Consider the following 57,671-nt stretch of genomic DNA (forward strand, 5'->3'; position numbering starts at 1 on the left):
ACAGCCTCCCGTCCTCGACCCACGCCGAGCACTGCGCGCCCGCGTCGGCCAGAATCACCGGTCGCAGCTCGCCCGAGCCGTGCAGGTCGGCGATCCACACCGAGTCCCGGCGCACGGTGCCCGGTGCGCCGCTGATCACCAGCCACCGGCCGTCGTCGGTGACCGACAGGCCGTAGTAGTACGTGTGGTCCAGTCCGTCGCCGTGGACGTTGACGTCCTCGGCCGGGTCCGTGCCCACCCGGTGCCGCCACACGCGGCGGTGGAACTGGCGCTCGTCCTCGGGCACCAGGTCCGGGTCGAGCCGACGCACGTAGAAGAACTCCTCGCCGCCGGGCAGCCAGCCCACCGGCGAGTACCGGCACCGGTCGATCGGGCCTTCGACCAGCTCTCCGGTGGTCACGTCCAGGACGTGCAGCAGCGAGTGCTCGTCGCCGCCCACCGACACCTGGTAGGCGAGCCGGGTGCCCTCCACGGAGGGTGACCAGCGGTCGAGGGTGGTGCGGCCCGACGGGTCCAGGCGCGTCACGTCGAGCAACGCGCGCTCCACCCCGTCCTCGTTCACGTAGAGCACCGGGTGGTCCTGGTCCGGGTCGCGGCGCGTGTAGAACGCGCGCCCCGCTCGCCAGACGGGCGTGCCCACCGATCCGGTGCGCATCAGCTCGGCGAGCCGGTCGCCGAGCGGCTGCCGACCGGGCAGGGCGTCGAGCCACGATCGGGCGAGTGCGTCCTGGGCCGCGGACCACTCGGCGGTGCGGGGGTCAGCGGGGTCCTCCAGGTGGCGGTACGGGTCGGCCACCGGGTGTCCGTGCAGGTCTTCGACCAGGTCGAGGCGTTCCGCCACCGGGTAGGCGATCGTCGCGGGCAGGGCCGCGGGAGAAGGGTCCGTCACTCCGCCGAGCGTAGCGCGGGAACTGAAAACCATGTCCGATAGGGGCCAGTTCACCGAAGTTTTGGTCCCGGCCGCATGACGCGTCACCTATCACACGTGATTTTTGGGGGTGTTCTGTGGTCTGCTATGGCTGAACCGGTGGAGGTGGTCGCGTGCCAGACCGACAACCCACCCCGATCGGCGCCCTGGCGAACGCCGGGATCGCGTCGTTGGCCCCGTCCGGCCAAAATCACAGCGCAGCGGGCGGGGAAGGGGCCGGTCCGGCGCCCTTGGTGCTGCCCTGGGGAAGACGGAAAGTCCTGCTGCTGAACGCCACGTTCGAACCGCTGACCGCGCTGCCGCTGCGGCGGGCGGTGGTCCTGGTGGTGTGCGGGAAGGCCGAGGTGGTGCACGGCGACCCGGCGGGTGCCGTCGTCCACTCGTCCACGTCCGAGGTGGTGGTGCCCTCGGTGATCAGGTTGAGCAACTACGTGCGCGTGCCGTACCGCGGTCGGGTGCCGCTGACCAGGGCCGGGCTCATGCACCGGGACAGGTACCGGTGCGCGTACTGCGGCGGACGCGCCGAAACCATCGACCACGTGGTGCCGCGCTCTCGCGGCGGGCCCCACTCGTGGCAGAACTGCGTGGCCTGTTGTGCGAAGTGCAACCACCGCAAGGCCGACAAGCTGCTGTCCGAACTGGGGTGGCGGCTGCGGGTCGTCCCCACCGCGCCGCGCGGGCCGCACTGGCGGCTGCTCGCGGGCGTGACCGAGGCGGATCCGCTGTGGTTGCCGTATCTCGGGGAACCCGCCGCTTAGCTCGCGGTGATCCGCACGGAGTCGCGCGCCGTGATGCGCACGGAGTCCCGGGCCGTGATGCGCACCGAATCGCGCGCCGTGATGCGCACCGAATCGCGCGCCGTGATGCGGACCGAGTCCCGCGCCGTGATGCGGACCGAGTCCCGCGCCGTGATGCGCACGGAGTCGCGAGCCGTGATGCGCACGGAGTCCCGCGCCGTGATGCGGACCGAGTCGCGAGAAGTGATGCGGACCGAGTCCTGAGCCGTGATCCGGACCGACCCCGTGATCCGAACCGACCCGAACGAAGTGATGCGGACGGAGTCACGCCCAGTGATCCGCACCGAGCCCAGCCCGGTGATGCGGACCGAGTCACGCTCCGTAACTACCGTCGAACCGCGCAACGCCGTGATCCGAACGGAGTCACGCGAGCTACCCCGAACATCCTCAAGAGCGGTGATCCGAACGGAGTCACGCGCAGTGATGCGCACCGAGTTGGCCGTCACGCTCGGACGCTGAACAGTCGTGACCGACTCGCCCATCCGGGTGTAAGACGAACGAGTGAGTGCAGCGTGCGGGGCGTGGTTGACGGTGTACATGTCGTGTCCTCCGAGACTCATCGGGTGGGAATTAGTATCCGGAAACGGATGCGCAAGACCCGTACAGGTGAAAAGCTAGAAGCCGAGTGGGCCCAGGACAAGACGCCAAACCGGCCGCCATTCGCCTCCTTACGGGGGAAGGCCGAACGGCCGTACTCACTGCTCCGGTCGAGCACAGTGGCTACGTCTTTCGGGGACTATGGACACGGTGCGTAACGTGGGCTGTGGTCGAGAGCCGGCCGGATCACAGACGGGGCGTCGCGCGTGGGCAGATCTATCGACGTCAAGGGCGTCCGAACAGCGGGATTCCGCCTGCTGACCGGTGCTTGGGTCACCTCCCTGGTGGGAGACGGGGTGCGCACCGTCGCCTTGCCGCTGTTCACGGCGGTGAGCACGCGGAGCCCGCTGGCGGCATCGGCCGTCGCGGTGTCCGTGGTGCTCCCGTGGCTGGTGGTGGCGTTGCCGGCGGGCGTGCTGGTGGACCGCTGGCGGCCCAGGCTGGTGGTGGCCGTCGCGCACGGGTTCCGAGCGGTCGTGACGGGCCTGCTCGCGGGCGCGGTGTTCACGGATAGTGCGGGCGTCGCGGTGCTCTGCGCGGCGGGCTTTCTCCTCACCAGTGCGGAGACGTTCGCCGACTCGGCGTCCCAGGTGCTGCTGGTGGAACTGGCCGGCGACGACCTGGAGGAGGCCAACGGGCGGTTCGTGACGGCCGAGACGGTGGGCATGGACCTGGCCGGCCCGCTCGCCGCGAGCCTCCTCTTCTGGTGGAACCCGGCGGCGTGCTTCGCGCTGGACGCGTTGACGTTCGTGGTGGCCGCGTTTTTCGTGGTGCGGCTGCCCGACGTCCGGGGCGGGGCGCCCGACACCCGGGGCGACGACCCGGTCGGCGCGCTGCGGGTGCAGCTGGCGGAGGGCGCCGGTCACCTGTTCCGCGACCTGGGGCTGCGGGTCCTGGTGCTGGCGGTCGCGGTGACCGCCCTGTGCGCCGCGGCCGTGAACGCGATGCTCGCGCTGTACTCGATCAACGTGCTCGGGCTGCGCGAGGAGTTCGTGCCGTGGCTGGTCGTGGTGATGTCGGCGGGCGCGGTGCTCGGCGCGCGCCTGAGCCCGCGGCTGGCACCGAAGCACGGCGCGGGTCCGGTGATGGTGGGCGCGCTGGTGCTGCTGGGCGCGGCGTTCGCCCTGTTCGGCGCGGTGCCGCTGCTGCCCGTGGCGATCGGCGCGGTGTTCCTGTTCGGGTTGGCGTCGGCGGGTTGGAACGTGCTGTCCGCGACGCGCAGGCAGCGCCTCACCCCGAAACCGCTGATGGGTCGGGTCACCAGCGCGTACCGCGTGCTCGCGTGGGGCCTGTCGCCGATCGGGGCGGGCCTGGCGGGCCCGCTGGCGGCCGAGACGTCCCTGGGCGCGGTCTACGTCGTGTCCGGCGTGGTCGTCGTGGTGACCGCCCTGGCCCTGGCGCGCCCCCTCGCCCGGACGTGACGGGGGCGATCGGTTACCGTAACCGCCGTGACCATCGTGGAGACCGTTTCCGTCTTCGCGCTGATCCCGCTGGCCATCTACGGCGTGATCACGCTACTGACGCTGAGGCCGAAGGCCACCCGCATCACGCGGTACCGGCCGGGCCAGGAGTGGAACTACGCGCCCGTCTGGTGGAGCGCCAACCCCGGTGGGCTGCCCGCCACGCACGCCGGCACCCACCACGCCGCCGAGGCCGCGCGGCCCTCCGGCCCGACCGCTCGCGGAGGCGCACGTGGCAACTGGTGAGATCACCCGACCCGACCCGGGTTCCCTGGAACTCGGCGCGGCGGTGACCAGCAGCGGCCGGGTCTCCGCGGCGAAGATGTACGAGCCGCACGCGCCGGCGCTGCCGTTCAAGCCGGCGCAGCTCGCCGCGCTGGACGAGGCGATCACGCTGGCCAGCCGCACCACGGGCCTGGACTTCAGCGTGTACCTGGGCGAGCTGGGCGCCGACGCCCACGCGCGTGCCGAGGAGCTGCACGCCGCCACGCCGCGCCCGTCGCACGCGGTCCTGGTGGCCGTGTCGCCGGGCGAGCGGGTCGTGGAGGTGGTGACCGGCGACGAGTCCCACCGCCGGCTGCCCGACCGCGGCGCGAAGCTCGCGGTGATGAGCATGGTGGCCTCCTTCAAGGAGGGCGACCTGGCCGGTGGCCTGGTCAGCGGCCTGCGGATGCTCACCGACCAGGCGGGTTCGGCACCGCGCTCCTGAGAAAGAGCCCACGCAAAACCCAGCACAACGAGAAGGCCGCGACCCGATTCCCGGGCCGCGGCCTTCTCGCTACCACGAGTCCCTACGACCGGTCGAACTCCTGCGCCGCCAGCGCACGCACGATCCCTGCCCGACCCTCCGACACCAGCCGCCGCAACGCGGGCGGGCGCTCCTCGGCCAGCCACGCGTCCGCCGCCGCGACCGTGTCCGCCGCGATCGACCACGACGGGAACAGCCCGACGACCATGGACTGAGCCCGCTCGCTGGACCGCCGCTCCCACACGTCGGCGACGTCGGCGAAGTACCGCGTCACGAACGGCTGCAACAGCTCCTTCTGACCGGGGTGCTGGATGCCCGCGACCACGGCTTCGCTGACCGCGTTGGGCAGGTCGTCGTCGTTGACGGCGCGGTCCCACGCCTCGGTCTTGGCCGCCGCGGTGGGCCGCAGCGCCCGCGCGGACTCGGCACGCCGCCGCCCGGTGGCGGTGGGGTCGCGCTCCTCCTCGGCCGCGATCTCGTCCAACCCGGCCGCGCCGTGCGCGACGAGCGCCTGGAGCAGCCGCCACCGCAGGTCGGTGTCCACGTCCAGGCCGGGCAGCACGTCGGTGCCCTCGTACCAGCCGCGCAGCACCCGCAGGCCCTCTTCGCCCAGCACGGACCCGGCGAGCGAGTTGACGAACGCGAGCTGGTGGTCGGAGCCGGGTTCGGCGGCCCGCGCCAGCTCCAGGGTCTTGGCGACGAACCGCCGCCAGCCCTCGTCGCGCCACGACGCGTCGGCGTACGACGACAACGCGGTCTGGGCCTGGAGCAGCAGCCGCTGCACCACGCCGACCTCGGTCTCCGCGTGCAGGCCGCCGAGCACCAGGTTGACGAAGTCGCGTGCCTTCAGCTCCGCCTCGCGCGTCATCTCCCACGCGGCCGACCAGCACAGCGTGCGGGGCAGCGGCTCGGCGATGTCGGCGATGTGGTCGATCAGCGACGCCAGCGAGTCGCTGTCCAACCGCATCGTGCAGTAGGTCAGGTCGTCGTCGTTGACCAGCACCAGCTTGCCGCGCGGCACGCCGACCAGGTCGGGCACCTCGGTGCGCTCGCCGGACACGTCCAGCTCCACGCGGTGCGTGCGCACCAGCTTGCCGTTGTCGTCCGCGTCGTAGACGCCGACCGCGATCCGGTGCGTGCGCAGCTCGCCCGCGCCGGGCCGCGCGCCGCCCTGGAGCACCGCGAACTCGGTGAACTTCCCGGCGGCGTCGACGGAGTACCTGGGGCGCAGCAGGTTCAGGCCGGTGGTCTCCAGCCACTGCGCGCTCCACCAGGACAGGTCGCGGCCGGACGCCTCCTCCAGCGCCGACAGCAGGTCGGCGAGGGTGGCGTTGCCCCAGGCGTGCTTGGCGAAGTAGACCCGCAGGCCCGCGAGGAAGTTGTCCAGGCCGACGTAGGACACGAGCTGCTTGAGCACCGACGCGCCCTTGGCGTAGGTGATGCCGTCGAAGTTGACCTCGACCGCCTGGAGGTCCGGGATGTCGGACGCGACGGGGTGCGTGGAGGGCAGCTGGTCCTGCCGGTACGCCCAGGACTTCTCGATCTTGGCGAACGTGGTCCACGCCTGCCGGTACTCGGTGGCCTCGGCCTGCGCCAGCACCGACGCCCAGGTGGCGAACGACTCGTTCAGCCACAGGTCGTCCCACCAGCGCATGGTGACCAGGTCGCCGAACCACATGTGCGCCATCTCGTGCAGCACGGTCTCGGCGCGCCGCTCGTACATGTAGCGCGTGACGCGGCTGCGGAAGACGTAGTCCTCCAGGAACGTGACGCAGCCCGCGTTCTCCATCGCGCCCGCGTTGAACTCGGGCACGAAGCACTGGTCGTACTTGCCGAACGGGTACTTGACGCCGAACGCCCGGTGGTAGAAGCCGAAACCCTGCTTGGTCTCGTTGAACAGCCGCTCGTGGTCCATGTGCTCGGCCAGCGAGGCACGGCAGTAGATGCCCAGCGGGATGGTCGTGTCGCCGTCGGTGAACTCGTCGCGCCACTCCGCGTACGGGCCGGCGACCAGCGCCACCAGGTACGTGGACATGGGTTTGGTGCGCTCGAACACGTGCCGGTCCGCGCCGCCGATACCGTCCACAGTGGACTCGACCGGGGCGTTGGAGATGACCTTCCAGTCCGCGGGCGCGGTCACCGCCAGGTCGTACACCGACTTCAGGTCGGGCTGGTCGAAGCACGCGAACATGCGCTTGGCGTCCGCGGTCTCGAACTGGGAGTACAGGTAGACGCCGCCGTCCACCGGGTCGACGAACCGGTGCAGGCCCTCGCCGGTGTTCATGTACCGGCAGTCGGCCTCCACGGTCAGCTCGTTGACCTCGGCGAGGTCGGGCAGCGCCAGGCCGTCCTCCTCGCGGTAGCCCGACACGTCCAGCTCGACGCCGTTGAGCACGGCGCGGTGCACGGTGGCGGCGACGATGTCGACCCACGAGGACGCGCCGGGCGTCCGGCTGCGGAACGCGACCGTCGTGGTCGAGCGGAACGTGTCCGAGCCCGGCTTGCCACCACCGTCGGTCAGGTCCAGCTCGATCCGGTAGGAGTCGACTTCCAGCAGCGCAGCCCGCTGCTGCGCCTGGTCGCGGGTCAGGTTGGGTGCCGCCACTGGTCACCTCGTCTGCCGGCGCACTGGTGCGTGCCGCCGACCTCGTCGGAACGGGGGAAGTGTCGTGTCGGTGAACACAACAGTCGCATCCAATCACGTGAGACGGGGACGCGTGGACCCCGTCCGAGGGAAGAGTCCGTGCGGTCGGTTGGTTGGCATGTGGTGGTGAGTTCGGACGCCGGCGTGGCGGACCGCGCACAACCGCCGATCACGAGGAGAAACGCACCATGTCCACCAAGGTCGACTTCTACTTCGACCCGGCCTGCCCGTTCGCCTGGATCACGTCCCGCTGGATCCTGGAGGTCGAGCAACAGCGCGACATCGACCTGAGCTTCCGGGTGATGAGCCTCTCGGTGCTCAACGAGCACCGGGACGTGGACGCGGGCTACCGGGCGTTCCTGGACAAGGCGTGGGGTCCGGTGCGGGTGGCCGTCGCCGCCGCCAAACACCACGGCGACGACGTGCTGCGCGACCTGTACACGGCGTTGGGCACGCGCATCCACCACGAGCGCGTCAAGGACTTCGACAAGGCCGCCAGGCTCGCGTTGGCGGACGTCGGGCTGCCCGCGGAGCTGGCGGAGGCCGCGCACTCCACCGACTACGACGAGGACCTGCGCGCGAGCCACCACCGCGGCATGGACCCGGTGGGCGACGACGTCGGCACGCCCACCATCCACATCGACGGGGTGGCGTTCTTCGGGCCGGTGCTGACCCGCGTGCCGCGTGGCGAAGAGGCGCTGAAGATCTTCGACGGCGCGGTGGCGCTGGCCGGCTACCCGTACTTCTTCGAGCTGAAGCGCGGTCGCACGGAGGACCCGCGGTTCTCCTGAGGCCCCGGATGTGACACTCTGAGTCGAAAGTCGTCCCAGAGTGTCACAACATCCGGGAGTGCGGTCATGATCGAGGTCGTCAACCCGACCACCGAAGAGGTCATCGGCACGGTGCGGGCGGGCACGCCCGGCGACGTCGACACGGCCGTCACCCGGGCCGCCGCCGCGTTCCCGGCGTGGGCCGCCACCGCCGTCGAGGAGCGCGCGGAGGTCGTCCGCCGCATCGCCGAGGGCCTGACCGCGCGGGCGGACGAACTCGCCTCGACCATGACCGCGGAGATGGGCACGCCCATCACGTTCGCGACGAAGGTCCAGGTGCCCAACCCGGTCGGGATCGCCAACGGCGTCGCCGACGCGCTGGAGGCGGGGTACTTCACCGACGAGGTGATCGGCAACTCGCTGGTCGTGCGGGAACCGGCCGGCGTGGTTGCCGCCATCACGCCGTGGAACTTCCCGTTGCAGCAGATGGTGGCCAAGGTCGTCCCGGCGCTCGCGGCGGGCGACGCGGTCGTGCTCAAGCCCAGCGAACTCGCCCCGCTCACCGCCGACCTGCTGGCCGAGGTGGTCGCCGCGGCGGGCGTGCCGCACGGCGTGTTCGAACTGGTCCACGGCACCGGCCCGGTGGTGGGCGAGGCGCTCGCCGCGCACCCGCGGGTGGACGTGGTGTCGTTCACCGGGTCGACCCGGGCCGGCCGCCGGGTGTCCGCGCTGGCCGCCGAGACCGTCAAGCGGGTCGCGCTGGAACTCGGCGGCAAGTCCGCGAACGTCGTCCTCGACGACGCCGACCTGGGCCGCGCGGTGAAGATCGGCGTGGCCAACGCGTTCATGAACAACGGCCAGGCGTGCAGCGCGTGGACCCGGCTGCTCGTGCCCGCCGACCGGCAGGAGGAGGCGTTGGCCACCGCCGTCGCCGCCGCGGCGAAGTACGTGCCGGACGACCCGGCGCGGTCCGGCACGCGCCTGGGCCCGGCCGTGACCGCGGCGCAGCGGGACCGCGTGGTCGGCTACATCCGCCGCGGCGTCGAGGAGGGCGCGCGGCTCGTGCACGGCGGCGTCGACGCGCCCACCGAGCGCGGGTTCCACGTCGCGCCGACCGTGTTCGGCGATGTGACGTCGGACATGGTCATCGCGCAGGAGGAGATCTTCGGGCCGGTGTTGTCCGTGTTGCCGTACACCGACGTGGACGACGCGGTGCGCATCGCCAACTCGACCATCTACGGGCTCGGGGGCGCGGTGTTCTCCGCCGACCCGGAGCGCGCGCTGGCGGTGGCCAAGCGGCTGCGCACCGGGCAGGTCGACATCAACGGCGCGGCTTTCAACACCAGCGCGCCGTTCGGCGGGTACCGGCAGTCGGGCAACGGGCGCGAGTTCGGCCGGTACGGGCTGGACGAGTTCACCGAGGTCAAGTCGATCCAGCGTTGAGGGTCACGCCCGCAGCACCCCGTCCACCAGGCGCGGCACGGCGTCGCTCACGTTCACGCACGACGCGAGCGCCACGTCGCCCATGTGCCCGGCCGCGATCAGCTCCCGCCCCGAAACGCACCCGGTGAGCACGTCCTCCACCGAAGACCGCGCGAACACCTCCGCCGCCACGACGGCCTCCACCGACGCGGCCCCGTACCCGAGCAACGACGCGAGCACCGCCCCCGCCCCGACCAGGTCCTCCACCGCGGGCCGCAACGGGCCGCGGGAGGTGGTGGGGCCCCACCGCTCACCCGCCGCGACCACCCCGATGGGCCCGCCGTGCGCGAGTTCCCGCGCGGCGGTGGCGACGGCACGCGCGTTGCGCAGGCAGCCGGCGAGCACCAACGACCCGGTGGCCGCCGCGAGGTCGCACAGGGTCGCCCCGTTCGGCGACGGCAGCTCCAGCACGGTTCCCGCCGGCAGCTCCACCAGGGACGACGGCCGCAGCGACCACGTCGGGTCGGCGGGCGCCGCGGCGCGCTCCCGGTCGCCCCACCGCACGGGGCGCACCGCGGCGCCACGCCCGACGGCGATGTCCACCGCCGTGCTGAACGACAACACGTCCACCACGACCAGCACGGCGCACGTCCCGCCGAGGGCGGCGATGCCCTCGTCACCCCACTCCAGGCGCAGCTGGTATCCCTCTTGTCCGAACACCCGGGCAAGGATGGCAGACTTCCCGGACGTGCGCGTTTACCTGGGATCGGACCATGCGGGCTTCGAGCTGAAGGCCCACCTCGCCAAGCACCTGACCGAAGCCGGCCACGAGGTGGTCGACGTCGGCCCGGCGGTGTACGACGCGGAGGACGACTACCCGCCGTTCTGCATCGAGGCGGCCCGCCGCGTGGTGGCCGACGAGGGCAGCCTCGGCGTCGTGATCGGCGGCTCGGGCAACGGCGAGCAGATCGCCGCCAACAAGGTGCCGGGCGCGCGGGCGGCGCTGGCCTACAGCGTCGAGACCGCCCAGCTCGCCCGTGAGCACAACAACGCCCAGCTGATCGGCGTGGGCGCGCGGATGCACTCCGCCGAGGAGGCGACCGCGATCGTCGAGGCGTTCCTGGCCACGCCGTTCTCCGACCAGCCCCGGCACGCCCGCCGCGTCGCGATCCTGAGCGAGTACGAGCGGACCGGCGAGGCGCCGGCACTGCCCTGATGATCCGCGAGCTGCTGTTCGAGGACCTGTCCGGGGTGTTCACCCCGGACCCGGAGACGGTCATCGACGCCGCGGCCGACGAGCCCCGGTACCTGGAGCGGGTGCCGGGGCTGCTCGCCGTGCTCACCGACCCGGATACCGAGCGCTACCACCGGTTCCTGGCGGTGCAGGCGCTCGCGACGTGGGGCCACGCCCCGGTGTACCCGGTGGTGGCGGCCACGGCCGAGGCGGGCCGCCGCTCGCCGTGGCTGGGGATGCTGACCGACCAGCGGGGCCGGGACCGGACGTTCCCGGAACTGGCGCTGGCCGTCGCGGAGGGCAGGCGGCACACCGCGGGCACCGCCGGTGAACCCGCCCGGATCGCCGCGCTGACCGCGCTGGTCGGGCTGGGCGACGAGCTGTTCTTCGACTGGCAGCTGGCCCACGCCGCCGACGAACCCGCGGTGGCCGACGCGCTGGCGGCCGTCGTGGACCGCGGCGTGGAGCGCGGGGACGAACCCGATTTCGACCGGGTGCTCCAGCTCGCCGACCTGTGCGCCGTGCTGGCCCGGCACGACCGGCCGCGTGCGGAGGTGCTCGCGGAGCGCCTGCTGCGCAAGGACCGCCGGCTGACCGTGCGCACCCATCTCGCGACGGTGGTGCCGGTCCGTGCCTGAAGGCCACACCCTGCACCGGCTCGCGAAGCTCCACCACCGCCGCTACGCGGGCCGCGCCGTCGCCGTGAGCAGCCCGCAGGGCCGGTTCGACGCGTCCGCCGTGGACGGTCGGGTGCTGCGTCGGGCGGAGGCGCACGGCAAGCACCTGTTCCACGTGTACGGCCCCGACGCGACCGTGCACGTCCATCTCGGCCTCTACGGCACGTTCACCGAGGCCACGCGCCCGGTCGCGGAACCGGTCGGCCAGGTGCGGATGCGGCTGGTCGGCGACACGCACTGGACGGACCTGCGTGGCCCGACCCGGTGCGAGGTGCTCACCGACGTGGAGGTGGCCGCGCTGCGTGCCCGCCTCGGCCCCGACCCGCTGCGCCGCGACGCCGACCCGGCCGCGGTGTTCGCCCGCCTCACCCGGTCCCGCCAGCCGATCGGCGCGTTGCTGATGGACCAGCGGGTCGTGGCGGGCGTCGGCAACGTGTACCGGGCGGAGCTGCTGTTCCGCCACGGCGTGCACCCGCTGACGCCGGGCACCGCCGTCGACCGCGCCCGGTGGGACGAGATGTGGGCAGACCTCGTGGTGTTGATGCGTGCCGGTGTGCGCGTCGGGCGCATCGACACCGTGCGGCCCGAGCACCTGCCCGAGGTGACCGGTCGCGCGCCGCGTCAGGACCGGCACGGCGGGGAGGTCTACGTGTACCGGCGCGCCGGTCTGCCGTGCCTGGTGTGCGGCACGCCCGTCGCGCAGGCCGACCTGGTGGGCCGCAACCTGTTCTGGTGCCCCGGCTGCCAGCCGCGGGGCTGACGCGCGACCGCGACGACGAAGGGCCGCACCCGGAACGGGTGCGGCCCTTCCCCCGTCCGGGTCAGAAGTCGAAACCACCGCCGAAGTCGCCACCGAAATCGCCGCCGCCGAAGTCCCCGCCGCCGAAGTCGCCACCGGCGTCACCGCCCGCGTCACCACCGCCGTCCGCGCCCGCGCCATCGGCGTAGCCGTCCGCGTAGGCGGCGTTGAGGGCGTCCGGCGAGACACCGGCCATGCCCGAGAACATCGCGTTGAACAGCAGGAACGAACCGACGCCCCACGCGCCCGCCACCAGCGCGGGCTTCCACCACGGCTCGCTGTACCAACCCTGCGGCACCGGACGGCCCGCGACCACACCACCGGGGTAGTAGTGCGGGGTGCCCGCACCCGGCTGCGGCGACGCCGAGTAGTCGTGGCCCTCGACGGTGACCCGCCGGTCCTCCGTGACGCGACCCGCGCGGCCCTGACCGGTGAGGTCCGGCAGCTCCGGGCCCGGGTCCAGGCCCATCGCGGTGCGCGCGGCCCGCACGTAGTACAGGCCCTCCATCGCGGTCTGGGTGACCAGGCGGCACTGATCCAGGGTCTTGGCCTGCTCCATCTGCGAACCGGCGGCGGTGAAGCGCTCGGACGCGTCGGCCAGCGCCTGGCTGGACGCCACGTCCGTGCCGGTCAGGTTCATCACCTGCCCGCCGAGCCGCTCCACCCAGCGCCGCGCCTCGGCCTGGGCGTCGTCCAGCTCGCGCTGCCGGGCCGCCGCACGGGACTTCGCGAGGTACCAGACGCCGCCCACCACCACGACGAGCAGCACCAGCACCACGATGGTGGCGTTCACGGAGGACCTCCCGGGCAGTGCGACAGCTTGATGCCCCGCTCAACGCCCGGGACCGGGGTGAAGGTTCCCGAACCGCTCAGAACACCTCCGGACAGTGTGGGTCCTCGACCCACGAGAACGCGTGCGACAGGCGGAAAAGGGCACCCGATGTGAGTTCCCGCACCTCCTGGCCGCGAGCCAGGGAGGTGAGCCGCGTGCCGCCCAGGAAGGCCGCGCCGAGCGCCCGCACGTCCAGTGCCACGTCCGGCGCGTCCGTCACCCGCCGCACGTCCGCCACGCCGTCCCGCACGGTCAACCGCCACCGACCGGCGTTCCACGGGCAGAACGCGTCCGCCACCTCCAGCACCACGTCCACGTCGGACGGGTAGCGGCGCAGCACCAGCGCGCGGTCCACGTCCACCAGCCGCACCCACAGCGCGTCCGTGCGGTGGCGCAACGCGAGCCTCGGGTCCGCCAGCAGGTGCACCACGGGGTCGTCGGACGCCGTTTCGGCCTTCAGCTCGCCGATGTGGTCGAGGTCGAGCAGGTACCGGTAGAGCGCGGCGTACGCCTCGTCGGTCTCCGCGGCGAGCGTGCGCACGTGCAACTCGTTGCGCGGGCCCCGGTCCTGCCAGTCGTGCTTGACCCGGTACACCGCGTACCCCCGCGGGTGCAACGCGTACCGGTAGGCGGTGCGCCCGTCGCGGTCGCGCTCCTCGTCGGCGAGGAAGTGGTCCCAGCAGGCGTCGTCGCGGTTCAGCCAGCCGGTGCGCGTCGGCCGCAGCCGTTCGTACAGCTCCTTGAGGAACGGCATCGCCTCCGCCGCGGGCACCTCCCGCACCCGTGCGTCGCCGAGCGCCACCCCGGGCCGGAACGCCGCGCCGCGCGGGATCTCGATGCGGGTCACCTCGGTCGCCATGCCGTAGCCGAACCGGCCGTAGATGCCCGCCTCGGACGCCCACAGCGCCGCGATCGCCTCCCGGCCCTCGTCGTGCAGGCCGTGCAGCTGGGTCCGCATGAGCTGCGTGAGCACGCCACGCCGGCGGTGACCGGGTTTCACGCCGACCGACGTCACCGCGGCCAACGGCTGCGGACCGCCGCCCGGCGTGGTGACCTGCCGCGTCTCGACGCCGCCCGCGCCGATCAGCTCGTCGCCCTCGAACACCCCGTGATGGCGTTCGGGCTCGAACAACGCACGCCACCGGCCGAGGTCCTTCTCGTCGGTGTCGTGCAGGAACGCCTGGTCGACCATCTGCTGGAACGGGATCAGATCGTCGTCGTGGAGGGTGCGAACGGTGAACGCCATGGCCCCGTCTTACGCCGGCGGCCGGGTGCGGCGCGATCGAGTTTCTAGCCCGGGGGCCAGGTCAAGGACCGCCCGCCCAGCACGTGGCAGTGCACGTGGAACACCGTCTGGCCGCCGTCGCGACCGGTGTTGAACACCAGGCGGTAGCCGTCCTCCGCGATGCCCTCGGCCTTGGCCACGTGATGCGCGGCTTGCAGCACATCGCCCGCCGTAGCGGGGTCCATGTCGCCCACGGCCGTGAAGTGCGCCTTGGGGATCACCAGCACGTGCGTCGGCGCTTGCGGGGTGATGTCGTGGAACGCGAGGACGGTGTCCGTCTCGTGCACCACCCGCGCGGGCACACCGCCCGCGACGATGCGGCAGAAGAGGCAATCGGCGGTCACGGGGCTCATCGTAGGGCGCACACTGTGCCGATGGCGCGCACGAAGCTCCGGGCGGTGTGGAGATGCCTGGTGACGGTCACGATCGGGTTCCTCATGGTCTACCTGGCGGTGCGCCTCGGCGAGGTGCTCTGGCGCGCGATCACCACGTAGCCCGGTCACCCGCGGGCGTACATGATCACCCCGACGCCGGCCAGGCAGAGCAACGCGCCGATCACGTCGAACCGGTCCGGGCGGAACCCGTCGAACACCACGCCCCAGACCAGGGACCCGGCCACGAACACCCCGCCATAGGCAGCCAGGATCCGGCCGAAGTTCGCGTCCGGCTGGAGCGTCGCGACGAAGCCGTAGGCGCCCAGCGCGATCACGCCCAGCCCGACCCACCACCACCCGCGCTGCTCGCGCACACCCTGCCAGACCAACCAGGCCCCACCGATCTCGGCGACGGCGGCGAGCACGAACAGCAGCACGGACCGGAACACACCCATGGCGGGGAACTCTAAAGACGGTTCACCAGCCGGGCGGTGCGCCCGAAGGCGAACCACCCGATGCTGCCCAGGAACGGGAACGCGATGATCACCACGAGCCACAGCAGCTTCCCGCCACCGGTCAACCGGTCCTGCCGGAGGACCGACACGAACGCCGCCACCCAGAGGGCGACCAGCAGCAACGCCGCGAGCACGAGGAACACGGCGATGACGACAGCGGCGGTGTTCGAGGAGTCCTCGGCGAAACCCACGACCATCGGGCCAACCTACGAGCCCCACCGACGTCCCGCCGTCCGCCGCCACCCGGTCAGGTGAAGCCGGCTCGCAGACCGCCGTCGACCGGATCGCCGCAGGGGGTGGGAAAACGCCGCGAGGGGAGGGGAGAGCGGGTGACGGGAATCGACCCCGCATGACCAGCTTGGAAGTGCGGCGTCCACCCTGGCTCACCGCTCCTGGCCAGCGCCCGCCTCGGCTTTGAGCGACCGCTGATGGCTCGTGTTGGTCTGTACTAATCGCACGCTAATCGCACAGTGTCCGGAGCTGTAGTGAGTCGTGGCGGGACACGCCCAGTTGTGACGGCCTCAGTTCGCAGGCGGCCGGTGGATGATGGTCGGGAAGTTGACGGGCCCCGCATGGTTCAGATCGCGCGACTCGGGATCGGGGAGGGCATGGCAGACGTGGCAAGACGCAGAGGGCCAACGTTCGATCGAGGCGTAGGGGCCGCTGGGCGGAGCGACAGTCGGGATCCTAGCGGCGCTTTGGAGTTGGGCGTGGGAAACGATTCGAGTAGCGAGCGGTCTCTTCGGATGCCAGCTAACGTGTCTGTTGATTTCGTTGATGGGCAGAGGGTGGTGAGGGTTCGTCACAATACTGTTGATCGTGGCGTGGTTGTTATTGAACAACGCTTTCCTGATGCGCTTCAGCACCTCTATGTCGACCGATCGCCTAATGGGCAAGTCGCTCTATATTCTGGAAGCTTCGTATTGAATGACGAAGATGACGAGGGTGACTACATCGGGGTTGTGCGATTTAATTGGCTTCCCACGGTACGCGCTGAGGCGCTGGGAGAGTCGAGAATAGACCTGAGGTCGTTGTCGGGGCTCATGGGAGGTGGGGGCGCGCGGTGGTCGACTTTGGCCACCGTGTCGTTGCCGTACACCACGGTTCCGGAACCGCCTGAAGCGTGTGAGTTCGAATGGTCGAACACCTCTGGCTCGCGGTTTGTCCACACGCGTTTGGGCGATCAAAGCGTGGGCGATGAAGGAACGAGTTTGGATCGAGTGACTTTCTTCGTCCCGAACGGCTGGGCGCAAGGTTTTTGCTCGATTAACATCCGCGACTATCAGGAGCCGTGGATCTGGTGGAGGGGGCGCGTCGAGGTTGATCTTGACGAGTGGGTAGTCAGTATCGATCTTCGCCGTGAAATGGGCGGGAAAGCAGGTTGGGATGAGTTGCGAGCTTCGGGCGGCTCTCGCTTCACGCACGTCGGAGAGCTTCGTCGTAAAGATGGGCGCACGTTCGCGTACGCCGACGTAACTGACCTGCTGCATCAGTTGGGTCTGGCTATGAGTCTCACACTAGGTAGATGGGTGCGCCCCCTTCTTCCTGTTGGGTGGGCCGGTGAAGTGCCAGTGTGGTCTTCATGGCGAGTGCAACCAATCGATAGAATGATCTCGGTTCATACGTGGAGCGACCGTACTGAGTTTCCTTCGCAGTTGGCCGAAGTCGCGCGTCGAGTAGTTGAATTCTGTAGAGACGGCCAGCAGGCGGAGATTCTGCAGTACGCGGTTTCGTACTATGTGACCATCAATACAAACACAAGCGCAGAGTTGAGTACCGCGATCCCCATCTCGGGGCTTCAGATGCTCGCTTATGACCTCTTCATTGAGAGGAAGGCGGTCTACTCTCGATCGAGGTGGTCAAAATTGCATACCGAGGAGGAGATTCGACTACTTCTCGAAGACTGTGGCATCGACCTTGGGATTCCGAGTCATATGGCTCATCTCAAAGATGTTGCTACCGCGCTCGGTCCCACGGATGACGGACGGCCTCGCGATGCACTCAGGTGTTTGGTCGATATGAGGAACTTGGTCGTTCATCCCACGCGAGACAAGCCGATCAAGTGGCGTTTCGAGCAATGGGTCGAGGCGTCGATACTCGCTTGTCATTACCTGGAGTTGGCGATATTGCGGGTGATCGGTTTCGAGGGGAAGACTCGTTCGCCGCTGAAGCCTTCTATTGCGGAAGGGGCTGTATACCAGGTCCCCTGGGTTTGAAAGAATCTCAGCTCTGCCGTGGCATGGTGACGTTGATGAGACGGCGGAGCCGTCGCGGCAGCCGATCGCCGCGCCCCGCGCTGTCAGCCGTGTGATCACGCGATCGTCCCGGCCCCGGTGAGCGGAAGTGGTTAGAGCAGTCCGCATCTAGGTGATGCGCCGACTTCCCTGACACGTGCGCTGATTCCGCGCGTGGCCGACGGGCGGAGCGGGGGCCCGGTGTGCCGTGATGCGGGGAGTCGGTGCAGAGGCGAGGCGGGACTGGCTGCGCGTTGCCGCTGGCGGCGCGTCTTGATCCTGTAGAGCGGAATTCGGCAATGCGGCAGGTCGGCTTGGGTGGCGCTGTCCATGCGCTGGGGGCTGCCTAGGGTGGCGGGGTGGATCTCGTTGCGTGGGCCTTCGCCGTGGCGGAGGAACGGTTGGCCGATTCGTTGCCGCGGCGGTGGGCGCATGTCCGAGGGGTCGCGAAGCGGACGGAGCGGGCGGGTGGGCTTCTGGGACTGGGTGATCGGGAGCTGCTGAAGGCGGCGGCCGTGTTGCATGACGTTGGGTATGCGCCAGAGCTAGCTCTGACTGGGTTCCATCCGCTTGACGGTGCGCGGTACCTCGCCGGGGAGGGGTTTCCGGAGCGGGTGGGCGCTCGTTGAACACTCCTGTGCTTACCGGGAGGCTGAGCTGCGTGGGCTGTCGGGCAAGCTGGCCGAGTGGGAAGACGAACGGACCGTGGTTCGTGACGCGCTCTGGTGGGGCTGACATGACAACAGCTCCAGAAGATGTGGTTACGTTGTTCATTCGTCAAGCTGGCCGCCGCAGTCGAGCGCACCGAGGAAAGGCTGAAGGCCGCAGGTCTGGATCAAACAGCGAAATAGGGAGTCGGGAGATTCGCGTAGCCGTGTTCGATGCGGAGGCGGATCGACGGGTGGATGTTGAGCGCGGCCAAGGCATCACGGTCCACCCAGTGCACCTCGCTGGACTCGCTGCTGGTGCGTAGCTCGCCGCCGACCAGGCGGGCGCGGAAGCAGATGGAGAACTCCTGGCGGACCTCGCCGTCTGTGTAGGCGATGACGTGCGCGGGGTCTGAGTAGACGCCGATGAGGTCGGTCGGCTCGACGTCGTACCCCGTCTCCTCCTTGACCTCACGAACCAGGGTGTGGCCGATGGTCTCGCCAACGTCCTGGGCTCCACCGGGGATCGAGTACAGGTCGTTGTCGGTTCGGCGGATCATGAGCAGGCGGCCCTCGGGGTCCTGGACGAACGCGGTCACCGCCACGACGATGTTGGTGGCCTGAGGGGCATTCGGGTCGTTGTAGTGGTCGGTGCGCGCCATGCCCACCTGCCTATCACTTGGGCGGCTTGGCGTCGTCCCACACGCCCTGGAAGCTCTCCGCGTACGTCTCGAACAGGTCGCCGCCGGAGAGTCGGCGAAGGTGCAGCACGGGAGCGTGAGCGGCCACGAAGCCGTGTACGTGGGTGTTGGCCAGCATCTCGCCATCGAACCTGTAGATCGAGTTGTAGAACGTCGTCCGGTAGCAGCGGACCCGCACCACCTCGGATTGGGCGACTTCCTTCTTGGTCTCCGGTGCGATGGCGTCGGGCCACAGGTAGCGCGCGGCTTCACGGACCATTGACGCGATCGTGCGGCGGTGCCTGGGATACAGCGTCCGAATATGGGTGTACGAGCGGATCGCCGACGTCGACCGCGGGCACCACCACGAGGCCCTGTGCTGGGCGGCGCGTGAGCGGGCGATGGGCAAGCAGGTTGTGCCACGCTCCCCTAAGGGACGCGGAGTGAGTGTCGTGCGCATCGGGAACGATGCGGTGCGGGCTCCACGGCGGGCTGGTCCCGGCGAAGCTGTCACGGGCGGAGAGCGGTAGGCGCGGGCGCGGTGCCGAAGACCTGGCTCAAGATCGCCTGAAAGGCGTAATCGCATCCCGGGTGCCCACCAGCGTGGTGAGCTTTGGTGGCGGACGGAGCGTAGCCCCGCTGACCTGCTGGAAGAGGAGAGAGCGGGTGACGGGAATCGAACCCGCATGACCAGCTTGGAAGGCTGGGGCTCTACCATTGAGCTACACCCGCATCGCGTCCACGGGGGTGGGCGCGGGGTCAGCTTAGCCTGTCGCGATAAGGTGTTGGCGACCGGGGCGTGGCGCAGCTTGGTAGCGCACCCGCTTTGGGAGCGGGGGGTCGCAGGTTCAAATCCTGTCGCCCCGACGGTCGGGTCTCTACCAGTGGTGACGCTGGTAGAGGCCGCTCCGGCACCTCGACCGGGGGCAACCCTCCACTGTGGACCTGCCCCGCGGTCGCTGCGAGCCGTTCTTGAGCACACCCGCGCCATGGGCGCTCAAGAACGGCGGTCCCCAGTGCGTACCGCTCAGGCGGGCGTGGCCACCTGTTCGCTCACCACTTGCGCCGCCGCCGACACCAACGCCGTCACCGACGGGTTGGTCGAGTTGTCCTGGCGCCACGCGAACTGCGTGTACACCCGGAACGGCGGGACCCAGGGCAGGCGGCACAGGCGTCCGTCGGCCAGTTCCGCCGCGACCGTCACCTCGGGCACCAAACTGATCCCCAGTCCCGAGGCGACCGCGCGCTTGGCGGCGTCGATGGAGTCCAGCGCCAGCACCGGCGACCTGGTCTCCGCTTCCTGCAGGCCGAGTGCCTGCTCGAACTGCTCGTAGTAGCTCGCCCCGTTCTCGGCCCGGATGAGGGTGCTCCCGCGCAGCTCATCCTCGGTGATCACGGAACGCCTGGTCAGCGCGTGCGTCGGTCCGGCGACCATCACCAACGGCTCCGGGCAGAGCACGGTGGTCTCCAAACCCTCGCGCGGCTCGACGGAGCCGATGAAGAACGCGCAGTCGAGCCTGCCCTCGCGCACCGAGGCCAGGTTGGTCTGGGTGTTGCGCGAGTGCAGCGAGATCTGCACGCTCGGGTACCGCCAGCACATGTACTCGATCAGTGGTAGCAGGCGGTAGTCGGTCAGGCTCTGCGCGCTGCCGATGACCAGCTTGCCGTGCGGCTCGCCGTTCATCGTGATCGCCTTCCGCGCCTTGTCCGTCAACGTGATGATGTTGCGCGCGAAAGGCAGCAGCTCGACGCCCGCGGAGGTCATCTGGATACCTCGCGGGAGCCTGCGGAACAACGGCACGCCGAGGGTCTCTTCGAGTGCCTTGATCCGCGTGGTTATGGTGGGCTGCGAGCAATTCAGCGTGGCGGCTGCCTTGGTGAAACTGCCCGTTTGAACCACAGTTGTGAACGCCAAAAGCTGACGCGTCTCCATGGAGCTCCCCAACGGTGCGTGAAAGTTAACCGCGGACGGCCGGTGTAGGACGGCGTCGCGGGTTCTCGGGTCGGCGGCGGTCGACCTGGCCGTGCCTGGCTGCCGGGCGCGGCCGGTGCCTGGTCAACATCGTCGTGCGGCCGTGAGGAGCGGTGCCCGATGTGTTCCGGCCAGGACCCGGCGGGCTGCGGTCCGGTGGTGCGCGGAGCCGGCGCCCGGGGCGGGTCCTGGGTTACTGTTCGGCAGCGGCGGAATGGCTCTCATCGGGTCATCGGCACCTTGTCTGGTAGGTGGTTAAGAAGCTCGATGACATTGTTTCGCTCGTTCCTCTGGTCCCGGTTGCCGGAGACGTCCGCTGCTGGCCCCCCAGAACGTTCCGGCAACGCGAATTATTTCGTGGTCCAGCGATGTGGGTCCGGCCGTCACGCTACCTGAAACCCACACTAATGGACTACGGCGAGTGGAGTCATCTCGACGCGCGAAAGTTTTCCGTCGTCGACTACTCCGAACGGCCGCTATTCACCCCTTGTGGCGAACCTCCTCCCCGTGTCGGTCGCGGTCGGTTAGTCGCCGCTACGGCATCCGTGTTACACCATCGGCTTGCGGCTTCGCCCCGTGATGGCGTGTTCCGCTGTGTCATCAACGTCCGGGGCCACTCGAACGGCCTAGCGCGACGGGGGTCCGAACCTCCGTTCGGGGCAACTCCTGCGACCGATCCGGGGTACTTCACGGCCGGCATCCTGACGTCTCCGCGGCACCGCGTTTTCCGCACCAGTGCGGAGAGTGCGCTTCGGTGGGCGGCCCGCCACGACCCCTCCGCCACGCCTGCTCGGACGGCCTCCCGAGCGGCCCGCCGGAGCCCTCCGCCCGCCGTGCTCCCGCGAAACGCGGAAATGGACCCGGGTAATGCGCGTTGGGCCGAATGCCGAACTTTTCGTCCGGGCTCGGAGAAACGGCCCGGAATTCATCGCGGGGAGAACCGCGGGCGGCCGGCGGGGCGGCGCTCGGCCTGGTCGCGGAGCCGATCAAGGGGTGACGGGCGGTGATCCGCGGGTGACGGGCGGGAGACCCCCGGGAACGGGCGCTCGCGCGCGTGGTGGCGGGGTCGGGCACCCCCGCCCGGCGCGGACCGCCTAGACTCGTGCGGAATCCCGGCGCTCCACCGAGCGTTCCCGGGGTGTTCCGCACGTCCTGCCCGTTACGAGGAGACCACGTTGAAGAGCACCGTCGAGCACCTGAGCCCGACGCGGGTCCGGATCAACGTCGAGGTGCCGTTCGACGAGCTCAAGTCGGACTTCGACCGCGCGTACCGGAAGCTGGCCAAGCAGGTCCGCATCCCCGGCTTCCGCCCCGGCAAGGCACCCGCCCGCGTGCTGGAGAGCCGCATCGGCCGCGCGCCCGTCCTGGACGAGGTCGTGCAGGAGGCGATCCCGGCCAAGTACCTGGAGGCCGTCAACTCCGGCGAGATCCGCACCCTGGGCCGCCCGGACTTCGAGGTGACCAAGATCGAGGACGGCGAGTCGCTCGCGTTCTCCGCCGAGGTCGACGTCCGCCCCGAGATCACCGTGCCCGCCTTCGGCGAGCTGTCGGTGAGCGTGGACGAGCAGGAGGTGACCGAGGAGGACGTCACCACCCAGCTCGACGAGCTGCGCGCCCGCTTCGGCACGCTGACCGGCGTCCAGCGCCCCGCCCAGGAGGGTGACTTCGTCAGCGTCGACCTGTCCGCCACGGTCGACGGCGAGGAGGTCGAGGAGGCCAAGACCAGCGGCCTGTCCTACGAGATCGGCTCCGGCCAGCTCGTCGAGGGCATCGACGACGCCCTGGTCGGCGCCTCCGAGGGCGAGTCCAAGACCTTCACCACCAAGCTGGTGGCGGGCGAGCACACCGGCCGCGACGCCGAGGTCACCGTGGTCCTCAACTCGGTCAAGGAGCGTCAGCTCCCCGAGCTGGACGACGAGTTCGCGCAGCTCGCCAGCGAGTTCGACACCCTGGACGAGCTGACCGCCGACCTGCGCACGCGCCTCGCCCGGGTGAAGAAGATGCAGCAGGGCGTGGAGGCCCGGGACAAGGTCCTGGAGGCGCTGCTGGCCGCCGTCGAGGTGCCGCTGCCCGAGGCCGCCGTGCAGGGCGAGGTCGAGGCCCGCGAGCACGACGCCGTGCACGCGTTCGACCACGACGAGGCGCGCTTCGCCGAGTGGCTGACCGAGCAGGGGCAGACCAAGAAGGAGTTCGACGCCGAGGTGCGCACCGCCGCCGAGCAGGCGGTCAAGACGCAGCTCGTGCTGGACGCCATCGCGGACGCCGAGCAGGTCAGCGTGTCCGACGCGGAGCTGACCGAGCGCATCATCTACCAGGCGCAGCGGTTCGGCATCAGCCCGGACGAGTACGTCAAGCGCGCGCAGCAGTCGGGTCAGCTCGGCGCGATCTTCGCGGACGTGCGGCGCGGCAAGGCGCTCGCCTCCGTGGTGCGGCAGGCGACCGTGACCGACTCCTCGGGCAACGCGCTCGACCTGGACGAGCTGTTCGGCGAGACGAAGTCCACTGAGGAATCGGCGGCCGAGCCGACGGCCTGAGTCGTCGGACCTCCACCGGAGTTGAAGCCCTGAGCGAACGCGGGCGGTGTCGGGAAGGCGACGCCGCCCGCCTTCGTTAAGGTCGTTGCTACGAGACTCTTTTCGGCAAAAGTTAGGCAGGCAGACGTGACGCAGCACTTCTTCCCGACGCCCGAGATGCGGTCGGCCACGGGGATGAACCTCAACGACTCGGTCTACGAGCGCCTGCTCCGCGAGCGGATCATCGTGCTGGGGTCGCAGGTCGAAGAGGGCATCGCGAACCAGATCACCGCGCAGCTGCTCCTCCTCGCGGCGGAAGACCCCGAGAAGGACATCACGCTCTACATCAACTCGCCCGGTGGCTCGGTGACCGCGGGCATGGCGATCTTCGACACGATGCAGCTCATCGAGCCCGACGTGGCGACCTACGCGATGGGCCTGGCGGCGTCGATGGGCCAGTTCCTGCTGTCGGCGGGCACGCCCGGCAAGCGCCACGCGCTGCCGCACGCGCGCATCCTGATGCACCAGCCGTCGGCGGGCGTCGGCGGCACGGCGGCCGACATCGCGATCCAGGCGGACATGCTCACCCGCACCAAGCAGGAGATGGCCGAGCTGATCGCGCAGCACACCGGCCAGCCGGTGGAGCGCATCATCGCCGACTCCGACCGCGACCGCTGGTTCACCGCCCAGGAGGCCCTGGAGTACGGCTTCGTGGACAAGGTGATCACCCGCGCCGCCCAGGCGAACACCGACAACTGACGCGTCGCAGAGGACCAGGAGAGAACCAGTGAGCCAGTTCCACGCGCCGCAGTCCCGGTACGTGCTCCCGTCGTTCGTCGAGCGCACCAGCTACGGCATCAAGGAGTCCAACCCGTACAACAAGCTGTTCGAGGAGCGCATCATCTTCCTCGGCGTGCAGGTGGACGACGCCTCGGCGAACGACGTGATGGCCCAGTTGCTGGTGCTGGAGTCGGAGGACCCGGACCGCGACATCCTGATGTACATCAACTCGCCGGGTGGTTCGTTCACCTCGCTGATGGCCATCTACGACACCATGCAGTTCGTCCGCCCGGACATCCAGACCTACTGCCTGGGCCAGGCGGCGTCGGCCGCCGCGGTGCTGTTGGCGGCGGGCACGCCGGGCAAGCGGCACGCGCTGCCGAACTCGCGGATCCTGATCCACCAGCCGGCCACGGAGGGTGTCTACGGCCAGGTCTCCGACCTGGAGATCCAGTCGAACGAGATCCAGCGCGTCCGCCGCCTGCTGGAGACGACGCTGGCCAAGCACACGAACAAGTCGGCCGAGCAGGTGCGCGCGGACATCGAGCGCGACAAGATCCTCACCGCCGACGAGGCCAAGGACTACGGCATCGTGGACAGCGTCCTGCCGTACCGGAAGCTGTCGGCCAAGTAAGCGCCGCGTGACGCCCGACACGCCGAGCCGACCAGGGATCCTGCCAGGTTCGGTGTGTCGGGGGCACGCTGGTCCTCCCACACAGGTGGGTGGGCCAGGTACCGTCGAGGGGAACGGGCGGACCCCGCGGCCCGCGGGCGGACGCCAACCAGCAGTCAGGCGCACCTCACCAGGTCGTGCGCCGGAGGGGACAGAGGTCAGCGGTCATGGCGCGTATCGGTGACGGCGGCGACCTGTTGAAGTGCTCTTTCTGCGGGAAGAGTCAGAAGCAGGTGAAAAAACTCATCGCCGGCCCCGGTGTCTACATCTGCGATGAGTGCATCGACCTCTGCAACGAGATCATCGAGGAAGAACTCGCGGAGGCGGGTGACGTCAAGCTCGACGAGTTGCCCAAGCCCGCCGAGATCCACGAGTTCCTCGACCAGTACGTGATCGGCCAGAACGAGGCCAAGCGGACGCTCTCGGTAGCGGTCTACAACCACTACAAGCGCATCCAGGCGGGTGACCGCGGGCGTGAGGGGCGCGACGACGGCGTGGAACTCGCCAAGTCGAACATCCTGATGCTCGGCCCGACCGGCTGCGGCAAGACCTACCTGGCCCAGACCCTCGCGAAGATGCTGAACGTGCCGTTCGCCATCGCGGACGCGACGGCGCTCACCGAGGCGGGCTACGTGGGCGAGGATGTGGAGAACATCCTGCTCAAGCTGATCCAGGCGGCCGACTACGACGTGAAGCGCGCCGAAACCGGCATCATCTACATCGACGAGGTCGACAAAATCGCTCGGAAGAGTGAAAACCCGTCGATCACGCGTGACGTGTCGGGCGAGGGCGTGCAGCAGGCGCTGCTGAAGATCCTGGAGGGCACGACGGCGTCCGTGCCGCCGCAGGGCGGGCGCAAGCACCCCCACCAGGAGTTCATCCAGATCGACACCACGAACGTGCTGTTCATCGTGGCGGGCGCGTTCGCGGGCCTGGAGAAGATCATCCAGGACCGGATCGGCAAGCGCGGCCTGGGCTTCGGCGCCGAGGTCCGCACCAAGGCCGAGGTCGACGCGGCGGACTACTTCGCCGAGTCGATGCCCGAGGACCTGATCAAGTTCGGCCTGATCCCGGAGTTCATCGGCCGCCTCCCGATGGTGGCGAGCGTGACGAACCTGGACAAGGAATCCCTGGTCCGCATCCTCACCGAGCCGAAGAACGCGCTGGTCAAGCAGTACCAGAAGCTCTTCGAGATGGACGGCGTCGAGCTGGAGTTCACCCGGACCGCCATGGAGGCCGTCGCCGACCAGGCGATCCTGCGCGGCACCGGCGCGCGCGGCCTGCGGGCGATCATGGAGGAAGTCCTGCTGCCGGTGATGTACGACATCCCGAGCCGCTCGGACGTCGCCAAGGTCGTCATCACCGAGCAGACGGTGAAGGAGAACGTCAACCCGACCATCGTGGCCCGGCAGCCGTCCCGGCGGGAGCGCCGCGAGAAGTCGGCGTGAGCCTCCCGTACGCGCTCCTGCTGCACGGGCTCGGCGGTTCCGGGCCCACGCACTGGCAGAACTGGCTGGCGGGCGAGCTGGCTCGGCACGGCGGCCAGGTGGACGTGCCGCGGTTCACCCTCCCGGATGAACCGCGGCTCGACCTGTGGTTGACCGAGCTGCGCGAGCACCTCGCCGCCGCGCCCACGGGGTGCGAGCGGGTGGTGGCGACGCACTCGCTGGCGGGCCTGCTGTGGCTGCACCACGCGGCGGGGGAGTTCGACCCGGCGCTGCGGGTGGACCGGGTGCTGCTGGTGGCGCCGCCCAGCCCGGACCTCGCGGACGAGCCGCTGATCACGGAGTTCCTGAACCCGCCGCTGGACCCGGCCGCGGTGCGGCGGGCCGCGGCGTCGACCCGGCTGGTGATCGGCGAGGGCGACCCGTACTGCTCCCTCGAACAGGGCAAGCGGCTGGGCGAGGCGTTGCGGGTGGACGTGGACGTGGTGGTCGGCGGCGCGCACCTGAACGTCGACGCGGGCTACGGCGACTGGGGCGCGGTGCTGAAGTGGGTGCGCAGCGACCGCACCCCGCTCACCCCGCGCTGAGGCGCTTGCCGAGGAACCGCAGCACGTCCGGCACGACCTTGCGGTAGAACACGTCGTCGTGGCCACCGGGCGACACGGACGCCACGGCGGGCTTCGCGGCGGCGATGAACCGGCGCGTGCCCTCGATGAACCGGTCCTTGTCGCCGATCCACACGCCGACCGGCACGCCGCCGAGCGCGTCGAGGTGCCGGAGCGGGTCCAGCGACGCCCACTCCTCCCGGCTGCGGAACGCCTTGCGCTTGGCCATCTCCGACCACGACAGCAGCAGGCCGGGCGAGATGGCGGCCACCGCCTTCAGCGGCTCGCGGCGCTCCGCCCGGCGCCGGGCGTGCAGCAGGGCGCCGAAACCACCCATGGACGTGCCGGTGCACGCGAACAGCGGGCCGAGGCCGCGTTCGGCGAGCCAGACCGGCACCTCCTCCAGCAGCATCGCCATCGGGTCGTCGCCCGCCGCGTTCTCGTGCCAGTAGTTGTCGCCGCCGTCCACCGCGATGAACCCGAACGGCGGCACCGAACGCCGGCTCACGGCCGTGACCAGGGCGTCCGGCATCCCGCCGACCGCCGCGTAGCGGGCGCTGCCGTGCAGGCCGTGCAGCAGCAACGACATCGGCAGGCCCTCGGTGGGCACGCCCGGCGGCACGATGGTCACCACGTCGACGTCCCGGCCCCGGTAGCGGGAGGGGAGGCGTTCGGCGCGCACCACGGCGCGCTTGATCGCGGGCACCGGCCCGGCGACGCCCAGCACGTGCCGCAACGCCTCCCCGGCCGGTGCGTGGCCGCCCACCGCGGCCGTCAGGCCCGCGGCGGCGAGGCCGGTCGCGCCCAGCGCGCCCAGCACCGTCCGTCTGCGCACCACTTCCCCCTCCAACACCCGAAACGGTGAATTCCCGCCTGTGCCATCGTCGGCGGCGGCCTCGGCGTTTCGCCGACGCCCTCAGGCGGCGACCCGCTCCGCCGCCGCGTAGACGTTCATCGAGTCGCCACGCAGGAACCCGACCAGCGTGACCCCCTGCTCCGCGGCGAGTTCGGCGGCCAGCGACGACGGCGCGGACACCGCGGCCAGCACCGGCACGCCCGCCATCGCGGCCTTCTGCACCAGCTCGAATGACGCCCGCCCGGACACCATGAGCACGGTCCCGGCCGACGGCACCCGGTCCTGGAGCACCGCCCACCCCAGCACCTTGTCCACGGCGTTGTGCCGCCCGACGTCCTCCCGCACCACCAGCGCCTCGCCCGACGCGGTGAAGAGGCCGGCGGCGTGGAGGCCGCCCGTGGCGGCGAACACCTTCTGCTTGGCGCGCAGCGCGTCGGGCAGCCCGGCCAGCACGTCCACGTCCACCCGCACCGGGTCGTCGGCGGGGGAGTGGCGGGTCTTGAGCTTCACGGCGTCCAGCGCGGCCTTGCCGCACACGCCGCACGAGGACGTCGTGTAGAAGTTGCGCTCCACGCTCACGTCCGGCGGCGGCACGTGGTCGGCCAGCGCCACGTCCAGCACGTTGTAGGTGTTGCGCCCGTCGGGGCCCAGGCCCTCGCAGTACCGGGCGACCGCCACGTCCGACAGGCCGCCGATGACGCCCTCGGTGAGCAGGAACCCGTGCGCCAGCTCCACGTCGTGACCCGGCGTCCGCATCGTCACGGTGAGGGCCTTGCCGCCGACGCGCAGCTCCAGCGGTTCCTCGGCGGCCAACGCGTCGACCCGCTCGCGGTGCGTTCCCCGCGAGTACGTGACCACTGGTCGGCGCACGGTGACTCGCCCCATCGCGGAACCCCTTCCCGACGCCGGCCCCCGCCGAGCCGGTCTCCCACCAGGTTACGGAGCCGGCCGACCCCCGGATCCGGGCGGTGGCGGCACCGCGCACCGGCTAGATTCGGCGGGTGGACAGCTACGACGTGGTGGTGGTCGGCGGCGGGCACAACGCCCTGGTGGCGGCGGCGTACCTGGCGCTGGCCGGGCGCTCGGTGCTGGTGGTGGAGAAGCTCGACCACGTCGGCGGCGCGGCGATCAGCGCACCGGTGTTCCCCGGCGTGCCCGCGCGGCTGTCGCGTTACTCGTACCTGGTCAGCCTGCTGCCCGACCGGGTCGTGGCCGACCTCGGCCTGAAACTGGAACTGCGCTCGCGCGCGGTGTCCTCGTACACGCCCGCCGGCGACCTGCTGGTGGAGCGCGTGCCGGGCGAGGCGACGGCCGCGTCGTTCCGGGCGCTGACCGGCTCCGACGCGGAGTTCGAGCGGTGGCGGCGCTGGTACGGCGACCTGGAGCTGCTGGCCGCGGCGCTGGCGCCGACGCTGCTGGAGCCGCTGGTGCCCCGCGAGCACGCCCGCATCCGGGTGGACGCGGTCGCCCGGGCGCGCCTGTGGGAGCAGGTCTTCGAACGCCCGCTCGGCGTGACGCTGGAGGAGCTGTTCGCCGACGACGTGGTGCGTGGCGTGGTGGCCACGGACGGGTTGATCGGCACGCACGCCTCGCTGCACGACCCGCGGGCCAACCGGTGCTTCCTGTACCACGTGATCGGCAACGGCTCGGGCGAGTGGAAGGTGCCGGTCGGCGGGATGGGCGCGGTGACCGGCGAACTGCTGCGGGTGGCGCGCGCGGCGGGCGCGGAGGTGGTGACCGGCGCGGAGGTGACCCGGGTCGACGCCGACGGCCGGTCCGCCGAGGTGGAGTTCGACGGCCGGGTGGTCGGTGCCCGGTTCGTGTTGTCCGGCGTGGCGCCCGCCGTGCTGGACGCGTTGCGCGGCAAGGAGCCCGCACCGGTCGCCGAGGGCAGCCAGTTCAAGGTCAACATGCTGCTGCGGCGGCTGCCGCGGCTGCGGACGGGGGTCGACCCGCGGGTCGCCTTCGCGGGCACCCTGCACGTGGACGAGTCGTACGGGCAGCTGGAGCAGGCGTACCGGGAGAGCGCGGCGGGGCTGGTGCCGTCCGTGCTGCCCGCCGAGGTGTACTGCCACACGCTGACCGACCCGTCGATCCTCGCCGACGACCCGGCGAACGCGGGCAGGCACACGTTGACGTTGTTCGGCCTGCACACCCCGGCCGCGTTGTTCGAGGACGACCACGACGGGCTGCGGGACCGGCTGGTCGCGGGCTACCTGGCCGCGCTCGACCGGTACCTGGAGGAGCCGATCGCGGAGTGCCTGGCCCGGGACGCCGACGGCGAGCCGTGCCTGGAGGCCCGGACGCCGCTGGACCTGGCGGCGGAACTCGGCCTGCCGCGCGGCAACATCTTCCACGGCGACCTGGCGTGGCCGTTCGCCGAGGAGGAGGACGAGGTCGGGCGTTGGGGCGTGGAGACCGACGTGGCGAACCTGTTCGTGTGCGGCGCGGGCGCGCGACGTGGCGGCGGCGTGAGCGGTATCGGCGGGCACAACGCCGCGATGGCCGTGCTGGAGCGCTAGAGCCCCGCGAAGAGCCGGGTGACGAGTTCCTTCTCCTGCTCGAAGTTCGCGCCGGACGTCACCATGATCTCGACCGGGCCGCGCCGTGCGACCAGCGTGTTCTGCACGACCTCGCCGGTGCCGAGGGTGCCGGTGTACGCCTCGTCGAAGAAGCCCGGCACGTCCGCGGTCTTCCCGAAGCCCTCCTTGCCGCGCGCGAACACCGAGGCGTCGGACGCGGTGTGGAAGCGGACCAGCGTTGCCGCGCCGCCGCCGTCGTAACGGCACGTCACCAGCGGGCCGTCGAGGGTTTCCCGGGGGTGCTTGAGGTTCAGCCGGAGAGCCGCGCCCACGACCTCCTCGGGCGCCTTCGCGCACGTGATGCCGCCGACCTGGGACACGGTGGTGGCCGGTGTCGTCGTGGTGGCGGCCGACGTGGTGGGCGCGGGTTCGGGCGTGGTGGCGCACGCGGCGAGGGCGAGCAGCCCGGCGGTGGCCGCGAGCACCTTCCTGGCGATCGGCAACTGCTCCTCCAAGTCCGTCGCCCGGGGATTCGTGCGAACGGCCGCCGGCGTTACGCGGGCGGTAATCCGGTGGAGCTTTCCGGTCGCCGTCCGTAACGTACCGGGGACACGGCCCCACCGCGCCGCTCCGGGCAGCCCATCCGCGGGACCTCAGTCCACATCCGGCTCAGCGATCGAGGGGGATTCGCCATGCCGCACAACGACGCCCTGTACGAGATAGCCCGCCAACGCGGGCGTGACGACGTCGCCGCCGCCGACCGCCACCGCCTCGCCCGGACCGGGCGCGGGTGGTTCCCGGGCCCGGTCCGGGTGAGCTGGCGGGTCACCCGGGACGAGGGGTTCAGCCTGACCATCGGTTTCCGCTGGTCACCCGGCTGAACCGACGTGCTCCTCCAGCCGGACGACGACGGACTTCGACGTCGGCGTGCCGGAGGTCTGCGCGGTGGAGTCGAGCGGGACGAGTGCGTTCGCCTCCGGGAAGTACGCCGCCGCGCAGCCCTTCGCCGTCGGGTACGACACCACGCGGAACCGCTCCGCGCGGCGCTCCACCACACCCGTCGGGTCCTCCGGCCACTCGCCGACCAGGTCGACCAGCTGACCGTCCGCCAGGTTCAGCTCGGCCAGGTCGGCGGGGCTGACGAACACCACGCGCCGCCCGTCCTTGACGCCCCGGTAGCGGTCGTCCAGGCCGTAGATCGTGGTGTTGTACTGGTCGTGGCTGCGCATGGTCTGCAACAGCAGCCGACCCGCCGGCACCCGCAGCACGGTCAGCTCGTTGGCCGTGAACTGCGCCTTGCCGGTGCGCGTGCCGGTGAACTCGCGGGCGTCGCGGGGCGCGTGCGGCAGCACGAACCCGTCCGGGCGGCGCACCCGCTCGTTGTAGTCGGCGCAACCCGGCACGACCCGCGCGATCCGGTCCCGGATGCGGTCGTAGTCCTTCTCGAACTCCTCCCACGGCACCGGGTGGTCCGGGCCGAGCACGGTCCGGGCGAGGCGGCACACGATCGACACCTCGGACAGCAGCTGGTCGCTCGCCGGCTCCAGCCGGCCGCGCGACCGGTGCACCACCGACATCGAGTCCTCGACCGTCACGAACTGCTCGCCGCTGTGCTGGAGGTCGCTCTCGGTGCGGCCCAGCGTGGGCAGGATGAGCGCGGTCCGGCCGGGCACCACGTGCGACCGGTTCAGCTTGGTGGACACCTGCACGGTCAGGTCGCACGACCGCAGCGCCTGCTCCGTCACGGCCGTGTCGGGGGAGGCGGAGGCGAAGTTGCCGCCCACCGCGAAGAACACCCGCGCGCGGCCGTCCCGCATCGCGCGGATCGCCGCGACCGTGTCGAAACCGTGCTGCCGCGGCACCTCGATGCCGAACTCGGTCTCCAGCGCCGACATGAACTTCTCCGGCATCTTCTCCCAGATGCCCATGGTCCGGTCGCCCTGCACGTTCGAGTGGCCGCGCACCGGGCACAGGCCCGCGCCGGGCTTGCCGATCATGCCGCGCAGCAGCGCCACGTTGGCGATCTCGCGGATCGTCGGCACCGAGTGCTTGTGCTGGGTCAGGCCCATCGCCCAGCAGAAGATGGTGCGCTGCGACGTGGCGAGCATCCGGGCGAACCGCTCCACCTGCGCCCGCGGCAGGCCGGTGGCGAAGTCCACCTCGGCCCAGTCCAGGTCGCGCACGTGCTCGGCGTACTCGGCGAAGCCGTCGGTGCGGTCCGCGACGAACTCCTCGTCCACCGCGTCCCACGCCAGCAGCAGGTTGCCCGCGGCCTGGAACAACGCCTGGTCGCCACCCAGCTTGATCTGGAGGAACTCGTCGGCCAGCGGCGTGCCCGCGCCGACCACGCCCCGCGCGTTCTGCGGGTTCTTGAACCGCAGCAGCCCGGCCTCCGGCAGCGGGTTGACCGCGACGACCTTCGCGCCCGCCTTCTTCGCGTCCTCCAGCGCGGACAGCATCCGCGGGTGGTTCGTGCCGGGGTTCTGCCCGACGACCACGATGAGGTCGGCGCGGGTGAAGTCGTCGATGCTCACCGAGCCCTTGCCGATGCCGGTGGTCTCGGACAGCGCCGCGCCGGAGGACTCGTGGCACATGTTCGAGCAGTCCGGCAGGTTGTTCGTGCCGAACGACCGCACCAGCAGCTGGTAGGCGAACGCGGCCTCGTTGCTGGTCCGGCCCGACGTGTAGAACACCGCCTCGTTCGGGTCGGCCAGCGCAGCGAGCCGGTCGGCGACCAGCTCGAAGGCGTCCTGCCACGAGATCGGGCGGTAGTGCGTGTCGCCCTCGCGCAGCACCATCGGGTGCGTCAGCCTGCCCTGCTGCCCCAACCAGTAGTCGGTCTTCCCGGCGAGTTCGGCGATCGGGTGGGCGGCGAAGAACTCCGGGCCGACGCGGCGGCGGGTGGCCTCCTCGGCGACCGCCTTCGCGCCGTTCTCGCAGAACTCCGCGAGCTTGCGGTGGCCCTGCGGCTCGGGCCACGCGCAACCCGGGCAGTCGAAGCCCTCGCGCTGGTTGAGCAGCCGCAGCGTGGTCACGGTGCGGGTGAGGCCCATCTGCTCCACGCCGCGCTTGACCGACACGGCCACGCCGGGAATCCCCGCCGCCCACCGCTTCGGCCCGGTGACGTCGAGCTGCGCTTCGTCGATGTCGTGCTGGGGTGGCTTGCTCATGGCGCCCATTGTGCGCCGCGGGTGTCCGCTGATCACGTGCGCTGGCGCGCCCCGCGCGAGCGCGCCAGCGGTAACGCGATCGCCCGCGCGCGGCAGGCCGGCGCGGGACCGCTGTCACGGGCCCCAAGGGGTTGAGAACGGCCCGTGAATCCCGCGGCGGCGCCTGTCGCGGTCGGTGATCGAAGTTAATTGTGATCGGCGTCACTGGCGGGCGAATCGGCCGTTCGGGTGGCCTCGCCCGGACCGGCGATCACACCGCCGACCCGGCCCCGTCACCCCGGCCGGGTGCTACCAGCTATCTGATTAGAAGTCGATACCCTGGGCTCCGTAGACTTCCCACGTGACTGAAAAGCCCACCGCACCCCAGCGCACCGAACTCCCCTCGGCCTGGAACCCGGCCGAGGTAGAAGCCGGGCTGTACCAGCGGTGGGTCGAGCGCGGCTACTTCAAGGCCGACGAGAACAGCGACAAGCCGCCGTTCACCATCGTGCTGCCGCCGCCGAACGTCAACGGCACCCTGCACATGGGCCACGCGCTCAACCACAGCATCATGGACGCCCTCACCCGCCGTCGGCGGATGCAGGGCTACGAGGTGCTGTGGCTGCCGGGCACCGACCACGCGGGCATCGCCACGCAGACGGCGGTCGAGCGCGCGCTGGCCTCCGAGGGCCTGTCCCGCCACGACATCGGTCGCGACAAGTTCGTCGAGCGCACCTGGCAGTGGCGTGCCGAGTACGGCGGCCGGATCCTCGACCAGATGCGCCGCCTCGGCGACGGCGTCGACTGGGACCGGCTGCGCTTCACCATGGACGAGGGCCTGTCGCAGGCCGTCCAGACCATCTTCAAGCGGCTCTACGACGACGGCCTGATCTACCGCGCCGAGCGGATCATCAACTGGTGCCCGCGCTGCCAGACCGCGTTGTCGGACATCGAGGTCGACCACTCCGACGACGACGGCGAACTCGTCTCCATCCGGTACGGCTCGGGCGAGCGCTCGATCGTCGTGGCGACCACCCGCGCCGAGACCATGCTCGGTGACACCGCGGTGGCCGTGCACCCCGACGACGAGCGTTACCGCCACCTCGTCGGCACCGAGGTCGAGGTCCCGCTGACCGGCCGGTTCGTGCCGGTCGTGGCGGACGAGCACGTCGACCCGGAGTTCGGCACCGGCGCGGTCAAGGTGACCCCGGCGCACGACCCGAACGACTTCGAGATCGGCCGCCGGCACGACCTGCCCGCGCTGACCGTGATGGACGGCCGCGGCGTGATCACCGTGCACGGCCCGTTCGAGGGGCTGGACCGGTTCGAGGCGCGGCCCGCCGTGGTCGCCGCACTGCGCGAGCAGGGCCGGGTCGTCGCCGAGAAGCGGCCCTACCAGCACTCCGTCGGCCACTGCTCGCGGTGCGACACGGTCGTCGAGCCGCGCCTGTCGCTCCAGTGGTGGGTGAAGGTCGAGCCGCTGGCCCGCGAGGCCGCGGCGGCGGTCCGCGACGGCCGCACCCGCATCCACCCGCCGGAGCTGGCCAAGCGCTACTTCGACTGGGTGGACAACCTCAACGACTGGTGCATCTCGCGCCAGCTCTGGTGGGGCCACCGCATCCCCGTCTGGTACGGCCCGGACGACCAGGTCCGCTGCGTCGGACCCGGCGAGGAGCCGCCGGGCGAGGGCTGGACGCAGGACGAGGACGTGCTCGACACGTGGTTCTCCTCGGGCCTGTGGCCGTTCTCCACCCTCGGCTGGCCCGAGCGGACCGCGGACGTGGCGAAGTTCTACCCGACCAGCGTGCTGTCCACCGGCTACGACATCCTGTTCTTCTGGGTCGTCCGGATGATGATGTTCGGCCTGTACGCGATGGACGGCAAGGCGCCGTTCGACCACGTGTACCTGCACGGCCTCATCCGCGACCAGTACGGCAAGAAGATGTCGAAGTCGCGCGGCAACGGCATCGACCCGCTGGACTGGATGGACGCCTACGGCGCGGACGCCACCCGCTTCACGCTGCTGCGCGGCGCGAACCCCGGCTCCGACATGGCGGTCGCCGAGGAGTGGGCCGCCGGTTCCCGCAACTTCACCACGAAGCTGTGGAACGCGGCCCGGTTCGCGCTCAACAACGGCGCGACCGTCGACCGGCCCGTGCCGCCGCGCGCCGAGCTGACCGACGCCGACCGGTGGATCCTCGACCTGCTGGACCAGCTGGTCGCCGACGTGGACGGGCAGTTCGAGGGCTACCAGTTCGCGAAGCTGTCCGAGGCGCTCTACCACTTCACGTGGGACGAGTTCTGCGACTGGTACCTGGAGCTGGCGAAGGTGCAGCTGGCCGAGGGCGGCACGCGTGCCGAGGCCACGCAGGCCGTGCTCGGGCACGTGCTGGACGTCGTGCTGCGCCTGCTGCACCCGCTCACGCCGTTCATCACCGAGACCCTGTGGACGACGTTGACCGGCGGCGAGTCGCTGGTCGTCGCCGAGTGGCCGCGTGCGCACGGCGGCGCGCGCGACGAGGTCGCGGCCACCCGGATCGACGGGTTGCGCAAGCTCGTCACCGAGATCCGCCGGTTCCGCTCCGACCAGGGCCTCAAGCCCGGTCAGCGGGTCGCGGGCAAGGTGCGCGGCGCGTGCTGCGTCGACCTGCTGGAGCAGGTGCCCGCCGTGCGGGCGCTGACCAGGATGACCGAACCGGACGACGGGTTCACCGCGTCGGTGAGCCTGGAGGTCGGCCTGCCCGCGGGCGCGGTGAAGGTCGAGCTGGACCTGTCCGGCGCGATCGACGTGGCGGCCGAGCGCAAGCGGCTGGCCAAGGACCTGGCGGTGGCGGAGAAGGAGCGGGCCCAGTGCGAGGGCAAGCTCAACAACCCCGCGTTCACCGACAAGGCGCCCGCCGAGGTGGTCGCGAAGATCCAGGCGCGGCTGGCGGCGGCGAACGCCGACGTCGAGCGCATCCACGCCCGCCTCGAAACGCTGCCGCGCTCGTGAGCGCCCCCGATCCGCTGGAGGAGCTGCGCCAGGTCGAGGCGGAGCTGAACCAGCGCTGGCCCGAGACCAAGCTCGAACCGAGCCTGGACCGGATCCGCGCGCTGGTGGAGCTGCTCGGCGACCCGCAGACCTCGTACCCGGTGTTCCACATCACCGGCACGAACGGCAAGACGTCCACGTCGCGGATGGTCGACGCGCTGCTCACGCGCGTCGGCCTGCGCACCGGCCGCTACACCAGCCCGCACCTCCAGCTGGTGACCGAGCGGATCAACGTGGACAACGCGCCGATCAGCCCGGAGCGCTACGTCGAGGTGTACCGGGACGTCGAGCCCTACCTGTCCATCGTGGACGGTCGGTCCGAGGTGCCGCTGAGCAAGTTCGAGGTGTTGACCGGCATGGCGTACGCGGCGTTCGCGGACGCCCCGGTCGACGCCGCCGTGGTCGAGGTCGGCCTGGGCGGCGCGTGGGACGCGACCAACGTCGCGGACGGCGCGGTCGCCCTGATCACCCCGGTCGGCCTGGACCACGTCGAGTACCTGGGCCCCACGCTGGAGGGCATCGCGGAGGAGAAGGCCGGGATCATCAAGCCCGGCGCCATCGCGTTGCTCGCCGAGCAGGACCCGGCGGTGGAGCGCGTGCTGCTGCGGCGCGTCGCCGAGGTGGACGCCACCGTCGCCCGGCAGGGCGCCGAGTTCGGCGTGCTGCGACGGGATGTCGCCGTCGGCGGGCAGGTGCTGCGGCTCCAGGGCCTCGGCGGCGTGTACGACGAGGTGTTCCTGCCGCTGCACGGCGCCCACCAGGCGGCGAACGCGGCGCTCGCGCTGGCCGCCGTCGAGGCGTTCTTCGGCGCGGGCGCGGACCGGCAGCTCGACGTGGAGGCGGTGCGCGAGGCGTTCGCCACCGTCGCCTCGCCCGGCCGGCTGGAGCGCGTGCGGTCCGCGCCGACCGTGCTGGTGGACGCCGCGCACAACCCGCACGGCGCGAAGGCGTTGGCCAAGGCCCTGGACGAGGAGTTCGGCTTCCGGAAGCTGGTCGCGGTCGTCGGCGTGATGGACGACAAGGACGCGGTGGGCATCCTGAGCGAGCTGGAGCCCGTGGTGAACGAGGTCGTGCTGACCGCCAACTCGTCGCCGCGCGCCATGGACCCGGACCTGCTGGCGGGCATCGCGGTGCCCATCTTCGGCGACGACCGGATCGTCGTGCAGCCGCACCTGGTGGACGCCGTCGAGGAGGCCGTGCGGCTGGCCGAGGACGACGAGGACGGCGGTGTCGTGTCGGGTGGCGGCGTGGTCGTGACGGGCTCCGTGGTGACCGCCGGCGAGGCACGCGCCCTGTTCGGCAAGGAGCCGTCGTGACCACTCCCGCGCCTGCGCCGAAGAAGGACCCGATGAAGTCGTTCCGGGGCATCATGGCCGGGACGCTCGTCCTGGAGGCCGTCGTCGTCGCCCTGGCGCTGCCCGTGGTGGCGAAACTGGGCGGCGGCATCGGCACCGGCGTCGGCTACCTGGTGCTCGGGCTGCTGGTGGCGTTGATCGGCACGTGCGGCCTGCTGAAGCGGCCGTGGGCGGTGTGGGTGATCGCCGTCCTGCACGTGGTGATGGTCGTGTCGTGGGTGTGGCTCACCGCGCTCGGCGTGATCGGCGTGTTGTTCAGCCTGGTGTGGGTGTACCTGCTGTGGCTGCGGAGGGACGTGGCCAAGCGCATGGCCGAGGGTCGCCTGCCGAGCCAGCAGCCGTCCTAGCGTCCCCGGCGGGTCCCGCGGCGTTCACCCGGGGTTCGGGTTGGGCCGCTACAAACCGGCCATGACCGAAGGTGTGGTGAACCGGCGGACGCTGCTGCGCGCCGGAGCGATCGGCACGGCCGCGGCGTTCGTGCCGGGTGTCGCGTTGGCGGCGTCGGGTCGGCCCGTGCTCACGCACGGCGTGCAGTCCGGTGACGTGACGTTCGACGGCGGCCTGGTGTGGACGCGGGCCGACCGGCCGGCGCGGATGCTGGTGGAGGTGTCGGCGGACCCGTCGTTCCGGCACGCCCGCACCCTGCGCGGCCCGGTGCTGACGCCCACGACCGGTGGCACGGGTCGGCTGCGGCTGCGCGGCCTGCCGCCCGGCAGGCGCGCGCACTACCGCGTGGTCGCCGAGGACCTGGACGGCCGCACCCGCAGCGAAGCCGTCACCGGCAGCTTCCGCACCGCGCCGCTGGGCCGGGACGGCGTCCGGTTCGTGTGGTCCGGCGACGTCGTCGGCCAGGGCTGGGGCAGCAACCCGGACATCGGCGGCCTGCCGATCTTCGGCGCGATGGCCGCCCGCAGGCCCGACTTCTTCATCCACAGCGGCGACACCGTGTACGCCGACGGTCCGCTCCAGGAGTCTGTGACCCTCGCCGACGGGCGCGTGTGGCGCAACGTGGTGACCCCGGAGAAGCTGAAGGTCGCCGAAACCCTCGACGAGTACCGCGGCCAGTTCGCCTACAACCTGCTGGACGCGAAGTACCGGCAGTTCATGGCCGACGTGCCCGCCTTCGTCCAGTGGGACGACCACGAGGTCGTCAACAACTGGTACCCCGGCGAGATCCTGGACCTGCCGCAGTACACCGAGAAGCGGGTGGACGTGCTGGCGGCGCGGGCGTTCCGCGCGTTCCACGAGTGGCAGCCCATCGACCCGCACCGCGCCGTGGACGGCCGCGTGTACCGGAAGTTCGCCTACGGCCGCCACGTCGAGGTGTTCATCCTCGACATGCGCACCTACAAGGACGCCAACAACGCCCCACGCGACGGCGCCGGCCACATCCTGGGCGACCAGCAGGCCCGCTGGCTCGTCAACTCCCTGGACCGCTCGACGGCCACGTGGAAGATCATCGCGGCGGACCTGCCGATCGGCCTCACCGTGCCGGACGGCGCGGACATCGAGGGCGTCGCGAACGGCCTGCCGGGCAAGCCGGGCGGGCGGGAGACCGAGTTGGCGTGGGTGCTGCGCGAGATCAAGCGGCGGCGCGTGCGCAACACGGTGTGGCTGACGGCGGACGTCCACTACACGGCCGCGCACCACTACTCGCCGGACCGCGCCGCGGTGGGCGACTTCGACCCGTTCTGGGAGTTCGTCTCCGGCCCGCTGCACGCGGGCGCGTTCGGGCCGAACACCCTGGACCCGACCTTCGGGCCGGAAGCGGTGTTCGTGCACGCCCCACCGGCGGCGAACACCACGCCGTTGGACGGTTTCCAGCACTTCGGCGAAATCGAGGTGACCCGCGACGGCGAGCTGACCGTGTGGCTGCGCGACATCAAGGGCACGTCACTGTGGACCAAAACCCTCCACCCCCGCCGCTGACCCGTGCTCAACCCCGGTGCTTGGCGACCTGGGGTTCGGTCAACGTCACGTGGAGCTTCGTGCCGTGGAGCCGGTGGTAATCCGGGTAGTTGTGGAGATGCGCGGAGACGTCGATCGTGTGCTCGGAGCAGCCCGCCCTGGTCGTGATGCCGCCTATGGGCGGCAAAGCTGTTCAGGTGGGCTGCTTCGAGCCAGGCCCTGGCCAACTTGCCCGCTGCGGCGCGGAACACGCCGTCGCGGTTGCCGTCGTCGGGCGTGATCGTCGCCGCCCGCTTGTCCAGGACGAGGTACCGCTTCACCCCGCCGTCGGTGTGGAACCGGTAGCACACCTCGGCTTCGGTCTCGTTCTCCTTTCTGCAAGTACACGAGCATCGCCAACGCGAGCACGAGAAGCGGCCGGAAAGGCGGAAGGCGCCGGCCCACCGGCGATCTCGTCCGGGGGATCATTCGCCAGTCGCGTGGTCGACGCCGGCGAACCCGGATATAACCCGCCTATGGCGGAGCCGAGTTGGGGCCGGGCCGAGCGCGGCATCGACGACTGGGTCGAGGCGATGCGAGGCCGGGCAGGTCGTCTCCAGGCGCTGCGTGACCAAGTGGAACGGGTGCGCGTCACGGCGACGAGCGCGAACGGCGCGGTCACCGTGACCGTCGATTCCACCGGCTCCCCGGTGGACGTGCGGTTCACAGAGCAAGCCGCGGCCAGGCCGGGAGAACTCGGCCCCCTGTTCATGAACACGCTGAACACAGCACGCTCACGAATCACCGCCGAGGTGCGCGCCGCGACCGAAGCCCAGGTGGGCGACGACCTGCCCGAGACCCGCCGCATGGTGGTGGACGCGTACCGCGACCGCTTCGGCGACGAGCCACCCGTACCGCGTCGACACGACGACGACTTCAGCGACGACTCATACCTCTCGTGAGGGGCGGCATGACCGGATACGAGGCACTGCCCGGCGATTTGCGGGCACACGCGGCCAAGCTGAACGCCTTGGCCGATCGACTCGGTGAGGCCGTGCGCGCGGCACGGGCGGTGAGCATGGCGGATGACGCCTACGGGCAGTTGTGCCAATTCCTCCCGGCCCTGATGCGCGACCTCGAAGACCTGGCGAGCGACGCGTTGACGGCCGGCGCCAAGGGCATGGCCGACACCGCGACGAAGGTGCGCAACACCGCCGACGAGTACGAACGGCGCGAGGACGACGCATCGGTCCTGTTCGGAATCGTGCGGTGACCGGGCCGAACGGCACGCGGTGGCCCTCCGGCATCGCCGAGTCGGCGGCCGACGTCAAGACCGACATCGAAAACGGCAGCTGGCTCGACTCCGACCTCGGTGCCACCGGGCTCGAAGCGCTGAGCTTCGTCACGGACCCCCTGGCCCCACTGCTGTCCGCCGGCGCCGCGTGGTTGATCGAGCACGTCAAGCCGTTGTCCGACGCCCTGGACCGGCTCGCCGGCAACGCCGATCTCGTGGCGTCGCACGCCGCCACGTGGAAGGACGTGGCCAGAGCCGTGGAGGAGGTGCGGGTCGACTACGCGCAGGACGTGGCGACCGACACAGCCGGCTGGGCGGGGCAGGCCGGCGACGCCTACCGCGTCGTCGCCAGGAACAACGCCGAAGTCCTCAACGGCACGTCCACCGCCGCGGACGGGTTCGGCTCGGCGGTCGGGATGGCCGGTCTCGTGGTCGCCGCGGTGCGCGAGGTGGTGCGCGACCTGATCGCCGACCTCGTGGGCCGGTTGATCTCCTGGACCGCCGAGGTAGCCCTCACCCTCGGCCTGGTGACACCGGTCGTCGTCGCGCAGGCGTCCGCGGCGGTGGCGCGGTGGGGCGCGAAGATCGGCGACGTCCTCAAGAAGCTGGTGCGCACGATCGGCAGGCTCATCCCGCAACTGCGCAAGCTGAGCGACGTGTTCGACAAGATCCGCAACGTGCTCGCCGGCTGAACAAACACGGCCGCGTTACCCCCAAAAGGATTCCGGTGGTCACAGCCGGTGCTATCACCGGTCCCCGCTATTCTTCAGCGACTTGCCGGAAACCCCACGAAGGAGCACCGACGGCCGTGAGCGAGCGCACCCTGGTCCTGGTCAAGCCCGACGGCGTCAGCCGGAGCCTGGTCGGCGAGGTCATCTCCCGCATCGAACGCAAGGGCCTGAAGCTGGCCGCGCTGGAACTGCGCACGGTGGACCGCGCCACCGCCGAGCAGCACTACGCCGAGCACGACGGCAAGCCGTTCTTCGGCGACCTCGTCGAGTTCATCACCGGCGGTCCGCTGGTCGCGGCCGTCGTGGAGGGTCCCCGCGCGATCGCGGCGTTCCGCCAGCTGGCGGGCGGCACCGACCCCGTCGGGAAGGCCACGCCCGGCACCATCCGCGGCGACTTCGGCCTGGAGGTCCAGTTCAACCTCGTCCACGGCTCCGACTCCCCGGAGTCCGCCGAGCGCGAGATCAAGCTCTGGTTCCCCAACCTGTGAACCGCCGGGTGAGCGGTCCCCGGGCCGCTCACCCACCCCGGACCCGATCGGGCGAAACCGCACCGGCACGGCCGGTTGCCCACCACGTGACCTGGTTGAACACTGGACCGACCGCAACAACCAGGAGGTCGTCGTGGACGTGATCGCACTGATCGGCCGCATCCTGTTCGTCATCCTGTTCTTCGGCTCGGCGGTCGGCCACCTCACCCGGGCCGACGCCATGGCGGGCTACGCCGCCTCGAAGGGCATCCCGTCGCCCAAACTCGCCACGCAGGCCAGCGGCGTGCTGATTCTCGTCGGCGCGCTGATGGTGCTGCTCGGTGTGTGGGCCGACCTGGGCGCCCTGCTGCTCGTGCTGTTCCTGCTGCCCACGGCGTTCCTCATGCACAACTTCTGGACCGTCACCGACCAGCAGGCCAGGCAGTCCGAGGTCATCCAGTTCAACAAGGACGTCGCGCTCGCCGGCGGGGCCCTGATGTTCTTCGGCCTCTACGCCGGCGTGGGCTCCGACCTGGGCTTCACGCTCACCGGACCGCTGTTCTGACCGGTGCCGGCCATGCCGTTACCCTTGACACGTGAGTGTCGAGTCCGTCTTCCCCGCCCTCGAGCCCCTGCTGCCGAGGGTCTCCAAGCCCGTGCAGTACGTCGGGGGGGAGCTGAACGCGACCGTCAAGGACTGGGACGCCGCCAACGTGCGGTGGGCCCTGATGTACCCCGACGCCTACGAGGTCGGGCTGCCCAACCAGGGCGTCATGATCCTGTACGAGGTGCTCAACGAGCAGGCCGACGTGCTGGCCGAGCGGACCTACGCGGTGTGGCCCGACCTCGAACGGCTCATGCGCGAGCACGGCGTGCCCCAGTTCACCGTCGACGCGCACCGCCCGGTCAAGGCGTTCGACCTGTTCGGCGTCAGCTTCGCCACCGAACTCGGCTACACCAACCTGCTCACCGCGCTCGACCTCGCGGGCATCCCCGTCCACGCCGAGGACCGCACCGACGACGACCCGATCGTCGTCGCGGGCGGGCACGCCGCGTTCAACCCGGAGCCGGTCGCGCCGTTCATCGACGCGGCCGTGCTCGGCGACGGCGAGGAAGCCGTCCTGGAGATCACCGACCTGGTCCGGGCGTGGAAGGCCGAGGGCAGGCCCGGTGGGCGCGACGAGATCCTGACCCGGCTCGCCGAGACCGGTGGCGTGTACGTGCCGCGGTTCTACGACGTCGAGTACCTGCCCGACGGGCGGATCCAGCGGGTCGTGCCCAACCGCGAGCGCGTGCCGTACCGGGTGTTCAAGCGGACCACGATGGATCTCGACGCGTGGCCGTACCCGAAGCAGCCCCTCGTGCCGCTCGCCGAGTCCGTGCACGAGCGGATGAGCGTGGAGATCTTCCGCGGCTGCACGCGCGGCTGCCGGTTCTGCCAGGCGGGCATGATCACGCGACCGGTGCGCGAGCGCTCCATCGAGGGCATCGGCGCGATGGTGCAGCGCGGCCTGGAGGCGACCGGTTTCGAGGAGGTCGGCCTGCTGTCGCTGTCCAGCGCGGACCACTCGGAGATCGCCGAGGTGACCAAGGGCCTGGCGGACCGGTACGAGGGCACCAACACCAGCCTGTCGCTGCCGAGCACCCGCGTGGACGCCTTCAACATCGACCTGGCGAACGAACTGTCCCGCAACGGCCGCCGCTCGGGCCTCACGTTCGCCCCCGAGGGCGGCAGCGAGCGCATCCGCCGCGTGATCAACAAGATGGTGTCGGAGGAAGACCTCATCCGCACCGTCAGCGCCGCGTTCGGTGCGGGGTGGCGGCAGGTGAAGCTGTACTTCATGTGCGGCCTGCCCACCGAGACCGACGAGGACGTCCTCCAGATCGCGGAGATGGCGAAGAACGTCATCCGCGCCGGGCGGGAGGTCAGCGGCCGCAAGGACATCCGCTGCACCATCTCCATCGGCGGTTTCGTGCCGAAGCCCCACACGCCGTTCCAGTGGGCGGCCCAGTGCGACCCGGAGACCGTCGACAGCCGCCTCCGGAAGCTCCGCGAGGCCGTCAACTCGGACCGCTCGCTAGGCCGCAACATCGGGATGCGCTACCACGACGGCCAGCCGTCCCTGATCGAGGGCCTGCTGTCCCGAGGCGACCGCCGGGTCGGCCGGGTGATCGAGCGGGTGTGGCGCGACGGCGGCCGCTTCGACGGCTGGTCGGAACACTTCTCCTACGACCGCTGGGTGGCCGCGGCGGCGGCCGAGCTGGAGCCGTTGGGCGTGGACCTGGCGTGGTTCACCACGCGGGAGCGGGAGGAACTGGAGGTCCTGCCCTGGGACCACCTCGACTCGGGCCTGGACAAGGAATGGCTGTGGGCCGACTGGCAGGACGCGCTGGACGAGCGTGAACAGGACGACTGCCGCTGGACGCCGTGCTTCGACTGCGGCGTGTGTCCCGCCATGGGCACCGACATCGAGGTCGGCCCCACCGGCCGAACCCTCCTCCCCATCTCCCCGGTGGGCAAGGGCAGCCCGGTCCGCAACCCAGCCCTCACCAAGGGCTGAACGCAGTAAGGCGACCGGGCGGCGTTGGGCTCGAAAATGTACGGAAACACCGTCACCAATCCTCGGTGAGTAATCGAACGCCGCGCCTCGCCCACCACCCCTGCCCACCCGACCCCTCCGGCCGCCCCGACACCCACCACCCACTGCCCTCGCCACGCCGCCTGCCCCGTTAGCCCCGCCCACCCAACGCCACATCCGCCCAGTCCGTCGCCCAGCCGGTCCCAGCCCTCCCCGGCTGCCGCTCCAACCGTCGGCCATCCACGCCGCCTGTCGGCCCGTGTCACTTCCGCCACCAGGCGCTCCGTGGTTGGCCGCCCGGATGGCTCCTGCGTGCAGCTGCCCGCCTCGGACAGCTGCACGCACGCCCACGCGAGAACATCGTTTCGCCGCGCTCCCGCCGGACGTCCGGGATACGTCCCAGGGGCGCGCCGCCCAGCAGTCGCTTGCTCGCCAAGCCCGTAGCGCCGCCCTGCCCCGGCCCTGCTTTGCCTGGCTCGCGCTTCGAGCGCGCCGCTTAGCTTGCTTCCGGAGTCGGCTCGCGGGGCTACGGCGCTGCGGTACTTGCTGCTCGTCCGGCGTCTGCGGGCTGCCTCGGTCGCAGGTGCCTTGTGCGCCTGGGAGATGCCAGTTGCCCCGGTGCCGTTCGCCCCCGTCGTGCCGGGTGCGCGACCGGGCGCGTTTGCTGGCACGTCAGTGCTTCGGGCTCATTCGCCACCCGGACCGTTCATCGCTCGGGGGCGGTCGGCGCGTGTAGTGACCGCGATTCTGGGCGGTGATGCGGGCCGCGGCTGCGACATGGTTGGTTGCGCGAGGCTAGTGTGATTCAGTCCAAATAGGACTCGTCCGGTGGGAACTGGTTGCACGGCAACGGGTCCAGCGGGCTAGTGGGCGTGTCGCGTTTGTTGCATCACGACAGAGGGGGTCTCGAGTGGACGGTAACTTCTCGTTGAGGGCTCACAGGCGACCGCCTGGGGCACCGCTACCCGGTGAGCCACCCGCAGCGCGGAGCTACTTCCCGACGCGAGGGGGAACGGGCGGGGTGGGCGTGGGAGTCCCGGTGGAAGGGGCCGTCACGGCCCGCGGGTCGCGCGGCCCGTGGTCGGTCAAAGGCTCCGGCCCCTGAGGGGGTCCCGCGGTGGAGGTGCCGCCGGCCGTAGCCCCCGGCGCCGCTCCGCCACCCGCAACCCCCGGCGCGCCGTGCCCGCTCTGCACCGCAGCCAAAGCGTTCACCAACCCGTGCCCGTAGAACCCGTTGTACTCCGAGTACCCCGTGCAGTACGCATCCTGCACCCCGGTCCCGTTGAGGTCGTAATCCGCCGGACACGGCAACGTCTCCGCCTGCGTGTTCAACATCCGGCTCAACTGGCGGGGAGTCGCCGAAGGGTGCACCGAAGCGAGCAACGCCGCCACACCGGACACGTGCGGAGCGGCCATCGACGTGCCGCACGAGTAGTCGTACCCCGAAGGCACCGTGGACAGCACGCACGCCTGCCCCTCCTCCGGCTGCTGCTTCCGATCCCCGCCCGGCGCGGTCACGTCCACCGCACCCAGCCCGTACGAGCTGTACCCCGCCTTGACCTTGCCCACACCCACGGACGACACCCCCACGACGTTCCGCAGCTGCGCGGGCAACACGAGACACGTGTCATCCACGGGCCGAGGCTTCACGTCATCCGGAGCGCCGTTGGTGGGGCTCTGCGTGTCCTGTCCCGGCTTGGACAGGTCGACCGCGCTGTTCCCCGTAGCCGCCACGGTGAGGACGCCCCGGTCGGTCGCGTAGTCGACCGCACGGCGCACCGCCTCGTACACGACGGCCTGCCCGACCTTGTTCTGGCAGGTGAACACCCACGGGTCGATGAAGTAGCTGTTGTTAGTCACGGTCATCCCGTGCGTCGCGGCCCACATGAACCCGCACACGGCGTACTCGGGGTAGATGAACCCCGAATCGTCCACGACCTTCACGGACGCGATGCGCACCCCGGGCGCCACACCGGTCACACCGGCACCGTCGTCCGCGGCGGCGATGGTGCCCGCGACATGCGTCCCGTGCGCGGACGTGGTCGGAGCCCACGCTGTCGGCGACGGGTCGGCCACACCGGACGTGCAGCCGGCCGACAGGTCGGGGTCGAGCGCGCCCACGAGGTCGGGGTGCGCAGGGTCGATGCCGGAGTCGAGCACGCCGACCACCACGTCCCGGCTGCCCTTGCTGATGGCGTGCGCCTCGGCGGCCCGGATCAGGTTCATGTCCCACTGCTCGGCGGTCCGGTCGACGACGCCGGTCGACGCCGGACGCCCCGCCAGCACCTCGTCGTCCTTCTTCCGCTTCGGCGCGCCCGTCTGCCGGGACAGGCCGTCGGCCTGCGCGCTGTACGTCCGGTCGACGCCGATCCGCCGGCTGAACCCGGGGTCCGCCGACACGGCCACGGCCACGCCGATCTGCTGGTAGTAGCCGGTGGTGGTGCCGCACGCACCCGCGACCAGCGCGTTCGCCAGCGGCTCCGGGGTGCCCTGGTCGAGGACGACCAGGTACCGCAGCACGGGGCCGGGCTGGATGCAGTCGGATGCGGCGGAGGTCTCGTCGGCCGGTGCGGCGGCAGCCGGTGCGGATGACGCGAAGCAACCGGTCGCGAGCAGCGCTGCGCTGACCGCGACCGCTCGGACGCGGCGGAGCAGAGGCACGGGGGACCTCCAGTGCTGGGCTGCCGGGTTGGCCACGGCGGCGCCGTCGGGTGGACCTCTGTTGCCGGACGGTAGCCAGGCGGGACGAACCAGACAAGCTCAACGGTGTCGAACGTCATCAAGGTACCGTCCCGCTGGAGTAGAAGCGTGGACCGTTGGGATGCTTACCCCGTCGGAACCCCACCCAGTACCCAAGGGGAGTAGCACTGAGCCGCCAGCAGCAGCCCAACCCGTCGGCCGCGCCCGTGCAGAAGCTCCGGTTGCGTTACGCCAAACGTGGGCGATTGAGGTTCACGTCGCATCGTGACATCGCACGCACTTTCGAGCGCGCGCTGCGTCGCGCCGGCGTGCCGATGGCCTACTCCCAGGGCTTCAGCCCGCACCCGAAGGTGTCCTGGGTCGGCGCCGCGCCCACCGGCGTGGCGAGCGAGGCCGAGTACGTCGAGGTCCAGGTGGTGGAGCCGGTCGAGCCGGAGGCGTTGCGGACGGCGCTGGACACCGTCCTGCCACCCGGCCTGGACGTGCTCGAGGTGGTCGAGGCCAGGGGCGGGACGCTGCCCGAGCGGATCGAGGCGAGCACGTGGCAGGTGGAGCTGCCGGGCGTGTCCCCGCAGCGGCTCACCGAAGCCGTGTCGGCGTTCCTCGCGGCCGGATCGGTCGAGGTGGAGCGGCTGACGAAGGACGGCAAGAAGGTGATCGACGTGCGGCCGGCCGTGATCTCCGCCGAGGTGCGGGAGGGTGCGGGGAGCACCCCGATGACGACGCGTTCGAGCGACGCGGGACACGATGCACAAGATTTGTCACTACCGTGTGGGATACTTGTGGCGGTTGTACGGCAGTCAACACCTACCGTTCGACCCGACGACGTGCTGAGCGCGCTTCGAGTCGTCGCCGATCTGGTTCCGCCGGTGCCCGCGAAGGCGACCCGGATGGCGCAGGGGCGGCTCGACGACGAAGGCCGCCTGGTCGACCCGCTGGCCCCTGACCGGGCTGCGGAGGACTGACCGGGTTGCCGCCGGGGCGGTGTTGACGGCGTCGTCGCGAGAGCTAGGACCTGCTGTGCCACCGCGCACAGCGCGAGGCAAAGGATTCCCGCCGCCAGCCGCGGCGGTGAGTGGACAAAGAGGCCCCTGCGCGGCCGCGTCGCCCAAGACGCGCCCGGGGGCGGAGGAGCTGCATGTCGAACACGAACCAGCCCGCCGGTGCCGGCGGGGGTAACGCCACATCCGCACACCCGGCGCTGGCGGACCTGCCGGCGAAGCTGCGGGTGCACGCCCTGGCCAAGCTGCTGGGCACCAGCAGCAAGGACGTCGTGGCGGCGCTCGCCGACCTGGGTGAAACCGTCAAGGGCGCCCAGTCCAGCGTCGGCCGGGACCTGGCGCTCAAAGTGGCCGAGAGCCTGCTGAAGTGGGACGACGTCGTCACCGGCGAGGTCGACGAGACCACCGAGGAACCGGCCGTGCCCGCCCGCGAGGTGGCCGCGCTGACGCCGCTGTTCGCCCCGCCGTCCGCGGTGTTCCTGCCGCCGACGGCGACGCCCGCGCCCGCCGCCGAGGCGGAGGAGGCCGAGCCCGAGGACGAGCAGTCCGCGGAGCAGGCCGCCGACGACGCCGGTGACGAGGGCGAAGGCCGCCGCCGCCGCCGTCGTGGCCGGCGTGGCCGTGGCCGCGGCAAGGGCGTCGGTGACGACGTCAACGGCGACGACGAGGCCGTCGAGGAGCAGGCGCCCGCCGCCGAGGTCGAGGAGGCCGAGGCCGCCGAAGCGCCGTCCGACGAGGACGACGGTGAATCCGGCACCAGCCGCCGCCGGCGGCGTCGTCGTCGGCGCAAGACCGGCGTCGAGGACGAGGCCGCGCCGAACGAGGACGACCCGCCGAACACGGTCGTGCACGTCCGTGACGCGCGTGACGCCCGTGACGACAAGGCCGACTCCGAAGCCGCGCAGAACGAGGTGCGCAGCGTGCGCGGCTCGACGCGCCTGGAGGCCAAGCGCCAGCGCCGTCGCGACGGTCGCGAGGCCGGTCGCCGCCGCGCCCCCGTGCTGTCCGAGGCCGAGTTCCTGGCCCGTCGGGAGGCCGTCGAGCGCACCATGGTGGTGCGCGAGCGCGGCGACCGCACGCAGATCGGCGTGCTGGAGGACGGCGTCCTCGTCGAGCACTTCGTCACGTCCGCGGGCACCGGCTCGCTGGTCGGCAACGTCTACCTGGGCCGCGTGCAGAACGTGCTGCCGTCCATGGAGGCGGCGTTCATCGACATCGGTCGCGGTCGCAACGCCGTGCTCTACGCGGGCGAGGTCGACTGGGACGCGGCCGGCCTGGAGGGCAAGGCCCGCAAGATCGAGCAGGCCCTGTCGACCGGCGACAGCGTCCTGGTGCAGGTCACCAAGGACCCGGTCGGCCACAAGGGCGCGCGCCTGACCACGCAGATCAGCCTGCCCGGCCGGTTCCTGGTGTACGTGCCGGGCGGCGGCGCGACGGGCATCAGCCGCAAGCTGCCGGACAACGAGCGCAAGCGCCTGAAGGACATCCTCAAGCGCGTCGTCCCCGAGGACGCCGGTGTGATCATCCGCACGGCCTCGGAGGGCATCGCCGAGGACGAGCTGGCACGTGACGTCACCCGCCTCCAGGCGCAGTGGCAGGTCATCAAGGAGAAGGCCGACGCGCCCCGCGCCCAGGCGCCGCAGCTGCTGTACGAAGAGCCGGACCTGCTGGTGAAGGTCGTGCGCGACCTGTTCACCGAGGACTTCTCGGCGTTGATCGTCCAGGGCTCGGACGCGTGGGACACCATCGAGGCGTACGTGCGGCACGTCGCGCCGGACCTCCAGGACCGGCTGCGCCGCCAGGTCGGCAACACGGACGTGTTCGCCGAGCACCGCATCGACGAGCAGCTGCTGAAGGCGTTGGACCGCAAGGTGTGGCTGCCGTCCGGCGGTTACCTCGTCGTGGACCGCACCGAGGCCATGACGGTCATCGACGTCAACACCGGCAAGTTCACCGGATCGGGTGGAAACCTGGAGGAGACGGTGACCCGCAACAACCTGGAGGCGGCGGAGGAGATCGTCCGCCAGCTCCGGCTGCGGGACGTCGGCGGCATCATCGTCATCGACTTCATCGACATGGTCCTGGAGTCGAACCGCGACCTCGTGCTGCGCCGCCTGACCGAGTGCCTCGGCCGGGACCGGACGCGTCACCAGGTCGCCGAGGTGACGTCGCTGGGCCTGGTGCAGATGACCCGCAAGCGGGTCGGCACGGGCCTGCTGGAGGCGTTCTCGACCACGTGCGAGCACTGCCGGGGTCGCGGTCTGATCGTGTCCACCGAGCCGGTGCACACGCACGGTCCCGCCAACGGCCACGGCCAGCAGCAGCAGAGCCGCAAGTCGCGGCGCGGCAAGGGCGGGGAGGCGCCGGAGCAGGTCGCCGAGACCACGCCCGCGGAGCCCGCCAAGCAGGCCGAGAAGCACGCCGAGCCCGCGACGGCACCGGCTGCCGCCGCTGCGCCGACTGCGCCGACTGCGCCGTCCATGACGGACGCAGCGGCCGAAGAGCAGGCGCCCGAGCCGAAGCGCCGCCAGCGCCGCCGGGCCCGTCGTGAGGCGGGCGCGGTGAGCAGGCACGAGGCCGACACGACCGTCGAGCCCACCCCCGTGGTGGAGTCGTCGGTGGTGGAGCCCTCGGGTGTCGAACTCGCCGAGGCGACGTCCCCGGTGGAGACCGAGCCGGTGGACACCGCCGCGGTCACCCCCGAGGTGGAGACCCCGGCGGCAGCCGCCCCCGCGGAGCCCGTGGCGGACACCGCCGAGCCGGAAGCACCCGCCGAGGCCGTTGCCGAGGCCCAGTCGACCCCTGAGTCGCTGGACGAGCACCCGCACGTCCAGCCGCCCACCCAGGTCGGCACGGCCGAGGCCAACGCCGCCGACCAGTCGCTCAACGGCCACGGTGAGCCCGTGGTGGCCACGCGCCGCCGCGTGCGCCGCGCCGCGTCCCGCCCGGCGGGTCCGCCGCTGAGCGCGGTCAAGGAAGGCTGAACCGCTCTCGCCGAGAGCACGGCGCGGCCCCGGGACGACCGGGGCCGCACCGGCGGTGATCAGGCCGAACAGGTCACACCGACCCCGGTTTGACCCCGCAGTCCACCGCCACGTAACCTGATGCACGGCCCGCCGTCCGGTGGGCCCTGTCGTGCGAAGCCCAGCCACAGAGGACTTTCTCTGCAGCAGTGAGGCGCGCGTGGCCCCGTCCGTCGAGTAGCAGGAGACTTCCGTCCCGATGTACGCGATCGTCAAGACCGGCGGCAAGCAGTACAAGGTGGCTGTCGGCGACGTCGTCGAGGTCGAGAAGCTCGAAGGCGAGCCGGGCACCGAAATCACCTTCCCGGCGCCGCTTCTCGTCGTGGACGGCTCCGACGTCACCGCCGACGCAGACGCCCTGGGGAAGATCTCGGTGACCGGCAAGGTCGTCGAGCAGACCAAGGGTCCCAAGATCCGCATCCACAAGTTCAAGAACAAGACCGGCTACCACAAGCGCCAGGGTCACCGCCAGAAGCTGACCCGCGTCGAGGTCACCGGCATCACGGGTAAGTGAGGACCTGACTAGCCATGGCACACAAAAAGGGCGCATCCAGCTCCCGCAACGGCCGTGACTCGAACCCCCAGTACCTCGGGGTCAAGCGGTTCGGCGGTCAGGTCGTCAAGGCCGGCGAGATCCTGATCCGCCAGCGCGGCACCAAGTTCCACCCCGGCGTGAACGTCGGCCGCGGCAAGGACGACACGCTGTTCGCGCTGACCCCGGGCTCGGTCGAGTTCGGTTTCAAGCGTGGCCGCAAGACCGTGAACATCGTTCCGGTCGAGTCCGCCGCCTGAGCAAGCTCCTTCTGAGCGCCGTGTGTCCGCGGGAATGCGCGGACCACGGCGCTCAGTGGTTTTTCCCACCGTCCGCATTGCGACCAGCGCTTGGAAGTGATTCCCCGTGTCCCGTTTTGTCGACCGGGTGGTGATCCACGTCGCCGCCGGTGACGGCGGGAACGGGGTCGCCTCCGTGCACCGAGAGAAGTTCAAGCCGCTGGGCGGTCCCGACGGCGGCAACGGCGGCAAGGGCGGCGACGTCGTCCTCGTCGTCGACTCGCAGGTGCACACCCTGCTGGACTTCCACTTCCGCCCGCACGCCTCCGCCGGCAACGGCAAGGGCGGCCAGGGCGGCAACCGGGACGGCGCGCACGGCGCCGACCTGGAGCTGCGCGTGCCCGACGGCACCGTGGTGCTCACCCCGGACGGCGAACTGGTCGCCGACCTGGTGGGGGAGGGCACGCGGCTCATCGCGGCGCAGGGCGGCCGGGGCGGCCTCGGCAACGCGGCACTGGCCTCGAAGGCACGCAAGGCGCCTGGATTCGCGTTGCTGGGCGAGCCGGGTGAGCGGCACGACCTGCTGCTGGAGCTGAAGTCCGTCGCCGACGTCGGCCTGCTCGGCTTCCCGTCGGCGGGCAAGTCGTCGCTGATCTCGGTGCTGTCCGCGGCCAAGCCGAAGATCGCCGACTACCCGTTCACCACGCTGGTGCCGAACCTCGGCGTGATCACCGCTGGCGAGACGGTGTTCACCATGGCCGACGTGCCCGGCCTGATCCCCGGCGCGTCCGAGGGCAAGGGCCTCGGCCTGGACTTCCTGCGGCACATCGAGCGCTGCGCGGTCCTCGTGCACGTGGTCGACTGCGCCACCTACGAGCCGGGGCGCGACCCGCTGTCCGACATCGACGCCCTCGAAGCCGAACTCGCCCAGTACACCCCGTCGTTGGCCGACGACCTGGCCGAACGGCCGCGCGTCGTCGTGCTGAACAAGATCGACATCCCGGAGGCGCGGGACCTCGCGGACATCGTCCGGCCGGACCTGGAGGCACGCGGCCTGCCGGTGTTCGAAGTGTCCACGGCCAGCCGGGAGGGGCTGCGCGAGCTGACGTTCGCGCTGGCCAAGGTGGTCGAGGAGTACCGGGCCGCGCGGCCGAAGCAGGAGGCGACCCGGATCGTGCTGCGGCCGACCGCCGTGGACGACGCGGGCTTCACCGTGGTCGAGGACCCGCGGGAGCCGGGTGGCTTCATCGTGCGCGGCGAGCGCCCCGAGCGGTGGATCCGGCAGACCGACTTCACCAACGACGAGGCCGTCGGCTACCTGGCGGACCGCCTCGCCCGGCTGGGCGTGGAGGACGTGCTGGTCAAGATGGGCGCCGTCCCCGGCTGCCAGGTCACCATCGGCGACCTGGTGTTCGACTGGGAACCGTCCACCCCGGCCGGTATTGCCATGACCATGACCGGCCGCGGCACCGACGCCCGGCTGGAGGCCAACAACCGGGTCGGCGCGGCCGAGCGGCTGGCGGCCAAGAAGGCCCGGCGACTGCCCGGCGCCCACGAGGACGAGGACCCCGAAGAGGAAGAGTGACCGGATCGGTGTTGTCCCAGGCCAGGCAGGCCGTGTCGGTGGCAGGCCGGGTCGTGGTGAAGGTCGGTTCGTCGTCCCTGACCACCGCCGAGGGCGGCCTGGACCGCTCCCGCCTGGACGCCCTGGTGGACGCCGTGGCCGCCCGCCACGCCGCCGGCAGCCAGGTGGTGCTGGTGTCGTCGGGCGCGATCGCCGCCGGCCTCGCCCCGCTGGGCCTGACCCGCCGCCCCCGCGACCTCGCCACCCAGCAGGCCGCGGCCGGCGTCGGCCAACTGACCCTGGCCCACGCCTACGCCAACTCCTTCGGCCGCTACGCCCTCACCGTCGGCCAGGTCCTGCTGACTGCGGACGACGTGGTCCGCCGAGCCCACTACCGCAACGCCCAGCGCACCTTCGACCGCCTGCTGGCCCTGGGCGTGGTGCCGGTGGTCAACGAGAACGACACGGTGGCCACCGACGAGATCCGCTTCGGCGACAACGACCGCCTGGCCGCCCTGGTGGCCCACCTGGTCGGCGCGGACGCCCTCTTCCTCCTCTCCGACGTCGACGCCCTGTACGACGGCGACCCCCGCCTGCCGGGCGCCCAGCGCGTCACCGAGGTGGCCGGCCAGTCCGACGTGGACGGCGTCAAGGCGGGCACGGCCGGTGCGTCGGGGCTGGGCACCGGCGGAATGGCCTCCAAACTGGCCGCGGCCCGCCTGGCGGCGTCAGCCGGCATCCCGGTGCTGTTGGCGGGCGCGGCGGACGCCACGCGGGCGCTGAGCGCCGCGGACGTCGGCACGGCGTTCGCCACCACCGGCCCCCGCCTGTCCGCCCGCCGCTTCTGGCTGGGGCACGCCGCGGACGCCACCGGCAGGCTCACCCTCGACGCCGGCGCCGTGGCGGCCGTGGTGGACCGACGGCGTTCCCTGCTGGCAGCGGGCATCACCGCGGTGGCCGGCACCTTCGACGCGGGCGACGTGGTCGAACTGGTCGACCCGACCAGCCGGGTGGTCGCCCGAGGCGTGGTCGCCTTCGACTCGGCGGAACTGCCCACCCTGATCGGCCACTCCAGCCACGACCTGCCACCGGAACAACGCCGCGAGGTGGTCCACGCCGACGACCTGGTCCCCCTCCCGCCCCACTGATACCGGCGTCCCCGCACCACTCCCACGCGGCCCGCCGGACAACCCGGCCATCCGACTACCGCAGCCGACTGCCCCTGGTCTCCGGCAACGTGAGGATGACCGCGAACGCCACCGCAGCGCCCACCGCCACGTACCAGAAGAACGACGTGCCCGGCAGGAGCTTGATGACCAACGGCGCCGTCCCGCCGAACAACGCCACGGTCAGGTTGTACCAAGCCCCGATCCCCAACCCGCGCAGCTCGGTGGGGAACAGCTCGCTCATCACCGCGGGCGCGATCGACGTCATCGCCGTGTACAGCGCCAGCCCGACGCAGAACACCACCAGCAGCCCGCCCAGTCCGGGCCCGATCAACGTCGACAACGGCACCACCAGCACCGCGGTCACCGCCGACCACACCAGCAACTGGGGTTTGCGCCCGATCCGGTCCGACAACGCGCCCATCGGGTACTGCAACGCGATGAACAGCACGGTCGCCACCGACAACGCCAGGAACACGTCACCCGCGTCGGCCTTCCGCGTGGTCACCGCGAACGGCGTCAGCGCGCTGAAGAACGTGTAGTAGCACAGCGTCGACAGCATGGAGAACCCCACCAACTGCCCCACCGCCCTCGGGTGCTGCCGCAAGGTCGTCCACAACGGCCGGCGCAACCGCTCCGCCTTGGCCCGGTTCTCCGTGAACTGCTCGGTCTCCTCGAGACTCCGCCGCAACCACAACCCGGCAAGCCCCAGCACACCACCGATCAGGAACGGGATGCGCCAGCCGTAGGACGCCAGCTGCTCGGCGTCCAACGACCGCGCCAACCCGAACCCGAGCAGCGACGCCACCAGCAGCGCGGAGCCGGTCGAGATGTAGAAGAACGCCGAGTACCGCCCCCGCCGATCCGCCGGAGCGATCTCGGCGAGGTAGGCCGACGCGTTCGACACCTCACCACCCAGCGACAGCCCCTGGGCGATGCGCGCCACCACCAGCAGCACCGGTGCCAACCAGCCCACCTGCGCGTACGTCGGCAACACCGCGATCGCCACCGACCCGCCCGCCATGAGGACGATGGTCAGCAACATCGCCGTCCGCCGCCCCCGCAGGTCCGCGAACCTCCCGAGCAGGTACCCGCCGAGCGGCCGGAAGAAGAACGCCAAGGCGTACGTCGCCAAGGTGTTGATCAACGCCAGCTGCTCGTTGTCCTTAGGGAAGATCTGCGTCGCGAAGTAGATGCTGAACGTCGCGTAGACGCTCCAGTCGTACCACTCGATGGCGTTCCCGGCCGAAGCCGCGACCAACGTCCGAACCGGTAACCGGTGCCCGCGTCGTTCGACCGCATCCCTCATGGCCGAACCTCCCGAGCCCGCCACGGGTGGCCACACGGCGACGCGCAACCGCACCACACAGCGGCCTCGACCGCCACGCCGGTCGAGCCACCGCTACACGCGAGCGTCCGACCCCGTCCCGGCCCAACCCGAACCGGCCCAACCCGAACCGGCCCGACCCGAGCCAGCCGACTCTGAACCGGCCGACCCCGAACCAGAGCGCACCCGAGCCCGACAGCCGCGTGCCACACCACCGCACGGTGCCCGGCACCTCCAGCCCGCCGCCATCGCTCGCCCGTCGTCCGGTGCAACGGCCAACGCCGCCCAACCGCTGTCTCGGTCACGGTGCGACCACCTCGTCTCCGTCACGCACAGGTGCAGGACGCGCGGACCGCAGGCTCCTCCGCCCGTCAACCCGCCGAGACGCACACAACCACACCACAAGTGCAGTCGGTAGCTTGCGTTCCACATCGCCTACGAACACGCACCCACGTCGACGGCTCCGCCGTGCCGAGCGAAAACGGCGGCTCCCACGACGGGTACCAGGCCATCGCCGGCTCCGACCGGTACGCCGCGAACGCGTGCGCATCAGCAGGGCGGAACCGCCGCAGCACCAACCGTTTCCCGAGCCACACGACGTCGTCCGACGTCATGCTGTAACCGCGAGCGCGAAGGGCAGGACGGCAGCCGTCCCTGCCTGCCGCAGCAACCTCGCCGCCACCGTCATCGTCCAACCGGTGTCGATCCGGTCGTCCACCAACAACACCGGACCATCCACACCGGACAGATCAGGTGTCCGGGTCGACTGCACGAGCCCGGCCAGCCGCTGCGCGCTGTTCGCCCGCCGCGCGGCCTCGCCCAGCCACACCTGCCCGAGCACCGGCAACCGCCCGACCGCGGCGATGCGTTGCCCGAAACTGCCCACCAGCTCGGGGCGGCTGCGTGACCCCACGGTCACCACGCCCACCGGTCGCTCCGCCCAGTTCCACGCCGCCAGCACCTTCACGCAGGCGGCGAACACGTCATCCGGTACCTCCTGATCCTCATCCGCGAGCAACGCCCGCAACCGATTGCCCCATCCGATATCGGTCAGCCGCCCCAACGCCCGCCCGGTCTGGGCGGCCTCGCCCGCCGGGATGCGACCCGACAGGCCGATGCCGATCGCCGCCATCCCGGTGGGCCACTGCTTGCGGGGTTCGACCTCCACCCCGGGCCGCAACAGCCGTTCCCGTGCCGCCGAAGCCGCGTCCGTCGACACCTCGGCCGACCACCGCCGCCCGGTGCAGTTGTCGCATCGCCCGCACGGCTCGGCGTGCGGATCGTCCAACTGCCGCAACAGGAACTCCATGCGGCAGTCCGCGGTGGACAGGTAGTCGAGCATCGCCTGCTGCTCAACCTTGCGTGCCGCGTCGATCCGCGCGTACCGCTCCGCGTCGTACGACCACGGGCGCCCGGTCGACTCCCAGCCACCACGCACCCGGCGCACCGCGCCGTCCACGTCGAGAACCTTGAGCACGACCTCCAGCCGGGTGCGCGACAGCTCCACCACCGGCTCCAGCGCGGCGGTCGACATCACCCGCCCCGCGTCGGCCAACGCGTCGAGCACCTGCCGCACGACCCGCTCCGGCGGGAACGCCAGGGACGCGAAGTACGCCC

Annotated in this window: 54 protein-coding genes and 2 tRNA genes (2 of these 56 only partly in view); 36 read left to right on the forward strand and 20 right to left on the reverse strand. The window is 71.0% G+C overall.

The window, feature by feature from the left end; genetic code table 11:
• On the reverse strand, positions 1–889 hold the 5' portion of the coding sequence (locus KZQ38_RS26785) for a prolyl oligopeptidase family serine peptidase (protein ID WP_308258609.1). The gene continues 1,232 nt to the left of window position 1, outside the view; the window shows 889 of its 2,121 coding nt (coding positions 1–889); the start codon lies at positions 887–889; the stop codon falls past the left edge of the window.
• A gap of 152 nt (positions 890–1,041) precedes the next feature.
• Between KZQ38_RS26785 and KZQ38_RS26790 the strand changes: the two genes are divergently transcribed.
• Entirely contained in the window at positions 1,042–1,686 is a 645-nt protein-coding gene (locus KZQ38_RS26790; RefSeq protein WP_219445622.1) for an HNH endonuclease, read from the forward strand.
• Here the strand turns inward: KZQ38_RS26790 and KZQ38_RS26795 are convergent.
• Positions 1,683–2,069: a DUF2345 domain-containing protein gene (locus tag KZQ38_RS26795; RefSeq protein ID WP_219445624.1), complete on the reverse strand. Its 387-nt coding sequence runs from the start codon at positions 2,067–2,069 to the stop codon at positions 1,683–1,685. The two genes, KZQ38_RS26790 and KZQ38_RS26795, sit on opposite strands and share 4 nt — an antisense overlap.
• Before the next feature lie 459 nt (positions 2,070–2,528).
• Here KZQ38_RS26795 and KZQ38_RS26800 point away from each other — a divergent pair, with 459 nt between their 5' ends.
• Genes KZQ38_RS26800 through KZQ38_RS26810 form a run of 3 tightly spaced genes read left to right on the forward strand, consistent with a single transcriptional unit; the run spans position 2,529 to position 4,491 of the window.
• On the forward strand, positions 2,529–3,743 hold the full coding sequence (locus tag KZQ38_RS26800; protein ID WP_219445626.1) for an MFS transporter: 1,215 nt from the start codon (positions 2,529–2,531) through the stop codon (positions 3,741–3,743).
• A gap of 27 nt (positions 3,744–3,770) precedes the next feature.
• Positions 3,771–4,028 (forward strand): aa3-type cytochrome oxidase subunit CtaJ, encoded by a 258-nt coding sequence (gene ctaJ / locus KZQ38_RS26805; protein ID WP_219445628.1) that lies wholly within the window; start codon positions 3,771–3,773, stop codon positions 4,026–4,028.
• On the forward strand, positions 4,015–4,491 hold the full coding sequence (locus KZQ38_RS26810; RefSeq protein ID WP_219445630.1) for a DUF5130 family protein: 477 nt from the start codon (positions 4,015–4,017) through the stop codon (positions 4,489–4,491). The genes ctaJ and KZQ38_RS26810 overlap by 14 nt, the downstream gene beginning before the upstream one ends.
• Positions 4,492–4,573: 82 nt before the next feature.
• Here KZQ38_RS26810 and pepN read toward each other — a convergent pair whose 3' ends face one another.
• Positions 4,574–7,135 carry an aminopeptidase N gene (gene pepN, locus KZQ38_RS26815; protein WP_219445632.1) on the reverse strand — a complete coding sequence of 854 codons (2,562 nt, stop codon included), beginning with the start codon at positions 7,133–7,135 and terminating at the stop codon, positions 4,574–4,576.
• Positions 7,136–7,362: 227 nt separating this feature from the next.
• Here pepN and KZQ38_RS26820 point away from each other — a divergent pair, with 227 nt between their 5' ends.
• Positions 7,363–7,965, forward strand: coding sequence for a mycothiol-dependent nitroreductase Rv2466c family protein (locus KZQ38_RS26820; RefSeq protein ID WP_219445633.1), 603 nt, complete (start codon positions 7,363–7,365; stop codon positions 7,963–7,965).
• A gap of 66 nt (positions 7,966–8,031) precedes the next feature.
• Positions 8,032–9,387: an aldehyde dehydrogenase family protein gene (locus KZQ38_RS26825; RefSeq protein WP_219445635.1), complete on the forward strand. Its 1,356-nt coding sequence runs from the start codon at positions 8,032–8,034 to the stop codon at positions 9,385–9,387.
• 3 nt (positions 9,388–9,390) lie between these two features.
• On the opposite strand, the gene KZQ38_RS26830 is transcribed toward KZQ38_RS26825, so the two are convergent.
• Entirely contained in the window at positions 9,391–10,086 is a 696-nt protein-coding gene (locus KZQ38_RS26830; RefSeq protein WP_308258610.1) for a 2-phosphosulfolactate phosphatase, read from the reverse strand.
• A gap of 28 nt (positions 10,087–10,114) precedes the next feature.
• Between KZQ38_RS26830 and KZQ38_RS26835 the strand changes: the two genes are divergently transcribed.
• Genes KZQ38_RS26835 through KZQ38_RS26845 form a run of 3 tightly spaced genes read left to right on the forward strand, consistent with a single transcriptional unit; the run spans position 10,115 to position 12,037 of the window.
• Positions 10,115–10,582, forward strand: a complete 468-nt coding sequence (locus tag KZQ38_RS26835; RefSeq protein ID WP_219445805.1) for a ribose-5-phosphate isomerase — start codon at positions 10,115–10,117, stop codon at positions 10,580–10,582.
• Entirely contained in the window at positions 10,582–11,238 is a 657-nt protein-coding gene (locus tag KZQ38_RS26840; RefSeq protein WP_219445637.1) for a hypothetical protein, read from the forward strand. Before KZQ38_RS26835 ends, KZQ38_RS26840 begins: the two co-directional genes overlap by 1 nt.
• Entirely contained in the window at positions 11,231–12,037 is an 807-nt protein-coding gene (locus KZQ38_RS26845) for an Fpg/Nei family DNA glycosylase (RefSeq protein ID WP_219445638.1), read from the forward strand. The genes KZQ38_RS26840 and KZQ38_RS26845 overlap by 8 nt, the downstream gene beginning before the upstream one ends.
• 61 nt (positions 12,038–12,098) lie before the next feature.
• Here KZQ38_RS26845 and KZQ38_RS26850 read toward each other — a convergent pair whose 3' ends face one another.
• The 5 genes from KZQ38_RS26850 to KZQ38_RS26870 all read right to left on the reverse strand — a co-directional run bounded on the left by KZQ38_RS26850 (position 12,099) and on the right by KZQ38_RS26870 (position 15,279).
• Positions 12,099–12,869, reverse strand: a complete 771-nt coding sequence (locus KZQ38_RS26850; protein ID WP_219445639.1) for a hypothetical protein — start codon at positions 12,867–12,869, stop codon at positions 12,099–12,101.
• Positions 12,870–12,945: 76 nt separating this feature from the next.
• Positions 12,946–14,154, reverse strand: coding sequence for a GNAT family N-acetyltransferase (locus tag KZQ38_RS26855; protein ID WP_219445640.1), 1,209 nt, complete (start codon positions 14,152–14,154; stop codon positions 12,946–12,948).
• Positions 14,155–14,198: 44 nt separating this feature from the next.
• Entirely contained in the window at positions 14,199–14,537 is a 339-nt protein-coding gene (locus tag KZQ38_RS26860) for a histidine triad nucleotide-binding protein (RefSeq protein ID WP_219445641.1), read from the reverse strand.
• Between the two features lie 155 nt (positions 14,538–14,692).
• A complete protein-coding gene (locus KZQ38_RS26865; RefSeq protein WP_219445642.1) occupies positions 14,693–15,022 on the reverse strand; it encodes a YnfA family protein in 330 nt (109 codons plus the stop codon).
• A gap of 11 nt (positions 15,023–15,033) precedes the next feature.
• Positions 15,034–15,279, reverse strand: coding sequence for a PLDc N-terminal domain-containing protein (locus KZQ38_RS26870; RefSeq protein WP_219445643.1), 246 nt, complete (start codon positions 15,277–15,279; stop codon positions 15,034–15,036).
• Positions 15,280–15,840: 561 nt separating this feature from the next.
• Between KZQ38_RS26870 and KZQ38_RS26875 the strand changes: the two genes are divergently transcribed.
• Positions 15,841–17,298: a YopA family protein gene (locus tag KZQ38_RS26875; protein ID WP_219445645.1), complete on the forward strand. Its 1,458-nt coding sequence runs from the start codon at positions 15,841–15,843 to the stop codon at positions 17,296–17,298.
• 404 nt (positions 17,299–17,702) lie between these two features.
• Positions 17,703–17,945 carry an HD domain-containing protein gene (locus KZQ38_RS37530; protein WP_372452290.1) on the forward strand — a complete coding sequence of 81 codons (243 nt, stop codon included), beginning with the start codon at positions 17,703–17,705 and terminating at the stop codon, positions 17,943–17,945.
• A 206-nt stretch (positions 17,946–18,151) separates the two neighbouring features.
• Here KZQ38_RS37530 and KZQ38_RS26885 read toward each other — a convergent pair whose 3' ends face one another.
• Positions 18,152–18,625 (reverse strand): NUDIX hydrolase, encoded by a 474-nt coding sequence (locus KZQ38_RS26885; protein ID WP_219445649.1) that lies wholly within the window; start codon positions 18,623–18,625, stop codon positions 18,152–18,154.
• 13 nt (positions 18,626–18,638) lie between these two features.
• Positions 18,639–18,923, reverse strand: a complete 285-nt coding sequence (locus tag KZQ38_RS26890) for a hypothetical protein (protein WP_219445651.1) — start codon at positions 18,921–18,923, stop codon at positions 18,639–18,641.
• Positions 18,924–18,969: 46 nt separating this feature from the next.
• Between KZQ38_RS26890 and KZQ38_RS37260 the strand changes: the two genes are divergently transcribed.
• On the forward strand, positions 18,970–19,173 hold the full coding sequence (locus tag KZQ38_RS37260) for an AMED_5909 family protein (protein WP_308258611.1): 204 nt from the start codon (positions 18,970–18,972) through the stop codon (positions 19,171–19,173).
• A gap of 131 nt (positions 19,174–19,304) precedes the next feature.
• On the opposite strand, the gene KZQ38_RS26895 is transcribed toward KZQ38_RS37260, so the two are convergent.
• Positions 19,305–19,375 (reverse strand) — tRNA-Gly (locus tag KZQ38_RS26895).
• A gap of 61 nt (positions 19,376–19,436) precedes the next feature.
• On the opposite strand from KZQ38_RS26895, the gene KZQ38_RS26900 reads away from it, so the two are divergent.
• Positions 19,437–19,510 (forward strand) — tRNA-Pro (locus KZQ38_RS26900).
• Positions 19,511–19,670: 160 nt separating this feature from the next.
• Here the strand turns inward: KZQ38_RS26900 and KZQ38_RS26905 are convergent.
• Positions 19,671–20,576, reverse strand: coding sequence for a LysR family transcriptional regulator (locus KZQ38_RS26905; protein ID WP_219445652.1), 906 nt, complete (start codon positions 20,574–20,576; stop codon positions 19,671–19,673).
• A gap of 1,214 nt (positions 20,577–21,790) precedes the next feature.
• Between KZQ38_RS26905 and tig the strand changes: the two genes are divergently transcribed.
• The 5 genes from tig (at position 21,791) to KZQ38_RS26930 (ending at position 26,613) form a co-directional block, all read left to right on the forward strand.
• Entirely contained in the window at positions 21,791–23,149 is a 1,359-nt protein-coding gene (gene tig, locus KZQ38_RS26910) for a trigger factor (RefSeq protein WP_219445654.1), read from the forward strand.
• A gap of 126 nt (positions 23,150–23,275) precedes the next feature.
• Entirely contained in the window at positions 23,276–23,887 is a 612-nt protein-coding gene (locus KZQ38_RS26915) for an ATP-dependent Clp protease proteolytic subunit (RefSeq protein WP_219445656.1), read from the forward strand.
• 28 nt (positions 23,888–23,915) lie between these two features.
• On the forward strand, positions 23,916–24,542 hold the full coding sequence (locus tag KZQ38_RS26920) for an ATP-dependent Clp protease proteolytic subunit (RefSeq protein ID WP_219445658.1): 627 nt from the start codon (positions 23,916–23,918) through the stop codon (positions 24,540–24,542).
• A 206-nt stretch (positions 24,543–24,748) separates the two neighbouring features.
• On the forward strand, positions 24,749–26,029 hold the full coding sequence (gene clpX, locus KZQ38_RS26925; RefSeq protein ID WP_219445660.1) for an ATP-dependent Clp protease ATP-binding subunit ClpX: 1,281 nt from the start codon (positions 24,749–24,751) through the stop codon (positions 26,027–26,029).
• Entirely contained in the window at positions 26,026–26,613 is a 588-nt protein-coding gene (locus tag KZQ38_RS26930; RefSeq protein WP_219445661.1) for an RBBP9/YdeN family alpha/beta hydrolase, read from the forward strand. Before clpX ends, KZQ38_RS26930 begins: the two co-directional genes overlap by 4 nt.
• Here the strand turns inward: KZQ38_RS26930 and KZQ38_RS26935 are convergent.
• Positions 26,600–27,466 (reverse strand): alpha/beta hydrolase, encoded by an 867-nt coding sequence (locus KZQ38_RS26935; RefSeq protein WP_372452287.1) that lies wholly within the window; start codon positions 27,464–27,466, stop codon positions 26,600–26,602. The two genes, KZQ38_RS26930 and KZQ38_RS26935, sit on opposite strands and share 14 nt — an antisense overlap.
• Before the next feature lie 81 nt (positions 27,467–27,547).
• Positions 27,548–28,372 carry a formate dehydrogenase accessory sulfurtransferase FdhD gene (gene fdhD / locus KZQ38_RS26940; RefSeq protein WP_219445665.1) on the reverse strand — a complete coding sequence of 275 codons (825 nt, stop codon included), beginning with the start codon at positions 28,370–28,372 and terminating at the stop codon, positions 27,548–27,550.
• 116 nt (positions 28,373–28,488) lie between these two features.
• On the opposite strand from fdhD, the gene KZQ38_RS37265 reads away from it, so the two are divergent.
• Complete coding sequence (locus tag KZQ38_RS37265; protein ID WP_219445667.1) at positions 28,489–30,009, forward strand: phytoene desaturase family protein; 1,521 nt, start codon at positions 28,489–28,491, stop codon at positions 30,007–30,009.
• On the opposite strand, the gene KZQ38_RS26950 is transcribed toward KZQ38_RS37265, so the two are convergent.
• Positions 30,006–30,512 carry a hypothetical protein gene (locus KZQ38_RS26950; protein ID WP_219445669.1) on the reverse strand — a complete coding sequence of 169 codons (507 nt, stop codon included), beginning with the start codon at positions 30,510–30,512 and terminating at the stop codon, positions 30,006–30,008. The genes KZQ38_RS37265 and KZQ38_RS26950 overlap by 4 nt on opposite strands.
• A 189-nt stretch (positions 30,513–30,701) precedes the next feature.
• Between KZQ38_RS26950 and KZQ38_RS26955 the strand changes: the two genes are divergently transcribed.
• A complete protein-coding gene (locus KZQ38_RS26955) occupies positions 30,702–30,890 on the forward strand; it encodes a hypothetical protein (protein ID WP_219445671.1) in 189 nt (62 codons plus the stop codon).
• Here KZQ38_RS26955 and KZQ38_RS26960 read toward each other — a convergent pair.
• Positions 30,879–33,188, reverse strand: a complete 2,310-nt coding sequence (locus KZQ38_RS26960) for an FdhF/YdeP family oxidoreductase (RefSeq protein WP_219445673.1) — start codon at positions 33,186–33,188, stop codon at positions 30,879–30,881. The two genes, KZQ38_RS26955 and KZQ38_RS26960, sit on opposite strands and share 12 nt — an antisense overlap.
• A gap of 331 nt (positions 33,189–33,519) precedes the next feature.
• On the opposite strand from KZQ38_RS26960, the gene KZQ38_RS26965 reads away from it, so the two are divergent.
• The 10 genes from KZQ38_RS26965 to KZQ38_RS27010 all read left to right on the forward strand — a co-directional run bounded on the left by KZQ38_RS26965 (position 33,520) and on the right by KZQ38_RS27010 (position 44,484).
• Positions 33,520–36,150, forward strand: coding sequence for a valine--tRNA ligase (locus KZQ38_RS26965; RefSeq protein WP_219445675.1), 2,631 nt, complete (start codon positions 33,520–33,522; stop codon positions 36,148–36,150).
• Positions 36,147–37,505: a bifunctional tetrahydrofolate synthase/dihydrofolate synthase gene (folC, locus tag KZQ38_RS26970; protein WP_219445677.1), complete on the forward strand. Its 1,359-nt coding sequence runs from the start codon at positions 36,147–36,149 to the stop codon at positions 37,503–37,505. The genes KZQ38_RS26965 and folC overlap by 4 nt, the downstream gene beginning before the upstream one ends.
• Positions 37,502–37,891, forward strand: a complete 390-nt coding sequence (locus KZQ38_RS26975) for a DUF4233 domain-containing protein (protein ID WP_308258612.1) — start codon at positions 37,502–37,504, stop codon at positions 37,889–37,891. The genes folC and KZQ38_RS26975 overlap by 4 nt, the downstream gene beginning before the upstream one ends.
• Positions 37,892–37,952: 61 nt before the next feature.
• The gene (locus tag KZQ38_RS26980; RefSeq protein WP_219445678.1) at positions 37,953–39,473 is read left to right on the forward strand and encodes an alkaline phosphatase D family protein; all 1,521 of its coding nucleotides are present in this window, start codon (positions 37,953–37,955) and stop codon (positions 39,471–39,473) included.
• A gap of 494 nt (positions 39,474–39,967) precedes the next feature.
• Positions 39,968–40,393, forward strand: a complete 426-nt coding sequence (locus KZQ38_RS26985) for a YbaB/EbfC family nucleoid-associated protein (protein ID WP_219445680.1) — start codon at positions 39,968–39,970, stop codon at positions 40,391–40,393.
• Positions 40,394–40,401: 8 nt separating this feature from the next.
• Positions 40,402–40,704 (forward strand): type VII secretion target, encoded by a 303-nt coding sequence (locus tag KZQ38_RS26990; protein ID WP_219445682.1) that lies wholly within the window; start codon positions 40,402–40,404, stop codon positions 40,702–40,704.
• Positions 40,701–41,417: a hypothetical protein gene (locus KZQ38_RS26995; protein WP_219445684.1), complete on the forward strand. Its 717-nt coding sequence runs from the start codon at positions 40,701–40,703 to the stop codon at positions 41,415–41,417. Before KZQ38_RS26990 ends, KZQ38_RS26995 begins: the two co-directional genes overlap by 4 nt.
• Positions 41,418–41,533: 116 nt before the next feature.
• Positions 41,534–41,944: a nucleoside-diphosphate kinase gene (ndk, locus tag KZQ38_RS27000; protein WP_219445686.1), complete on the forward strand. Its 411-nt coding sequence runs from the start codon at positions 41,534–41,536 to the stop codon at positions 41,942–41,944.
• Between the two features lie 133 nt (positions 41,945–42,077).
• Positions 42,078–42,488 (forward strand): DoxX family protein, encoded by a 411-nt coding sequence (locus tag KZQ38_RS27005; protein WP_219445688.1) that lies wholly within the window; start codon positions 42,078–42,080, stop codon positions 42,486–42,488.
• Positions 42,489–42,519: 31 nt separating this feature from the next.
• Complete coding sequence (locus KZQ38_RS27010) at positions 42,520–44,484, forward strand: TIGR03960 family B12-binding radical SAM protein (protein ID WP_219445690.1); 1,965 nt, start codon at positions 42,520–42,522, stop codon at positions 44,482–44,484.
• A gap of 1,008 nt (positions 44,485–45,492) precedes the next feature.
• Here KZQ38_RS27010 and KZQ38_RS27015 read toward each other — a convergent pair.
• On the reverse strand, positions 45,493–47,163 hold the full coding sequence (locus KZQ38_RS27015; protein ID WP_219445692.1) for a S8 family peptidase: 1,671 nt from the start codon (positions 47,161–47,163) through the stop codon (positions 45,493–45,495).
• A 245-nt stretch (positions 47,164–47,408) separates the two neighbouring features.
• Between KZQ38_RS27015 and KZQ38_RS27020 the strand changes: the two genes are divergently transcribed.
• The 6 genes from KZQ38_RS27020 to proB all read left to right on the forward strand — a co-directional run bounded on the left by KZQ38_RS27020 (position 47,409) and on the right by proB (position 54,709).
• On the forward strand, positions 47,409–48,167 hold the full coding sequence (locus KZQ38_RS27020) for a TIGR03936 family radical SAM-associated protein (RefSeq protein ID WP_219445693.1): 759 nt from the start codon (positions 47,409–47,411) through the stop codon (positions 48,165–48,167).
• Positions 48,168–48,340: 173 nt separating this feature from the next.
• Entirely contained in the window at positions 48,341–51,187 is a 2,847-nt protein-coding gene (locus KZQ38_RS27025; protein ID WP_219445695.1) for a translation initiation factor IF-2 N-terminal domain-containing protein, read from the forward strand.
• Positions 51,188–51,425: 238 nt separating this feature from the next.
• Positions 51,426–51,740 carry a 50S ribosomal protein L21 gene (gene rplU / locus KZQ38_RS27030; RefSeq protein ID WP_121222273.1) on the forward strand — a complete coding sequence of 105 codons (315 nt, stop codon included), beginning with the start codon at positions 51,426–51,428 and terminating at the stop codon, positions 51,738–51,740.
• A gap of 14 nt (positions 51,741–51,754) precedes the next feature.
• Positions 51,755–52,018, forward strand: coding sequence for a 50S ribosomal protein L27 (rpmA, locus tag KZQ38_RS27035; protein ID WP_219445697.1), 264 nt, complete (start codon positions 51,755–51,757; stop codon positions 52,016–52,018).
• Positions 52,019–52,124: 106 nt separating this feature from the next.
• On the forward strand, positions 52,125–53,582 hold the full coding sequence (gene obgE / locus KZQ38_RS27040; RefSeq protein WP_219445699.1) for a GTPase ObgE: 1,458 nt from the start codon (positions 52,125–52,127) through the stop codon (positions 53,580–53,582).
• The gene (proB, locus tag KZQ38_RS27045) at positions 53,579–54,709 is read left to right on the forward strand and encodes a glutamate 5-kinase (protein WP_308258613.1); all 1,131 of its coding nucleotides are present in this window, start codon (positions 53,579–53,581) and stop codon (positions 54,707–54,709) included. Before obgE ends, proB begins: the two co-directional genes overlap by 4 nt.
• A gap of 55 nt (positions 54,710–54,764) precedes the next feature.
• Here the strand turns inward: proB and KZQ38_RS27050 are convergent, their stop codons facing one another.
• The gene (locus KZQ38_RS27050) at positions 54,765–56,036 is read right to left on the reverse strand and encodes an MFS transporter (RefSeq protein ID WP_219445701.1); all 1,272 of its coding nucleotides are present in this window, start codon (positions 56,034–56,036) and stop codon (positions 54,765–54,767) included.
• A gap of 628 nt (positions 56,037–56,664) precedes the next feature.
• A protein-coding gene (locus KZQ38_RS27055) for a RecQ family ATP-dependent DNA helicase (RefSeq protein WP_219445702.1) crosses the window boundary here: on the reverse strand, positions 56,665–57,671 show its 3' portion. It continues 1,087 nt past the right edge of the window; the window shows 1,007 of its 2,094 coding nt (coding positions 1,088–2,094); the start codon falls outside the window, past its right edge; it ends in the stop codon at positions 56,665–56,667.

This window comes from Saccharothrix obliqua, assembly GCF_019375475.1.
Taxonomy (GTDB): Bacteria; Actinomycetota; Actinomycetes; order Mycobacteriales; family Pseudonocardiaceae; genus Actinosynnema; species Actinosynnema obliqua.

What these genes read in the sequence shown, in the direction of transcription:
- KZQ38_RS26820 (WP_219445633.1), top strand. Translation starts at nt 7,363, where the DNA reads ATGTCCACCAAGGTCGACTTCTACTTCGACCCGGCCTGCCCGTTCGCC.
- KZQ38_RS26825 (WP_219445635.1), top strand. Translation starts at nt 8,032, where the DNA reads ATGATCGAGGTCGTCAACCCGACCACCGAAGAGGTCATCGGCACGGTG.
- KZQ38_RS26840 (WP_219445637.1), top strand. Translation starts at nt 10,582, where the DNA reads ATGATCCGCGAGCTGCTGTTCGAGGACCTGTCCGGGGTGTTCACCCCG.
- KZQ38_RS26855 (WP_219445640.1), bottom strand. Translation starts at nt 14,154, where the DNA reads ATGGCGTTCACCGTTCGCACCCTCCACGACGACGATCTGATCCCGTTC.
- KZQ38_RS26865 (WP_219445642.1), bottom strand. Translation starts at nt 15,022, where the DNA reads ATGGGTGTGTTCCGGTCCGTGCTGCTGTTCGTGCTCGCCGCCGTCGCC.
- KZQ38_RS26870 (WP_219445643.1), bottom strand. Translation starts at nt 15,279, where the DNA reads ATGGTCGTGGGTTTCGCCGAGGACTCCTCGAACACCGCCGCTGTCGTC.
- KZQ38_RS26885 (WP_219445649.1), bottom strand. Translation starts at nt 18,625, where the DNA reads ATGGCGCGCACCGACCACTACAACGACCCGAATGCCCCTCAGGCCACC.
- KZQ38_RS26890 (WP_219445651.1), bottom strand. Translation starts at nt 18,923, where the DNA reads ATGGTCCGTGAAGCCGCGCGCTACCTGTGGCCCGACGCCATCGCACCG.
- KZQ38_RS26905 (WP_219445652.1), bottom strand. Translation starts at nt 20,576, where the DNA reads ATGGAGACGCGTCAGCTTTTGGCGTTCACAACTGTGGTTCAAACGGGC.
- clpX (WP_219445660.1), top strand. Translation starts at nt 24,749, where the DNA reads ATGGCGCGTATCGGTGACGGCGGCGACCTGTTGAAGTGCTCTTTCTGC.
- fdhD (WP_219445665.1), bottom strand. Translation starts at nt 28,372, where the DNA reads ATGGGGCGAGTCACCGTGCGCCGACCAGTGGTCACGTACTCGCGGGGA.
- KZQ38_RS26955 (WP_219445671.1), top strand. Translation starts at nt 30,702, where the DNA reads ATGCCGCACAACGACGCCCTGTACGAGATAGCCCGCCAACGCGGGCGT.
- KZQ38_RS26960 (WP_219445673.1), bottom strand. Translation starts at nt 33,188, where the DNA reads ATGGGCGCCATGAGCAAGCCACCCCAGCACGACATCGACGAAGCGCAG.
- KZQ38_RS26980 (WP_219445678.1), top strand. Translation starts at nt 37,953, where the DNA reads ATGACCGAAGGTGTGGTGAACCGGCGGACGCTGCTGCGCGCCGGAGCG.
- KZQ38_RS26985 (WP_219445680.1), top strand. Translation starts at nt 39,968, where the DNA reads ATGGCGGAGCCGAGTTGGGGCCGGGCCGAGCGCGGCATCGACGACTGG.
- KZQ38_RS26990 (WP_219445682.1), top strand. Translation starts at nt 40,402, where the DNA reads ATGACCGGATACGAGGCACTGCCCGGCGATTTGCGGGCACACGCGGCC.
- KZQ38_RS27025 (WP_219445695.1), top strand. Translation starts at nt 48,341, where the DNA reads ATGTCGAACACGAACCAGCCCGCCGGTGCCGGCGGGGGTAACGCCACA.
- rplU (WP_121222273.1), top strand. Translation starts at nt 51,426, where the DNA reads ATGTACGCGATCGTCAAGACCGGCGGCAAGCAGTACAAGGTGGCTGTC.
- rpmA (WP_219445697.1), top strand. Translation starts at nt 51,755, where the DNA reads ATGGCACACAAAAAGGGCGCATCCAGCTCCCGCAACGGCCGTGACTCG.
- KZQ38_RS27050 (WP_219445701.1), bottom strand. Translation starts at nt 56,036, where the DNA reads ATGAGGGATGCGGTCGAACGACGCGGGCACCGGTTACCGGTTCGGACG.